At 70.6% G+C, this 55657-nt stretch carries 51 protein-coding genes and 4 pseudogenes (1 of these 55 only partly in view); 21 read left to right on the top strand and 34 right to left on the bottom strand.

The window, feature by feature from the left end:
* Positions 1-258 precede the first annotated feature (258 nt).
* Positions 259-355, bottom strand: a pseudogene (locus tag ACZ5NH_RS05180).
* 104 nt (positions 356-459) lie between these two features.
* Positions 460-1251 (bottom strand): SDR family NAD(P)-dependent oxidoreductase, encoded by a 792-nt coding sequence (locus ACZ5NH_RS05185; RefSeq protein WP_468773029.1) that lies wholly within the window; start codon positions 1249-1251, stop codon positions 460-462.
* Between the two features lie 99 nt (positions 1252-1350).
* Here ACZ5NH_RS05185 and ACZ5NH_RS05190 point away from each other — a divergent pair, with 99 nt between their 5' ends.
* Positions 1351-1962 (top strand): TetR/AcrR family transcriptional regulator, encoded by a 612-nt coding sequence (locus ACZ5NH_RS05190; protein WP_388636371.1) that lies wholly within the window; start codon positions 1351-1353, stop codon positions 1960-1962.
* Positions 1963-2001: 39 nt separating this feature from the next.
* Here ACZ5NH_RS05190 and ACZ5NH_RS05195 read toward each other — a convergent pair whose 3' ends face one another.
* Positions 2002-4068: a SpoIIE family protein phosphatase gene (locus ACZ5NH_RS05195; RefSeq protein ID WP_468773030.1), complete on the bottom strand. Its 2067-nt coding sequence runs from the start codon at positions 4066-4068 to the stop codon at positions 2002-2004.
* 198 nt (positions 4069-4266) lie between these two features.
* Here ACZ5NH_RS05195 and ACZ5NH_RS05200 point away from each other — a divergent pair, with 198 nt between their 5' ends.
* Positions 4267-6762 (top strand): SpoIIE family protein phosphatase, encoded by a 2496-nt coding sequence (locus tag ACZ5NH_RS05200; protein WP_468773031.1) that lies wholly within the window; start codon positions 4267-4269, stop codon positions 6760-6762.
* Positions 6763-6809: 47 nt separating this feature from the next.
* Positions 6810-7616 carry a maleylpyruvate isomerase family mycothiol-dependent enzyme gene (locus tag ACZ5NH_RS05205; RefSeq protein WP_468773032.1) on the top strand — a complete coding sequence of 269 codons (807 nt, stop codon included), beginning with the start codon at positions 6810-6812 and terminating at the stop codon, positions 7614-7616.
* A gap of 12 nt (positions 7617-7628) precedes the next feature.
* On the opposite strand, the gene ACZ5NH_RS05210 is transcribed toward ACZ5NH_RS05205, so the two are convergent.
* Together ACZ5NH_RS05210 and ACZ5NH_RS05215 are read right to left on the bottom strand one after the other, a co-directional pair.
* On the bottom strand, positions 7629-8804 hold the full coding sequence (locus ACZ5NH_RS05210) for a PP2C family protein-serine/threonine phosphatase (RefSeq protein ID WP_468773033.1): 1176 nt from the start codon (positions 8802-8804) through the stop codon (positions 7629-7631).
* 68 nt (positions 8805-8872) lie between these two features.
* Positions 8873-11785: a lectin gene (locus tag ACZ5NH_RS05215; protein WP_468773034.1), complete on the bottom strand. Its 2913-nt coding sequence runs from the start codon at positions 11783-11785 to the stop codon at positions 8873-8875.
* Positions 11786-12047: 262 nt separating this feature from the next.
* Here ACZ5NH_RS05215 and ACZ5NH_RS05220 point away from each other — a divergent pair, with 262 nt between their 5' ends.
* The gene (locus ACZ5NH_RS05220; RefSeq protein WP_468773035.1) at positions 12048-13499 is read left to right on the top strand and encodes an arabinofuranosidase catalytic domain-containing protein; all 1452 of its coding nucleotides are present in this window, start codon (positions 12048-12050) and stop codon (positions 13497-13499) included.
* Positions 13500-13563: 64 nt separating this feature from the next.
* Here ACZ5NH_RS05220 and ACZ5NH_RS05225 read toward each other — a convergent pair whose 3' ends face one another.
* Positions 13564-15210 carry an APC family permease gene (locus ACZ5NH_RS05225; protein ID WP_468773036.1) on the bottom strand — a complete coding sequence of 549 codons (1647 nt, stop codon included), beginning with the start codon at positions 15208-15210 and terminating at the stop codon, positions 13564-13566.
* A gap of 128 nt (positions 15211-15338) precedes the next feature.
* Positions 15339-16409, bottom strand: coding sequence for a trypsin-like serine peptidase (locus tag ACZ5NH_RS05230; RefSeq protein ID WP_468773037.1), 1071 nt, complete (start codon positions 16407-16409; stop codon positions 15339-15341).
* Between the two features lie 179 nt (positions 16410-16588).
* On the opposite strand from ACZ5NH_RS05230, the pseudogene ACZ5NH_RS05235 reads away from it, so the two are divergent.
* A pseudogene (locus tag ACZ5NH_RS05235) lies at positions 16589-16765 on the top strand (Tn3 family transposase); the annotation flags it as partial.
* 88 nt (positions 16766-16853) lie between these two features.
* Here the strand turns inward: ACZ5NH_RS05235 and ACZ5NH_RS05240 are convergent.
* Together ACZ5NH_RS05240 and ACZ5NH_RS05245 are read right to left on the bottom strand one after the other, a co-directional pair.
* Complete coding sequence (locus ACZ5NH_RS05240) at positions 16854-18140, bottom strand: MFS transporter (protein WP_468773038.1); 1287 nt, start codon at positions 18138-18140, stop codon at positions 16854-16856.
* Positions 18137-18676, bottom strand: a complete 540-nt coding sequence (locus ACZ5NH_RS05245) for an ArsR/SmtB family transcription factor (RefSeq protein ID WP_468773094.1) — start codon at positions 18674-18676, stop codon at positions 18137-18139. The genes ACZ5NH_RS05240 and ACZ5NH_RS05245 overlap by 4 nt, the downstream gene beginning before the upstream one ends.
* Positions 18677-18974: 298 nt before the next feature.
* Here ACZ5NH_RS05245 and ACZ5NH_RS05250 point away from each other — a divergent pair, with 298 nt between their 5' ends.
* Entirely contained in the window at positions 18975-19274 is a 300-nt protein-coding gene (locus ACZ5NH_RS05250; protein WP_468773039.1) for a hypothetical protein, read from the top strand.
* Between the two features lie 50 nt (positions 19275-19324).
* On the opposite strand, the gene ACZ5NH_RS05255 is transcribed toward ACZ5NH_RS05250, so the two are convergent.
* Positions 19325-19714 carry a hypothetical protein gene (locus tag ACZ5NH_RS05255; RefSeq protein WP_468773040.1) on the bottom strand — a complete coding sequence of 130 codons (390 nt, stop codon included), beginning with the start codon at positions 19712-19714 and terminating at the stop codon, positions 19325-19327.
* A gap of 495 nt (positions 19715-20209) precedes the next feature.
* Complete coding sequence (locus tag ACZ5NH_RS05260) at positions 20210-20821, bottom strand: TetR/AcrR family transcriptional regulator (protein WP_468773041.1); 612 nt, start codon at positions 20819-20821, stop codon at positions 20210-20212.
* A 237-nt stretch (positions 20822-21058) separates the two neighbouring features.
* Between ACZ5NH_RS05260 and ACZ5NH_RS05265 the strand changes: the two genes are divergently transcribed.
* The 3 genes from ACZ5NH_RS05265 (at position 21059) to ACZ5NH_RS05275 (ending at position 23740) form a co-directional block, all read left to right on the top strand.
* Positions 21059-22078 carry an aldo/keto reductase gene (locus ACZ5NH_RS05265; protein ID WP_468773042.1) on the top strand — a complete coding sequence of 340 codons (1020 nt, stop codon included), beginning with the start codon at positions 21059-21061 and terminating at the stop codon, positions 22076-22078.
* 66 nt (positions 22079-22144) lie between these two features.
* The gene (locus ACZ5NH_RS05270) at positions 22145-23023 is read left to right on the top strand and encodes an LLM class flavin-dependent oxidoreductase (RefSeq protein ID WP_468773043.1); all 879 of its coding nucleotides are present in this window, start codon (positions 22145-22147) and stop codon (positions 23021-23023) included.
* Between the two features lie 234 nt (positions 23024-23257).
* The gene (locus tag ACZ5NH_RS05275; RefSeq protein WP_468773044.1) at positions 23258-23740 is read left to right on the top strand and encodes a carboxymuconolactone decarboxylase family protein; all 483 of its coding nucleotides are present in this window, start codon (positions 23258-23260) and stop codon (positions 23738-23740) included.
* A 409-nt stretch (positions 23741-24149) separates the two neighbouring features.
* On the opposite strand, the gene ACZ5NH_RS05280 is transcribed toward ACZ5NH_RS05275, so the two are convergent.
* The 3 genes from ACZ5NH_RS05280 to ACZ5NH_RS05290 form a co-directional block, all read right to left on the bottom strand.
* Positions 24150-25427, bottom strand: a complete 1278-nt coding sequence (locus tag ACZ5NH_RS05280) for a polysaccharide deacetylase family protein (protein WP_468773095.1) — start codon at positions 25425-25427, stop codon at positions 24150-24152.
* Positions 25428-25593: 166 nt separating this feature from the next.
* Positions 25594-26103, bottom strand: a complete 510-nt coding sequence (locus ACZ5NH_RS05285) for a hypothetical protein (protein WP_468773045.1) — start codon at positions 26101-26103, stop codon at positions 25594-25596.
* Positions 26103-26924 (bottom strand): SDR family oxidoreductase, encoded by an 822-nt coding sequence (locus tag ACZ5NH_RS05290; RefSeq protein ID WP_468773046.1) that lies wholly within the window; start codon positions 26922-26924, stop codon positions 26103-26105. Before ACZ5NH_RS05290 ends, ACZ5NH_RS05285 begins: the two co-directional genes overlap by 1 nt.
* Before the next feature lie 82 nt (positions 26925-27006).
* Between ACZ5NH_RS05290 and ACZ5NH_RS05295 the strand changes: the two genes are divergently transcribed.
* The 3 genes from ACZ5NH_RS05295 to ACZ5NH_RS05305 all read left to right on the top strand — a co-directional run bounded on the left by ACZ5NH_RS05295 (position 27007) and on the right by ACZ5NH_RS05305 (position 29314).
* A complete protein-coding gene (locus tag ACZ5NH_RS05295) occupies positions 27007-27621 on the top strand; it encodes a TetR/AcrR family transcriptional regulator (protein WP_468773047.1) in 615 nt (204 codons plus the stop codon).
* Between the two features lie 427 nt (positions 27622-28048).
* A complete protein-coding gene (locus ACZ5NH_RS05300) occupies positions 28049-28129 on the top strand; it encodes a tryptorubin family RiPP precursor (protein ID WP_388636393.1) in 81 nt (26 codons plus the stop codon).
* 138 nt (positions 28130-28267) lie between these two features.
* On the top strand, positions 28268-29314 hold the full coding sequence (locus ACZ5NH_RS05305; RefSeq protein ID WP_468773048.1) for a cytochrome P450: 1047 nt from the start codon (positions 28268-28270) through the stop codon (positions 29312-29314).
* A gap of 14 nt (positions 29315-29328) precedes the next feature.
* On the opposite strand, the gene ACZ5NH_RS05310 is transcribed toward ACZ5NH_RS05305, so the two are convergent.
* The 7 genes from ACZ5NH_RS05310 to ACZ5NH_RS05340 all read right to left on the bottom strand — a co-directional run bounded on the left by ACZ5NH_RS05310 (position 29329) and on the right by ACZ5NH_RS05340 (position 35592).
* A complete protein-coding gene (locus ACZ5NH_RS05310) occupies positions 29329-30213 on the bottom strand; it encodes a DMT family transporter (RefSeq protein ID WP_468773049.1) in 885 nt (294 codons plus the stop codon).
* A gap of 274 nt (positions 30214-30487) precedes the next feature.
* Complete coding sequence (locus ACZ5NH_RS05315) at positions 30488-30769, bottom strand: hypothetical protein (protein WP_468773050.1); 282 nt, start codon at positions 30767-30769, stop codon at positions 30488-30490.
* Between the two features lie 112 nt (positions 30770-30881).
* Positions 30882-31562, bottom strand: a complete 681-nt coding sequence (locus ACZ5NH_RS05320; protein ID WP_468773051.1) for a maleylpyruvate isomerase N-terminal domain-containing protein — start codon at positions 31560-31562, stop codon at positions 30882-30884.
* 31 nt (positions 31563-31593) lie between these two features.
* On the bottom strand, positions 31594-32409 hold the full coding sequence (locus ACZ5NH_RS05325; RefSeq protein ID WP_451557088.1) for an ABC transporter permease: 816 nt from the start codon (positions 32407-32409) through the stop codon (positions 31594-31596).
* 21 nt (positions 32410-32430) lie between these two features.
* Positions 32431-33324: an ABC transporter permease gene (locus ACZ5NH_RS05330; RefSeq protein ID WP_468773052.1), complete on the bottom strand. Its 894-nt coding sequence runs from the start codon at positions 33322-33324 to the stop codon at positions 32431-32433.
* A gap of 3 nt (positions 33325-33327) precedes the next feature.
* Entirely contained in the window at positions 33328-34524 is a 1197-nt protein-coding gene (locus tag ACZ5NH_RS05335) for an ABC transporter substrate-binding protein (protein WP_468773053.1), read from the bottom strand.
* 36 nt (positions 34525-34560) lie between these two features.
* Positions 34561-35592, bottom strand: a complete 1032-nt coding sequence (locus ACZ5NH_RS05340) for an ABC transporter ATP-binding protein (RefSeq protein WP_468773054.1) — start codon at positions 35590-35592, stop codon at positions 34561-34563.
* 100 nt (positions 35593-35692) lie between these two features.
* Here ACZ5NH_RS05340 and ACZ5NH_RS05345 point away from each other — a divergent pair, with 100 nt between their 5' ends.
* Complete coding sequence (locus ACZ5NH_RS05345) at positions 35693-36451, top strand: FadR/GntR family transcriptional regulator (protein ID WP_468773055.1); 759 nt, start codon at positions 35693-35695, stop codon at positions 36449-36451.
* 37 nt (positions 36452-36488) lie between these two features.
* Positions 36489-37250: a cache domain-containing protein gene (locus ACZ5NH_RS05350; protein WP_468773056.1), complete on the top strand. Its 762-nt coding sequence runs from the start codon at positions 36489-36491 to the stop codon at positions 37248-37250.
* Between the two features lie 47 nt (positions 37251-37297).
* Here ACZ5NH_RS05350 and ACZ5NH_RS05355 read toward each other — a convergent pair whose 3' ends face one another.
* The 5 genes and pseudogenes from ACZ5NH_RS05355 to ACZ5NH_RS05375 form a co-directional block, all read right to left on the bottom strand.
* Positions 37298-37618 carry a hypothetical protein gene (locus ACZ5NH_RS05355; RefSeq protein WP_468773057.1) on the bottom strand — a complete coding sequence of 107 codons (321 nt, stop codon included), beginning with the start codon at positions 37616-37618 and terminating at the stop codon, positions 37298-37300.
* 584 nt (positions 37619-38202) lie between these two features.
* A complete protein-coding gene (locus ACZ5NH_RS05360) occupies positions 38203-39912 on the bottom strand; it encodes an MFS transporter (protein WP_468773058.1) in 1710 nt (569 codons plus the stop codon).
* A gap of 173 nt (positions 39913-40085) precedes the next feature.
* The gene (locus tag ACZ5NH_RS05365; protein WP_468773059.1) at positions 40086-40250 is read right to left on the bottom strand and encodes a hypothetical protein; all 165 of its coding nucleotides are present in this window, start codon (positions 40248-40250) and stop codon (positions 40086-40088) included.
* A 114-nt stretch (positions 40251-40364) separates the two neighbouring features.
* Complete coding sequence (locus tag ACZ5NH_RS05370) at positions 40365-41027, bottom strand: alkyl sulfatase dimerization domain-containing protein (RefSeq protein ID WP_468773060.1); 663 nt, start codon at positions 41025-41027, stop codon at positions 40365-40367.
* A 340-nt stretch (positions 41028-41367) separates the two neighbouring features.
* Positions 41368-41694, bottom strand: a pseudogene (locus ACZ5NH_RS05375) (MFS transporter); the annotation flags it as partial.
* Between the two features lie 781 nt (positions 41695-42475).
* Between ACZ5NH_RS05375 and ACZ5NH_RS05380 the strand changes: the two are divergent.
* From ACZ5NH_RS05380 to ACZ5NH_RS05390, 3 genes are all read left to right on the top strand, one after another.
* On the top strand, positions 42476-42844 hold the full coding sequence (locus tag ACZ5NH_RS05380) for a hypothetical protein (RefSeq protein WP_451003218.1): 369 nt from the start codon (positions 42476-42478) through the stop codon (positions 42842-42844).
* Position 42845: 1 nt separating this feature from the next.
* Positions 42846-43892, top strand: coding sequence for a hypothetical protein (locus ACZ5NH_RS05385; protein WP_468773061.1), 1047 nt, complete (start codon positions 42846-42848; stop codon positions 43890-43892).
* Positions 43893-44009: 117 nt separating this feature from the next.
* The gene (locus tag ACZ5NH_RS05390; RefSeq protein ID WP_468773062.1) at positions 44010-45650 is read left to right on the top strand and encodes a hypothetical protein; all 1641 of its coding nucleotides are present in this window, start codon (positions 44010-44012) and stop codon (positions 45648-45650) included.
* Positions 45651-45664: 14 nt separating this feature from the next.
* On the opposite strand, the gene ACZ5NH_RS05395 is transcribed toward ACZ5NH_RS05390, so the two are convergent.
* From ACZ5NH_RS05395 to ACZ5NH_RS05405, 3 genes and pseudogenes are all read right to left on the bottom strand, one after another.
* Positions 45665-47398, bottom strand: a complete 1734-nt coding sequence (locus ACZ5NH_RS05395; RefSeq protein WP_468773063.1) for an APC family permease — start codon at positions 47396-47398, stop codon at positions 45665-45667.
* An 82-nt stretch (positions 47399-47480) separates the two neighbouring features.
* Positions 47481-47864, bottom strand: a pseudogene (locus ACZ5NH_RS05400) (metallophosphoesterase); the annotation flags it as partial.
* A complete protein-coding gene (locus ACZ5NH_RS05405) occupies positions 47861-48004 on the bottom strand; it encodes a hypothetical protein (protein WP_468773064.1) in 144 nt (47 codons plus the stop codon). The pseudogene ACZ5NH_RS05400 and the gene ACZ5NH_RS05405, both read right to left, overlap by 4 nt.
* A gap of 602 nt (positions 48005-48606) precedes the next feature.
* Here ACZ5NH_RS05405 and ACZ5NH_RS05410 point away from each other — a divergent pair.
* Positions 48607-49923 (top strand): alpha/beta hydrolase family protein, encoded by a 1317-nt coding sequence (locus tag ACZ5NH_RS05410; protein WP_468773065.1) that lies wholly within the window; start codon positions 48607-48609, stop codon positions 49921-49923.
* Between the two features lie 383 nt (positions 49924-50306).
* On the opposite strand, the gene ACZ5NH_RS05415 is transcribed toward ACZ5NH_RS05410, so the two are convergent.
* From ACZ5NH_RS05415 to ACZ5NH_RS05435, 5 genes are all read right to left on the bottom strand, one after another.
* A complete protein-coding gene (locus ACZ5NH_RS05415) occupies positions 50307-50918 on the bottom strand; it encodes a GAF domain-containing protein (RefSeq protein WP_388637274.1) in 612 nt (203 codons plus the stop codon).
* Positions 50884-51504, bottom strand: coding sequence for a GTP-binding protein (locus ACZ5NH_RS05420; RefSeq protein ID WP_468773066.1), 621 nt, complete (start codon positions 51502-51504; stop codon positions 50884-50886). Before ACZ5NH_RS05420 ends, ACZ5NH_RS05415 begins: the two co-directional genes overlap by 35 nt.
* Complete coding sequence (locus tag ACZ5NH_RS05425) at positions 51482-51868, bottom strand: DUF742 domain-containing protein (protein ID WP_388637268.1); 387 nt, start codon at positions 51866-51868, stop codon at positions 51482-51484. Before ACZ5NH_RS05425 ends, ACZ5NH_RS05420 begins: the two co-directional genes overlap by 23 nt.
* A 3-nt stretch (positions 51869-51871) precedes the next feature.
* Complete coding sequence (locus ACZ5NH_RS05430) at positions 51872-52264, bottom strand: roadblock/LC7 domain-containing protein (RefSeq protein WP_351622988.1); 393 nt, start codon at positions 52262-52264, stop codon at positions 51872-51874.
* A gap of 74 nt (positions 52265-52338) precedes the next feature.
* Positions 52339-53862: a sensor histidine kinase gene (locus ACZ5NH_RS05435; protein ID WP_468773067.1), complete on the bottom strand. Its 1524-nt coding sequence runs from the start codon at positions 53860-53862 to the stop codon at positions 52339-52341.
* Positions 53863-54190: 328 nt separating this feature from the next.
* On the opposite strand from ACZ5NH_RS05435, the gene ACZ5NH_RS05440 reads away from it, so the two are divergent.
* The 3 genes from ACZ5NH_RS05440 to ACZ5NH_RS05450 form a co-directional block, all read left to right on the top strand.
* Positions 54191-54925: a hypothetical protein gene (locus ACZ5NH_RS05440; RefSeq protein ID WP_468773068.1), complete on the top strand. Its 735-nt coding sequence runs from the start codon at positions 54191-54193 to the stop codon at positions 54923-54925.
* Positions 54926-55152: 227 nt separating this feature from the next.
* Entirely contained in the window at positions 55153-55476 is a 324-nt protein-coding gene (locus ACZ5NH_RS05445; protein WP_468773069.1) for a helix-turn-helix domain-containing protein, read from the top strand.
* A protein-coding gene (locus ACZ5NH_RS05450; RefSeq protein ID WP_468773070.1) for a hypothetical protein crosses the window boundary here: on the top strand, positions 55395-55657 show its 5' portion. 196 nt of this gene lie beyond the right edge of the window; only the first 263 of its 459 coding nucleotides appear in the window; it begins with the start codon at positions 55395-55397; its stop codon lies off the right edge, out of view. Before ACZ5NH_RS05445 ends, ACZ5NH_RS05450 begins: the two co-directional genes overlap by 82 nt.

A 55657-nucleotide genomic window follows, 5' to 3' on the forward strand; every position in this document is an offset into this window, starting at 1 on the left:
ACCTCTGCGAGGAGGCGGGCGGTGTGCTGGACACCGCGTCGTCGGGCCGCCGTGAGGAGACGCGAAAGGCGCTGCGCGGGGCTGCCGTCGGGCAGGCGGCTCAGTACCGGCGGCGGCCGCTGGGGGACGCCGGAACCATGGACCTCAGTCCTTCATGACGAGTGGTCGGATGCGCTTTCGAACTCGTTGGATCTTGTCACGGCTACGAGTGCATGACAAGTAGGGCTTTTCCCAGTGGAGTGATCACGGAACGAAGGGCGGAGAGGGCAGGATTCGAACCTGCGTGGGCCCCCTGAGGGGCCCGACCTCGAGTCGAGCTCGCCGGTCCCCGATCAACCACTCCGGGCACCTCTCCTCGTTCCCGGCTTCGCAGTCCCGCGCCGCCGTTCACAAGGAATACGGTGCCGTATCCCGCTGACACGGGCCTGACACGCCCCGGCGCGCCCCCGCCCTGGCGCCTCAGCGGCTCGAACGCTGGGCGGCCACGATCGCGTTGACCGTCGGCTCGGCCCCGGCCAGCCGCTGCACCCGCTCCGCGAGCCCCGGGAACTGCGACGCGACCTTGGTGAGGAACCGCAGCTCCGGCGGCGCCACGTTGACCTCGGCGAGATCGCGTTCGATCGCCCGCGCCACGCCCTTGCAGACCTGCGCCGGCGAGACGGTACGCACACCGCCGGGTGTCGCCGAGCCGGTCTTGGCGAACATGCCCAGGTCGCGTACGAAACCCGGCTGGACGATCGAGACGCCGACGCCCGTGCCGTGCAGATCCTGGCGGAAGGCCAGCGAGAAGCCGCGCAGCCCGAACTTCGTCGCGTTGTACAGGGACGAGGACCTGGTGGCGGCCATGCCGGACAGCGACCCGACGAAGCAGATGTGGCCGCGCCCGGCGGCCACCATGCCGGGGGCGAGCAGCCGGGCGAGGATCGCCGGGGCCCGGAGGTTCACGGCCAGGGCCCGGTCGATCTGCTCCGGCGTGTAGTCGAGGACGTCGCCGCTGGACGGCAGGGCCGCGTTCGCGATCAGGATGTCCGTGCCGGCGGCCTCCTCGGCCAGCCGCCGCACATCGTCGGACTCGGCCAGATCGGCCGCGATCGTGCGGGCGCCGTAACGAGCGGCGAGGGGTTCGAGCGCCTCCAGCCGGCGACCGGTGAGCACGAGACGGGCGCCGCGGGCGGACAGATCGGCGGCGAGGGCGCCGCCGATGCCGCCGGTGACACCGGTGAGCAGAACGGTTGACCCGGCAATGTGCACGACTACCACCCTTCGATCCTGTTCGTTCGAACGAACGATAGGGAGATCGGGCAGCCCTGTCCACCGCCTGGGCAATCCGGTGATGGAAGAATGCGGGCCATGTCGCACGCCGCCCCTTCCGCCCCGATGCGCCAGCGCATCATCACCGCCGTCCTGCAGATCATCGGCGAGGACGGAGTCGCGGCCGTCACGAACCGGCGGATCGCCAAGGAAGCGGGTGTGTCCCTCGGTTCGGTCACCTACCACTTCGAGACCCAGCACGAGCTGCTGCGGGAAAGCCTGCTGTACTTCGTGCGGGAGGAGACACGGCACTTCACCGAACTGGCCGACCAGTGCCAGACGGAGGGCCTGGACGTCGAGGACGCGGCGTCGCTGGCGGGCCAGGTGGCCTGCGGCTCGGCGCTGGACAGCGCCCATCCGGCGCCGTTCGAGCTGTACCTCCAGGCCGGTCGTGACGAGCGCCTGCGCACGGCGGCGGCCGAGGCCTTCCGGGCCTACGACCTGCTCGCCGCCCGGATCCTCACCGCGCTGGGCGTCCCCGACGCGGACCGCCTGGCCGCCACGACGGTCGCCCTGGTGATGGGCCTGCAACTGCGGCGCCTGGCCACGGGCAGCCCCGAGGACGACCTGGTCGACGCCCTCCTGCTGCTCGTGCGCGGGTCCGCCGACCGGCCGGCCACGGCCACTCCGGGAGAGCCGACGGCGCAGTAGGGCGCCGGCTGAACCCCAACTCCCTTGGAAGGGCGTGGCCTACAGCGCCCGGGCGATGAGCAGGGCCACGTCGTCGTGGTCGTCGGGGTGGCGCAGGCCGTGCAGCAGGACGTCGCAGGTCTCCTCCAGCGGCCGGTGCGGCTCGTCGAGGAGGTCCAGCAGGGCGTTCAGCCGGTCGTCGATGGCGTGCTGACGGGTCTCCACGAGACCGTCGGTGTAGAGGACCAGCACATCACCGGGGCGCAGGGTGATCGTCGTGGTCTCGAACCGGACATCGCCGACGCCGAGCGGTGCCGCGGGTGGCAGCTCCAGAAGCCTCGGCGCGTCGCCGGGCCGCGAGAGCGCGGGCGGCATGTGCCCGGCGTTGGCGACGCAGCACCGCCCGGTGCCGGGGTCGTACACCGCGTACAGGCAGGTGACGATGTAGTGCTCCAGATCGCAGGTGATCTTGTCCAGGTGCTGGAGCACCGCGCCGGGCTCGAGGTCGAGATCGGCGTAGGCGCAGGTGGCGGTGCGCAGCCGGCCCATGGTGGCGGCCGCGTCGATGCCGTTGCCCATGACGTCACCCACCACCAGCGCCGTCTTCTCGTCGCTCAGCGGGATGACGTCGTACCAGTCGCCGCCGACCTCGCTGGTGGCCTGCGCGGGCTGGTAGCGGGAGGCGAGCTCCAGGCCCGTGTGGTGCGCCGCGTGCTCGGGCAGCAGACTGCGCTGCAGGGTGAGCGCGGTGTTGCGGACGCTCTGGAACCAGCGGGCGTTGTCGATGGCCACGGCGGCCCGCCCGGCGAGTTCGCCGGCCAGGACGACATCGTCGTCGTCGAACGGCGCCGGATTGTCGGTCCGCTTGAGATCGAGGGCGCCGAGCACCTCGCCGTGGGCGATCAGCGGCACGGCCAGATACGAGTGGACCCCGGCCTCGGCGAGCAGGGTGCCGCCCTCGGCGTCCCGGGCGATGCGTGGCAGATCCTGCGGCCCGACATGACGTACGAGAACCGGCCGCCCGGTGTGGACGCACAGAGTGACCAGGCGGTCCCCGTCGTAACAGGCGACGTTGCCCGGAGGGTCGGCCGCGTGCAGCGCGACCGTGGGGTGGGCCGCCTTCAGGGCGAGGGCACGGAACAGCTCCGGGCCGTTGTCCGGCCGGCGCATACGACGGCAGGACAGGGCGGAGTCGAGGACGTCCACGGCGACCACGTCGGCCAGCGCCGGCGCCGCGATCTCCGCCAGTTCACGGGCGGTCTGCTCCACGTCCAGCGTGGTGCCGACCCGCGCGGAGGCCTCCGCGATCAGTGCCAGGCGCCGCCGCGCCCGGTCGGCCTCCGCGGCCGCGCGGTGCCGCTCGGTGACGTCCACGACCGAGACGGCCGCGCCCAGCACCCGGCCGCCCGGATCCTCCAGCCGGTAGAAGGACAGGGACCACGCGTGCTCCTGGCCGGTGTCGGCCGGTGCACGGCCGACGTGGTACTGGTCCAGCAGGGGCGTTCCGGTGGTGAGCACCTGGCGCAGCGCGGACTCGACCGTGTCGACGTCCGGGAAGGGCAGGGTCTCCCGCAGATGGCGGCCGATGTGGTCCTCGGCGGGAGTGCCGTCGATCCGCTCCAGCGCCGGGTTGACCAGGAGGTAGCGCAGATCCGGGTCCAGCAGGGCCAGACCGATGGGGGACTGGTTGATCAGCCGCTCGCACAGGGCCAGGTCGGTCTCGACGCGCTGGAGGAGGGTGTGGTCGGCCGCGATGCCCAGGGCGTAGACGTCCCCGAGGTCGTCCAGCAGCCGCATGGTCCGGAACTCGGTCAGCCGGCTGCTGCCGTCCTTGTGCCGGACCGGGAACGCGCCGGCCCAGCCCCGGCCGGTCTCCAGCACCTCGGCGAACAGACTCACCACGGCCTGCAGATGCTCCGGGTGCACCAGCAGGCGCGCCGCGGACTTGCCGAGTGCCTCCTTCGCGGAGTAGCCGAAGAGGTCCTCGGCCTGCGGGGTCCAGAAGACGATACGGCCACGGGTGTCCAGGGCCACCGCGGCCACGCTCAGCACGTCCAGCAGTCCGGTCGGCCGGGGCGTCTCGTCGCCGTGTCCCTCGTGGCCGGCTTCCAAGGAGTCCACTGCCATGCCGGTTCACCTCCGCCGGCCGGGCGGGCACGCGCATGCTGACGGCCCGCGCATGCTGACGGCCGTTGCTTCCATGGTCCCTCCGGTCCCGGCCCCGCCCCAACCGTACGGCGCCGCATCCGGGTGGACGCCGCATCTCCCGCTTATCCCTGCACACCGGCGGACAAACAGGCTCATAGTGGTGTAAGGGTGGAACTGATGGAATCTGCGCCAGAGGGCTTCGACGCAGCCACGCCGCAGGGACCGGGTGATCTCTTCGACGCGTCCACCGACGCGGCCGCGGTGATATCGGAACACGGCGTCGTGGTCGGCTGGACCCACAGTGCCGAAGCGTTTCTCGGCCACGGGGCACGGGACGTCGTGGGCGCCTCCGCCGCGCGCCTGCTCGCCATGCCCGAGGATCCCGTACGGCTTGCCGGTGTCGTCGAGCGGTGCCGCGCCGGAAACGGCTGGAGCGGGCAGATCACCGTACGGCACCGCGACGGCCGCAGCCTCGACATCCAGCTGCGGGTCTCGGCCTCGTTCCGTGTCGGCGACACCGAGTGCTTCCTGCTGTCGGCCCGCGAACAGCGGCAGCGGTGGCCCATGGGCCAGTCGGTGCTGGACGGGTTCCTGACCCGCTCACCGATCGGCATGGCCGTCATGGACACCGACCTGCGCGACGTCTGGCTGAACGACACCCTGGAACGGCTCGGCGGCGTCCCCCGGGACGCGCGGCTCGGACGCCGGCTCAGCGAACTGCTGCCCGGGCTGCAGGCGGAGGCCCTGGAGAGCCTGATGCGCAAGGTGATCGCGACGGGCCTGCCGGTGACCGACTACGAGTACGTGGGCTGGAGCTGGGCCGACCCGCACCGCCAGCACGCCTACTCGACATCCTTCTTCCCCCTGGTCGACACCGACGACACCATCACCGGCGTCTGCTACATGGTCCAGGACGTCACCGAGCGGTGGACCGCCCGGCAGCTGCTGACCATGGTCAACGAGGCCGGCACCAGCATCGGCACCACACTCGACGTGATGCGGACCGCCCAGGAGCTCGCCGACTTCGCCGTCCCCCGCTTCGCGGACTTCGTCGTCGTCGACCTGCTGGAACCCGTGCTCAGCACCGAGGGCCACGGGGCGTGGCTGACCGACGCGGGACCCGCGCCCGCCAAGGCCGTGATGCGCCGGGCGGCGCAGCGCTCGGTGCGCGAGGGCACGCCCGAGGCCGTCGTCCGGATCGGCGACCGCGTCGAGTTCATCCTGCCGCCCCAACACGGTCACCCGCTCCTCGACGGCGAGCCCCTGCTCATCCCGGTCCTCGACCCCTCCGAGGAACTGTGGGTCGTACGGGACCCGGAGCGCAGGGAACGCATGCGCGCGTACGGCATGCACTCGCTCATCGCCGTGCCGATGCGGGCCCGGAACACCGTCCTCGGGCTCGCCACGTTCGTCCGGTCGCTCAACCCCGTCGCCTTCGGGCCCGACGACGTCCTGCTGGCCCGGGAACTGGTGGCACGCGCGGCGGTGTGCGTGGACAACGCCCGCCGCTACACCCGGGAGCACGCGGCGGCGATCACCCTGCAGCGCAGCCTGCTGCCGCCGGCCCTGACCGGCGGCACCGCGCTGGAGGTGGCTTCCTCGTATCTGCCGGCGGACCCCTCCGGTGGCGTCGGCGGCGACTGGTTCGACGTGATCCCGCTGTCCGGCGCACGGGTGGGCCTCGTCATCGGCGATGTGGTGGGCCACGGCATCGGCGCGGCGGCGAGCATGGGCCGGCTGCGCACCGCGGTGCAGACCCTCGCCGCCATGGAGATGCCTCCCGACGACCTGCTCGCCCATCTCGACGACCTGGTGCTCCGGCTGAGCGACGAGGAGGCGGCCGCCGGCACCTCCGCCCGCAGCACCTTCATCGGCGCGACGTGTCTCTACGCCGTCTACGACCCGGTCAGCAGACGGTGCACTATGGCTCGGGCCGGTCACCCGCCGCCCGTCGTCGTGGCCCCGGACGGACACGCCTACTTCCCGGAGATCCCCGCCGGACCCCCGCTCGGTCTGGGCGGCATGGCCTTCGAGGCCACCGAGATCGAACTGGCCGAGGACAGCCTCTTCGGCCTCTACACCAACGGTCTCATCGTGGGCTGCGACCACGACGTGGAGCGGGGCATGTCCCGGCTCGGAGAGGTCCTCGCCCACACCGGGGACGACCTGGACACGCTGTGCGCGTCCGTCGTACGGCAGCTCGTGCCCGTGCCCCAGGCCGACGACATCGCCCTGCTCCTGACCCGCACCCACACCCTGGGAGCCGACCACGTCGCCTGGTGGGAGGTACCCCCCGACCCGGCAGCCGTCGGCACCCTCCGCGCCCTCGCCACCCGCCAGGTCGAGCAGTGGGGCCTCGGCGAACTGGCCATGACGACCGAACTCGTCGTGAGCGAACTCGTCACCAACGCCATCCGCTACGCCGCGACGCCCATACGGCTACGCCTGCTCCGCGACGCCCGCCTCACCTGCGAGGTCTCCGACGGCAGCAGTACGGCCCCCCGGCTCAGGCACGCCAGGAGCACGGACGAAGGCGGCCGCGGGCTCTTCCTGGTGGCCCAGCTCGCCCAGCGCTGGGGCGCCCGGTACACCGGCGAAGGGAAGATCATCTGGGCCGATCAGGAGATCCCTGACCCGGATTTGCCTTGGAGCGGACTCCAACATCCAGACTGACCGTGACGACACTCCGTGCCCAGCGCAGAACAGGACGGCGGCAGCAGATGACAGTGACACACACGGCGGGGCATCCACTGCCGTACGACACCTACCGCGAGGCCGTCGCCCGCGAGACCCTGCGCTACTGCGAGGTGGTCCAGGGCGTCGACCCGACGACCCCGGTGCCCACCTGCCCCGACTGGACCCTGGCCGACCTGACCCGGCACGTCGGAGCCCTGCAGCGCTGGTTCTGCACCCTGCTGACCCGACTGGTGCAGGAGCCCCCACGCAGCCGCGACATCGAGCTGGGGCTGCCGGAAAACCTGCGCGACCATGCCGACTGGGTGGCGGCGGGGGTGCCCGGCGTGGCGGCCGTACTGCGGGACACGGATCCCGAGGCACCGATGTGGGTGTGGGGCGAAGACCGGCACGCGCGGTTCTGGGCCCGCCGGATGCTGTTCGAGACGCTGGTGCACCGGGTCGACGCGGAACGTGCGCTCGGCCTGACCTCGGACATCGACCCCGTGCTCGCGGCGGACGGCGTGGACGAGTTCCTCGTGAACCTGCCCTACGCGGGTCTCTTCGCCCCCGGTGTGACCAAGCTGCGCGGTGACGGCGAGACCCTCGCGTTCCGCAGCACGGGCGTCGACGGCGGCCCCGGGGAGGAGTGGCGCATGCGGCTGGACCCGGACGGTTTCCGCCCGGTGGGCCGCGAGGCCGGCGACCAGGAGCACGTCACGGCGGCGGTGCGCGGGCGGGCGGCGGACCTGCTGCTCCTGCTCTACGGGCGGCGGTCGTACCAGGAACCCGCCTTCGAGGTCTCGGGACAGGCCGCGGTCCTCGACAACTGGTTCACCCACACCGCCTTCTGACCCGGGCCGCGCTCACTCGGCCTGCTGCCCGGCCGACGGTTCCACGGGCAGCAGGCAGACCGCGAGCGCCGCGGTGTCGTCCTTGAGGCTGTTGTGGCTGTAGGCCAGCAGGTCGTCGTGGAGCCGTGTGAGCAGCTCCGCCGGCGGTAGGGGACCCCAGGCGCGGAGGCGGTCGAGCAGCGGGTAGAAGGCGCCGGTCGCGTCCCGCGTCTCCGTGACGCCGTCCGTGTACAGCAGCAGTTGATCGCCGGGCCGGAACGGATAGGTGTCGAGGTGATACGGGTCCTCGACCAGCATGCCGAGGTTCAGGGGCGGTGCCGGCCGCCCGCTGTCCAGTTCGACCACCTCGTCGGGCCGCAACCGGACGGGCGGCGGATGGCCGCAGTTGACGATGCGGACGATGTGGCCGTCGGCGGGGACCTCGGCGAACACCGCGGTGACGAACCGCTCGCTCGTCTCGGTCCCGCCGAGCTGCGTCGCCCTGCGGCTCATGCTCGTGTCCACCCGGCCGGCCAGAGCGAGCAGATCGGGTTCGTCGTACGCCACCTCACGGAACGCCCCGAGCATGGCGGCCGCGGTCTCGACCGCCACCAGCCCCTTGCCGCGGACGTCCCCGATGAGCAGACGGACGCCGAACCGGGTCGGGACCGCCTCGTAGAGGTCGCCGCCGATGCGCGCCTCCGCGGCGGCGGACAGATAGAGGCTCTGCAGGCGCAGGTTGCCGATCCGGTGCGGCAGGGGGCGGAGCAGGACGCGCTGTGCGGTCTCGGCCACGAACCGCACGTCGGCGAGCGTGCGTTCACGCCGGACCCGGTGGGCGGCCAGGATCGCACCGAGGCCGCCCACGAGAATCGTACAGATGTAGGCGGCGATGTAGTGACGGTCCAGCAGATAGCCGGCGGACCGGCCCGCGCAACAGGGAGTACCGGCCAGCACCGCCTCGAGGCCGACGGCGAACACCGTGGCGGCACCGACGGCCAGGGGCCCGTGCGCGAAGGCGGCCAGTACGGGCACGGCGATCAGGGCGAAGCTCACCGGCCAGTCGAGGGGCGTGACCGGCTCCAGCAGCAGCACGGCCGCGACGTACAGGAGCGGCAGCCAGCGCAGCCACGCCGGAGGGGCCGGCAGCCGGGGCCGTGTGGGTGTGCCGTCCTGCTCCGGCTCCCAGCCGGTCCGTCCGTGCTTCACCCGTCCAGCCTGGTCTGCCGCGCCCCCGTACCCCCGTGATTGCTCCACTCAACGGCATGTTCCGGCGGTCAGTTCCCTCCCCGTGCCTGCGATGCGCCGCCGAAGCCGATGGCGAAGACGTGCAGGCCCCCGGCGGCGACGTCGGACGGCAGACGCACGCTGCTGACGGTCTTGCCCGGACTCAGGGCCACCGGCGCCGTGGCGAACACATACGTCTGTGTGCTGTCGGAAGCGGTGCCCGCGTGGTTGCGGTAGGGCACGGTCACCGCGACGGTGTTGCCGGGGAGCGGTGAGGCGGCGCCCGCGCTCAGTGTCCAGTCGGACAGGCCGAGGGGGACCGACTGGGTCGTGCCGTCCGTGTAGGTGACGGTCGCGGTGCCGGACACCGGGCCGTTGTTGGCGGCGCCCAGGAAGGAGATGCTGCCGGAGCCGGAGGTCCGTACCGTCTGCCCGTTGGCCACGTAGTTGTCCGGTGCGCCGGGTGCCACGTCGGGCCAGGTGAAGCCGACCCCGTTGGCGGTGACCTTCGAGCCGGGGGTGACTCCCGCGGTGGCCAGGGCGTGCGCGGAGTAGCTGTAGCCCGCGCCGTCGAAGTTGGCCGAGGCCGCGGCGGTGTCGCCGGACGCCCCGACGTCGGTGTAGCCGGGCGTGCCCGGGTAGGAGCGCGGGGCGGCGGAGGCGTCGGACGCCCAGGACGTGTTGGGCGAGGCGCCGAGGACGTAGGTGAGGGCGCCGCCGCCGGTGAGGGCGCCGTCGGGGGCGTGGGCGGCGTTCCATGCCGTGCCGTTCCAGGTGGCGGACTGGACGTACGGCGCGTCGTCCGCGGCTCCCGTGCCGTTGACGGTGAGGGTGTGGCCGGACGGCAGGGTGATCACGGCCTGGCTGAAGAGCGGGCTGCCCAGGGCCAGGTCTGCGGTGCCGGGGGTCTCCGGGTACATGCCGAGGGCGGACCACACGTACCACGAACTCATCTCACCGAGGTCGTCGTTGCCCGCGAGTCCGGACGGGCCGTCGGTCCAGATCTGGTCCTGGGCCTGCCGGACGGCCTTCTGCGTCTGGTACGGGCGGCCGATGTAGTCGTACTCCCAGGGGATGTTGAGGCTGGGCTCGTTGCCCAGGTCGGTGTAGCCGCCGGAGCCGGTCAGCGAGGACAGGTCCGTGTCCAGGTACTTGGCGAGGGCCGCGTCGCCGCCCATGGCGGTCGCCAGGCCGTGCACGTTGAACGGCACCATCGGCGTGTACTGCCAGGAGTCGCCCTCGACGAAGTTCCTGCCCGACGTCGGCGAGAAGCCGGCCGTCCAGGTGCCCGAGGCGTCGCGGGGCTGGATGAAACCGCTGCCGAAATTGAACAGGTTCTGCCAGTCCTGTGCCCGGTCCGCGAACCGGTGCTGGTCCGCGGTGTGTCCGAGGGCACCGGCGAAGGCCGAGACGGCGAAGTCTGCGGAGTTGTACTCCAGCGTGGTGGACGCCGGGCCGTAGAAGTTGCAGCACCCGTACTTGCCGTTGCTGGGCAGTCGGCCGAGCTGCTCCAGATAGGCGAGCCCGGGCCGATTGTTGTTGGGGTCGGTGGCCTCCGCGATCATGCCCTTCAGCGCGGTCGCGGTGTCGAACTTCCTGGCCCCGAAGGCGTAGTAGTCGGCGATGATCTCGTCCGCCGGATCGCCGACCATGACATACGTCTCGCCGTTGTTCTCCGACCATTTGGGGAACAGTCCGGTCTGGCGGTAGTCGTCGACCATCGACTGGGCGGTGTCGGCGGCGGTCTGCGGCGCGACCAGGGCCTCGAGCTGGGCCTGCGAGCGGTAGACGTCCCAGCCCGAGTAGTTGGCGTAGGCGGCGCCGTGGCCCTTGTCGACGGTGTGGATCCCGCCGTCGAAGCCGGGATAGCGGCGGTTGGTGTCACTGATCACGTTCGGATGCAGCAGCGCGTGATAGAGCGCGGTGTAGAAGACGGTCTGCTGGGAGGGCGTCCCGCCGGCGATCCGCACCCGGCCGAGCAGGGAGTTCCAGGCGTCGTGCGCCGCGCCGCGCACCTTGGCCAGGTTCCAACCGCTGTTCTCCGCCTGCCGGTTGCCCACGGCGTCGGCGGCCGACACATAGGAGATGCCGACCTTGGCCTGAACGGCCCGGTCGGTGGTGGTGTCGAATGTGACATAGCCGTCGGAGCCGCTCGTCCGGGGGGTGAAGGTGTGGGGTGTGCGGGGCCCGGCGCCGTGCAGGGTGGGCTTGTTCGGCGCCTCGGAAGCGCTGGGGGAGGCGTTGCTCCTCGGCGTGGTGGGCGTGGCGGCGGCCAGGGCGGTGCCGCTATGGCGGAACGGCTGGTCGAAGACCATGTCGTAGTAGACGGTGTAGGAGTTGCCCTCGCCGCAGAAGTTGCCGCTGGTGACCTTGCCTCTGACCTCTCTGTCGTTCACCACATCGAACTCGGCGGCGCTGTCCCCGTTCTCGCTGCCCGTCAGCTTGAACAGGAGGTTCGCCTGGCTGGTGGACGGGAAGGTGAAACGGGCCATGCCGCTGCGGGTGGTGGCGGTCAGTTCCGTCTTGACGCCGTTGTCCAGCGACACGGTGTAGGAGCCGGGGGTCGCGGACTCGTTGGCGTGCGAGAAGCTGTCGGTGGCGCCCGTGTCGACCGCACCGACGGTCGGCAGCACGGGGATGTCGCCGGCGGCCCGGCAGCCCGGCCCCGCGATGTGGGTGAGGCCGAAGCCGGTGATGGCCGAATCGGCGTACTCGTAGCCGCCGCCGTCCGGCCGGTGCGGGCTGGTGTCGGGGCTCCACTGGACCATCCCGAACGGGGTGTCGGCCCCTGGGAAGTCGTCGGCGGCGTGCGAAGTGCCGATGAACGGGTTCACGCGAGAGGCCGGATCGGTGACCGGCGCGAGCGAGACGGGATCGGCATGGGCGAGGGCTGAGGCGGCACCCAGGACCAGGGCGCCAGTGGCCAGCACGGACAGAAGGCGGAACGGCACCATCGTGACCATGTCCCTTCGACAACGTTGTCCCGAAGGTTGCCCCTTCAGCCCCAGCTGTCAAGGCCGCGCGACACAGAACCAGCCGTTCGTCTGACATGACGTCACATCGACTCTACAGCCGACGACTTGGCCCAAGTCCAAAACTTTTCATAAGGCCAAAGCAACAAATCTTGACGGCAACCACCACTGTGCGTACGTTCCGCAACGGCCGCCCCGGCGCTCCAACTCGAATGCTCCCAGCCCCGATCACCCCCACATCGAGGAGCCCAGCATGCGCGGAAGCCCCAGATCGCTCGCGTCGCTCCTGGCCGTCATCGGCCTGGTCCTGGGCGCGTTGCTCGGCCTGCCCGGACCGTCACAGGCCGCGGGTTCGCTGCCCTGTGACATCTACGCCGCAGCCGGCACCCCGTGCGTCGCCGCGCACAGCACGGTGCGCGCGCTCTTCTCCTCCTACGACGGCCCGCTGTACCGGGTCACTCGCGCCTCGGACGGAGCGGGCGCCGACATCGGGCTGCTGTCCCCGGGCGGTTACGCCGACGCCGGCGGGCAGGACAGGTTCTGCGCGGACACCACCTGCGCCATCACGAGGATCTACGACCAGACCTCCCGGCACAACGACCTCACCCCGGGCCCGGCGGGCACCTCCGGCATGGGCGCGGACCGGGGCGCGGACGCCTCCGAGATCGCCGTCACCGCCGGCGGGCACAAGGTGTACGGCGTGTGGATCTCGCCCGGAGTCGGCTACCGGTACACGGGCGCCGCCCCCGGTGTGGCTGTGAACGGACAACCGGAGGGCGCCTACATGGTGGCCAGCGGCACCCACGTGGGCTCCGCCTGCTGCTTCGACTACGGCAACGCCGAGAGCACACCGGCCGACACCGGCAACGGCCACATGGACGCCGTCAGTCTCGCGACCACCTGTTACTTCGCACCGTGCACCGGCTCCGGGCCGTGGGTCGAGGCCGACCTGGAGAACGGCATGTTCCAGGGCGACAACGGCTCCAACACCGTCAACCGGGGCAACGGCAGCACCTTCGTCACCGCCGTACTGAAGAACGACGGCCGGACGCGGTACGCCCTCAAGGGCGGCGACGCACAGTCGGGCGCGCTCACCACCTGGTGGGACGGCGCCCTGCCCACCCGCGGCGGGTATCGGCCCATGCACCAGGAGGGCGGCATCATCCTCGGCACGGGCGGTGACAACAGCAACTGGAACATGGGCACGTTCTTCGAGGGCGTGATGGTCTCCGGCTACCCGACCGACGCCGCCGAGAACGCCGTCCAGGCGAACATCGTCTCCGTCGGCTACTCCGGCGAGACGAACGTTCCAAACGGCCCCCAGGGCACCATCACCGGCCCCGGCGGCAAGTGCGTCGATGTGGCGGCTGACGACACCGGCACGGACGGGGCGGCCGTCCAGCTGTGGGACTGTCAGTCGTACGCGGAGGACCAGCACTGGACGCATTTCACCGACGGAAGTCTGCGCACGCTGGGCCGGTGTCTGGACATCAACGGCAATGGGACGGCGAACGGCACGCAGGTGGAGTTGTGGGACTGCGATGGTGTGGGTGGGCAGAGGTGGGTGCAGCAGGGTGATGGTTCGCTGCTGAATCCTCAGTCGGGGCGGTGTCTGGACTCTCCCAGTGGTGCGACGGCCAATGGGACGCGGCTGCAGATCTGGGACTGCAACGGCTCGGCGGCCCAGAAGTTCCGGCTGGGCTGACAGCGGATCGCCGCTGGGCCGCAGGGCGTTTGGTGGGATGTCGGAGGAGATGTCGGAGCGGGTGTCAGAGGTCGTCCTCTTGCTCCGGTACGACGACCTGGTCGATCAGCCGCTGGATCTGTTCGCTGGGCAGGGCGACGGCCATGGCCCAGTAGTAGATGACGAGGCTGAACGCGGACGTGACCCCGATGTCCCACCACAGCGGGAACCAGGGGTGCTTGAGCGGGCCGAAGTCGCTGAGGTAGACGATGAGCCCCATGCCCACCAGGTAGACCGGCAGCCATTGCGCGGCACGCAGATCGAGCTGGGGGGTGATGGGGTTCATCTTGAACAGCCGGTTCGCGACCAGGATGACGTAGCCGATCAGGATGGCGACGCCGAGCTTCCAGTCGGTGGTCCAACCCGACCAGAGGATCAGCAGGTTGGCGACGACGAAGGCGAGCGGCGACAGCACACCGCCGCCGGGCAGCCGGTAGGGACGGTGGGCGTCGGGCAGCCGGTTGCGGAACACCCCGAAGGAGAGCGGGGCACCGGCATACATCAGCACGCTCGCGCTCGTGATCAGGCCGACCAGGGAACGCCAGCTGGGGAACGGCAGGAAGCAGATGCAGCCCACCACGAAGGCCGTGATCAGGCCCACCCAGGGAACACCGCGCCGGTTGGTGTTCTCGAACGCGGACGGCACATAGCCGTTGCGGCTGAGGCCGTACGACACCCGGGAGGAGCCGGTGATGTAGATCAGACCGGTGCCGGCGGGGGAGATCACGGCGTCGAGATAGAGGACCGTGGCCAGCCAGCCCAGGCTGATGAGGGTGGCGACCTGGGCGAACGGTCCGCTCAGCGCGGTGAAAGCGGAGTTGGCCCAGTGGCTGCCGATCTGGGAGGCGGGGAGTGCGGCGAGGAAGGTGACCTGGAGCAGGATGTAGATCAGGATGCCGATGAGGATCGACCCGATCACCGCGCGGGGGATGTCCCGCTTGGGGTTGGCGCTCTCGCCGGCGAGCTGGTCGGCCTGCTCGAAGCCCAGCAGCGCGAAGATGATGCCGCTGGTGGAGACGGCGGACAGGATGCCCTTGGCCCCGTAGGGGTTGAAGCCGTCGGCCGCGGTGAAGTTGCTCGCGTGGAACTGGGCGATGGCGAAGACGAAGATGGTCAGCAGCGGGATGCCGACCTTCCACCAGGTCGCCGCGCTGTTGGTGCGGGCCAGCAGCCGAATGCTGAGGAAGTTGATGGCCGTGATGACCGCCATCAGTCCGACCGCGACGGCGATGCCGGGCGGGGTCAGGACATGCTCGCCGCCCTTGACCTTCTCCCAGCCGTTCGCCCAGGAGTAGTGCTGGCCGTACGTGATCATCGCCAGCACCTCGATCGGCGCCACCGTGGCCGCCTGCAGCCAGGAGAACCAGCCGAACGACGCGCCGGCGGCGCCCCCGAAGGCGTAGTGCGGGAAGCGTGCGGTGCCACCCGAGACCGGATACATGCCGCCGAGCTCCGCATGCACCAGCGCCAGGATCAGGATCGCCAGGCCGCCGATGGCCCAGGAGATGATCGCCGCCGGCCCTGCGGCCGCCAGGGCGCCCTGCGCGCCGAACAGCCAGCCGGATCCGATGATCGAGCCCTCCGAGGCCCAGATGAGACCGACGAAGCCGATCTCACGCCGAAGCCCGGGTTTGCGGGTCTTCGGTCCGGGCGTTGCTTCCGACACGGCCATGGTGCACCCCCTCTATAGGGTGTGAGATGCATCACCATCGTGCCACGCTGACGCGGTCATGGCACTCAACGTGCACATACCGGTTTCTGACGGGGCCACGCATGTCGATGAGCGCCCGTGCCCGTCGGTCAGCCGGAGGCGAGGTGCGGTCCGGCCGGTGGGGCGCCGGTGACCGCCGCAGAGTAGAGGGCCTGGGTAGCGGCGCCGAAGTAGGCGCTGTAGGAGATCTGCGGGGTGTTGCCGCCGGTGTGATAGCCGCCGATCACTCCGACGACCGCCCATCCACCGGGCCAGGGCACGAGCATGGGGCCACCGCTGGTCCCGCCCACGAAGGCGTCGCAGGCGATGCGCGGGAACGTGCCCGGGTCGGCCGGGTCGTCGCTGCCCCACCTGGTGGTCCAGCTCCAGCACTCCAGGGGCTTCTCCGCCCCCGCCGGATAGCCGATCATCCGTACCGGGAAGTGGTAGTAGCCGGTCCCGGTGAGCAGCCGCACGCCGCCGACGGCGTCCTCCAGGCGTGTTCCGTCCTGGTTGGGCTCGGTGACCGCGAAGGCGAAGTCGTAGCGGGCGCCCGCGTGTTCGCCCAGGTCGTAGTACTGCTGGGCAACGTAGACGCCGTTGGTCCGCACGGGAAAGATCCCGAACGGCTTGAGGCTGTCGTGGTACTGCGGGACGAAGGCCAGGTGCCGCTTGGGCGAGGTGCCCGCATAGCCCTTCAGACAGTGGCCGGCACTCAGAACCAGGTCATGGCCGGGGCTGCGCACGACGGAGCCGCTGCACGTCCGGCCGGTACCGGTGCCGTCCGTCCAGAAGAAGGTGCCGGCCTGGGGGATGCCGTCGAAGCTCCGGCTGGGCGGGATGTACTCACCCGGCCGGGGGCCGTCCACGGCGGGGGCGGAGCCGGTCGCTGTCGTATCGGTGCCGGTGCCTTTGAGGACGTCGGCGGGCAGCGCCGCCTCCATCCGGGCCGGCGTCCAGTACGCGTCGAGCTGGTCGGCGAGCGGGTTGGGGCCACCCGTGACACCGTCGGCGAACTCGGCGGCGCCGTCGGCGGGCGTGGCGCCGTCGGCGAACGCTGTGGTCGTGTCGGCGGGTGCCGCGGCTGTCTCGGCGGATGCCGTGGTGGTGAGGCCGGCACTGATCAGAAGGGCAGCCGCGCAGCCGGCGGCGAATCGCACGATCCTGGTCCCGGGCTCCATCAGTTCCCCTCGGACGGACGCAAGTGACGGCCCACCATAAGCCCGCGGCCGCCGGGCAGCACAGCGTCCGCGGTCGTACAGGGTGCACGGGAGGCCGAACAACTCCCGCCGGGAGGTGCACGCGTGCCGACGCGGACCAACGCGGCGCCCTGCCCGGTGGCGCCGGTCGCCACGAGCTGATGGTCGATCCGGTCGACGACACCTACCGTCGGCTGATGAACCGGCAGCTGCCCGTGCAGGGGGCCCGCCATCGTGTGGCCCGCGCGATCCGCCACGGCGGCCGGGGCCAGATCCGCCAGGCGTACCGGGAGGGCCAGGAGGACCGGCTCGCCGCCCTCGGTCTGGTCCTCAACGCCCGGTGGAGGCCGGGCGCCCGACGCTCCGGGGTCGAGGCGAGGAACGCCGAGCTGGGCTCAGCACTGGCTGAACGGCCTCGCGGAGCCCCTAACTGGCACCCTCCTGAACGGGATCCCGGGATTCCGGTCGATCTGGGGCATCGGCCGGGGCGGCGGCATGCAGCGCCGCCTCAACCCGGCGGTTGCTGGTCATGGTCCCGGTGATGGCGGTCATGGCCAGGAGGAGGCCGGCTGCGGTGTAGAGCGGGGTGCGTACGTCGTAGGTGGTGGCCAGCCAGCCGCCGAGGAAGGCGCCGAACGGGGCGGCGCACATGGCGAGCATGCGGGAGGTGGAGGCGACCCGGCCCATCAGGTGGGCGGGGACGATCGCCTGGCGGAGGGAGGGGCCGAGCACCATCGTGGCGCCCATTCCCGCGCCGCAGACGGCGAGCGCGAGGCCGGCGACGTATGGGTTCGGGGCGGCGGCAAGGCCCAGGACGGCGAGTCCCTCGACTGTGGCCGTGCAGGTCAGCGCGGTGCCGGTGCCGAGTCGTCGGCCCAGGAAGGAGGCGATGCCCGCGCCGAGCAGACCGCCGGTGGCCTCCGCCGTGAGGAGCAGGCCGAAGCCGAAGGTGTCGGTGCCGAGACGGTCGCGCGCGAAGAGGGCGAGTACGGTCTCCACGGCGAGGAAGGCGATGTTCCCGACCGCCGGACGCAGCGCGAGCCCGAGCAGCAACTGATCCCGGAATACGTACGAGGCGCCGGCCCGAGCCTGCCGCAGCAGCGACTCACGGGCCTGCGGTACGGGCCGGGGTGCGGCAGGCAGCGACCGTACGAGCAGTGCGGAGAGCGCGAACGACACCGCGTCGGCGAGCAGCGGAACCGCCCGACCGAGCGCGAGCAGGGCACTGCCCGCAGGCGGCCCGGCGAAGCCGGACGCGGCGGTCTGGGTGCCGCGCAGGCGGGAGTTGGCACGCTCCAGGAGCGCGGGGTCGCGGCCGAGCAGATCCGGCAGAAAGGCCGTGGCGGCCGTGTCGAAGAAGAGTCCGCCGAGGCCGAGGAGGAAGGCGACGGCCGCGAGCAGTGGAATGCTCAGCACGTCGAGCGCGGCCGCCGCCGCCGGTATGGCGAGCAGCACCGCACGCGCCGCGTCCGTGACCCACATCGTGCGCCGGCGGTCCCAGCGGTCCACCAGCGCACCGCCGAGCACCCCGAAGAGCAGCCATGGCAGCGTTCCGGCAGCCGTGACGACGGCGAGCGCCATCGGATCCCGCGTCAATGTCAACGCGAGCAGCGGTAGTGCGGCATGCGTCACCCCGTCACCGAGCGAGGACACCGTCTGCGCAGTCCACAGCCGCCCGAAGCCGGGCGGCAGCTTCCGGACGTCTGAGGTCACTTGGCGTCCCCTTCGGTCTGCTCGCGCGATGCCGGGTGGAACAGTGCGAAGACGAGTGACGCGTCCGGCAGCGACGGATCGGACAGCTCCCGGTACTCGTCCGCCAGTGCCTCAAGCCGCGCCCCCAGTTCCGCGAACTGCTCCTCGGTGAGCCGCAGATGCGCCATCCGCAAATGCCGCTCGCCATCCACCGGCGCTGCCTCCAGGTCCGCCACCGCATGCCGCATCAGCACATTCGGCCCTCCCTCGCCCGGATCCGGCAGCACGACCTTCCGCGCGGCCATTGCGTAATACCGCTCGGTGACCCCCCGGACCTTCCGCGTCCGGACCACCTTCACCAGGCCGGCCCGTTCGAGCAGCCGTACGTGGTAGCTGGAACTCCCCTTCGCAAGGCCCACCCGCTCGGCGATCTGCGTGATCGTCGCGGGCTCGAAGCGGAGCACGGCCATGATCCGGTGACGCGTGAGATTGGAAACGGCGCGTAGCTGTTCGTCGGTGGTGACGTGGAACGTCTCTGGAAGATCATCGGTAGGCATGCCCCAATGGTCAACACTTATTGACCATTGGGCAAGGGGTTTTTCGGACTCCCGGTCGTGTGCCACGCCTTCCTCCACCCGGGCGGCCCGCGACCTGCTGACTGACCCCGGCCGCTCCATCACTTCGATCCCCAAGCTCCTCGGCGTCTCCTCTGGCGCCCTCTACACCGGCGGCGCACCGGCGAGATCCCCGCCGCGTTCCGGGCCGGGACCCGCGGGACGCATGAGGCATGACCCGCGGGGTAGGTGCCCGTTCCGGCCATGGGACGGTCATCGGTCCCACTGGAAGGAGAAGGTCATGAAGAAGCTGATACGGAAAGCGGCCGTGGCAGGAGCTGCCACCGCGGCGGCTGCGGGCGTGCTCCTCGTCGGCGGCGGTCCCGCGGCGGCCGCTCCAGGGAGTACCGGGCACACCACTGCCGGCGCCTCGGCCGTGCCCGCCCGGCACACCCAGCACCACCACCGCGGTCTGCAGTCCATCGATCCGTGGGTCGCCGGCCAGCTGGCGTGGTTCGACCCCGCCGCCCGGCACCGCCTGGCGGTGTTCGACCCGTGGATCAAGGACCAGCTGACGCGCTACGCCGCTCCCAGCTGTTAGCCCTTGTGCCACTCCCGCGAGCCGCTCCGCTCCGCTCCGCGGCGCAACGGTCACTTCACGAACACCATGTCGCAGCCGGTGATCGAAGTAGGCGGAGACATATGCCTCGTTGGTGCGTATCGCGGTGGCCGGGTCGATGGTGCCGATGTCGTCGGTCCGCTCGCACCGCCGCAGATGCAGCTGTGGCGCGAGGGTCTCCGCGTCGGTGAACGAGCCATGGGCGGAGCCGCGCAGGGAGAGCTGTGGGCGCGGAACGACTTCCAGCCGGGGTCGGTGTCCGTGTCGCCGTCCTTGCCCAGGAGCAGGAACGGCCGGTCGGGGCCGTGCCGGGCGACGGGCATGAGCGAGCCGTCGATGTAGGTCAGGTCGCCGTCCATGTCGATGCCCGCGGTGATCCGGTGGTCGGCGACCATGGCCGGCGCGGCGGCGGTACCGCCCATCGAGTCCGTTGCGGGCGGCCTCCGCTATGAGTGGCATCTGCGACCCGACACTCCTGTCGGCGATCCGGACGACGGCAGCGCACTCCGCCCAGCGTCTGCGCGTGGCCCGAGCGGAGTTTGAGCGTCGGCGGATGCTCGGCGCCGAACGTCCTGCCGAACACCGGCAGCAGTGCGTCGTAGGCGGCAAGGGCCTCCTTGTGGTGGCCGGGGGCGCACATCGCGAGCGCGGCGACGCTCGGGGCCAGCGGCGCGTAGGTATCGAGACGCAGCACAGACCGGGCCTCGGCCACGGCGCGCTCCTCGGCCTCCGCCTCGGCGTAACGCCCGTTCATGTGCAGGGTCATGACCTGGGGTCAACGGCGATGTCGCGGTCTTTCCCGCATTGTTTCGGCCACGTGACCGGAAGAACTTCACGCCGGGAGCGTACGGAGGCCGTACACGCAGGCCGGCGGAAGTGGCGACAGTACGCTTCGGGCCACGCCGTGCCCGCCTCCTTCACCTGCCGGGCCGGGGGTCGGCGGGCTCGGCGCGCAGGCCTTGGACCAGGAGCTCCACCAGCCGGCGCGCGTCGTACCGGGGATCGCTCTCCGCTCCGATGCAGAGGTTCCCGACACCCCGCATGAGCTCGTAGGCCCGCAGGTCGGAGCGGATCTCGCCGGCGGCGGCCGCGGCTTCGAGCAGCTCGGTGCAGACGGGGAGGAGCCGGTCGAGGAAGTAGGCGTGGAGCGTGTCGAAGCCGGCGGTGTCGGACTTCAGCACGGCGGCGAGTCCGTGTTTGGTGACCAGGAAGTCGACGAAGAGGTCGATCCACCGCCCGAGCGCGGCGTGGGCGGTGGCACTCGTCTCCAGCAGGCCGGGACCGGCCTCGGCCAGGCTCTCCACCTGGTGCCGGTAGACGGCGATGATGAGATCCGAGCGCGTCGGGAAGTGGCGGTAGATCGTTCCCACCCCGACGCCGGCCCGGGCCGCGATGTCGCGTACCGGTGCTTCCACACCCGAGGTGACGAAGACCGCCGCGGCCGCGTCGAGCAGCGCCTCCTTGTTGCGCCGGGCATCGCTCCGCTTCGACCGGGTCGCGCGCCCCGACCCCTCGCCGCTGTCGCTCACAGCGCCGCTCCTTCCACAGCCGTGCTTGCTAAACGGAACGGTGTTCCGTATCGTCTTTTCCGGAACGACGTTCCGCTTTGCTTATGGTGGCAGAGTGCCGGGCCGACCGCCAAGCCGGGCCGCCCAGGGAAGGCCGCGCCGTCGCCGCGAGCTCCACCTCCCGCGGTCGGATTCCGCGGCACACCCTTATTCGCCCTCTGTTTCTACGACGCTTCCCCCGCAGTGAGGAGACAGGTCATGCAGTACCGCACCCTGGGCCGCACCGGCGTGCAGGTCAGCTCTCTCGCGCTCGGCGCGATGAACTTCGGCAGGATCGGCCGCACCACCCAGGACGAGGCCACCGCCCTCGTCGACGCCGCTCTCGACGGCGGGATCAACCTCATCGACACCGCCGACATGTACGGCGACGGTGAGTCGGAGGAGATGGTCGGCAAGGCCATCGCGGGCCGCCGTGACGACATCGTGCTGGCGACGAAGGCCGCCATGCCGATGGGTGACGAGCGCAACCACCGGGGCGGTTCGCGCCGCTGGCTGGTCACCGCGCTGGACGACAGCCTGCGCCGCCTCGGCGTCGATCACGTCGACCTCTACCAGATCCACCGGTGGGACCCGAACACCAGCGACGAGGAGACGCTGTCGGCGCTGACCGACCTGCAACGCGCGGGAAAGATCCGCTACTTCGGCTCCTCGACCTTTCCGGCGTATCGCATCGTCCAGGCGCAGTGGACCGCCCGGGAACACCATCTGGGCCGCTACGTCACCGAACAGCCCAGCTACTCCGTCCTGCAGCGCGGAATCGAGAGCCATGTGCTGCCGGTGACCGAGGAGTACGGGCTCGGCGTGCTGGTGTGGAGCCCGCTGGCCTCTGGCTGGCTGTCGGGCGCCATCCGTGCGGGCCGGGACATCACGACCAACCGCTCGGCGTTCATGCCGCAACGCTTCGACATCGGCGCCCCCGCCAACAGGGCCAGGCTCGAAGCCGTCGAGCAGCTGGCCCGGGTCGCCGACGAGGCCGGCCTCACACTGATCCAGCTCGCGCTCGGTTTCGTCACCGCGCATCCCGCGGTGACCAGCGCGCTCGTCGGCCCCCGCACGCGGAACCATCTGCAGGCCCAACTCGCCGCCGCCGACGTCGTGTTGTCCGCGGACGTACTCGACGCCATCGACGCCGTCGTGGCCCCCGGAGCCGACCTGGCCCCCGAGGAGAAGCACGACACCCCGCCCGCGCTGCTCGACCCGGCCCTGCGGCGCCGGTGAGCGCCGTATCCGCCACAGCCAAGTCCCGGACCACCACGTTTCCCGTGCCGAAAGGACCACCAGCTCATGCCGCACCCGTCCCGGCCTCGTTTCGGAATCATGACCGCCCCCTCGCAGGTCGACTACGACGACGTGCTGCGGGTCTGGCGTGAGGCGGACGCGATCCCGGAGATCGAGCACGCCTGGCTGTTCGATCACCTCATGCCGATCTTCGGCGACCCGGACGGTCCGGTCTTCGAGGGCTGGACACTGCTCGCGGCCCTCGCAGCCCACACCCGGCGCCTACGTGTCGGCGTGCTCGTGACCAGCAACCGGTTCCGGCCGCCCGCGATGCTGGCCAAGATCGCGACGACCGTCGACATCGTCTCCGGCGGGCGGCTCGACTTCGGCATCGGCGTCGGCTCACGGCCCGGCCATCCCCTGGCCAGGCGTGAGTACGCGGCACACGGCCTGCCCTTCCACGAGTCCGCGCACGCCGTGGCGAGCCTGGCCGAAGCCTGCACGGTGATCCGGCGGCTGTGGACGGAGGCCGAGCCCTTCGACTTCCATGGCGTCCACCACCGTCTCACCGGAGCGTTCGGCAACCCCAAACCCGTTCAGCGCCCCCACCCGCCGATCCTCGTCGGCGGCCGCTCCTCCGCGACCCTGCGGGTGGTCGCCGAACACGCCGACCTGTGGAACATCCCCGGCGGCGGTGACATCGACGACATCGCCGGCCGCAGTGCGCTGCTGGACCGCTATTGCACGGAGATCGGCCGCGACCCCGCTTCGGTCACCCGCTCGATCCACCTGCCCGTGTCCTACGACCGGCCCGGCAGTACCCGGGACGCGATCGGCGAGGCGATCGACGCCGGTTTCCGGCACATCGTGCTCGGACTGCCGTCGCCGTACCCCGCCGGGGTCGCCCGGTGGATCACCGACGAGCTCATCAGCCCGTCGGCCTGAGCCGGCCCGCCGGCGCCTCCCGGCTGCGGCACGGCGTACGATCACCGCCAAGTCGGGGTCGTAGCACAGAGGTTGTGCGCCGCGTCGGCATCTCGGAGGACGTCGGTTCGAATCGGTTCGAATCCGACCGTCCCGCGCGGGGCCGTGGTCGCGCGGCGGTGGTCGAAGGCCGTGTGATAGTTTCGAATTCAACATCTTTGGGGTGGTCGTCCACCGCAGCCCGAGGAGGCCAGGTTGAGCAGTCCCGTCACGGCCGGTGCCACGCGGCGGATATTCATCGACAAGCAGAGCCCCAAGGCGTATCACGCGCTGGTGCAGACGTCCGAGGCGGTCCGGGCGACCGCCGCCGAGGCCGGCCTGGACCGCACCCTGGTGGAGCTGATCAACCTCCGCGTGTCGCAGATCAACGGCTGCGCCTACTGCCTGCACGTGCACACCCGCGCCGCGCTGCGGGCCGGCGACACCCCGGACCGCCTGGGCGTGCTCGCCGCCTGGCGCGAGACCGAGCTGTTCACGCCAGCGGAGCGGGCCGCCCTGGCGCTGGCCGAGGCGACCACCGCCGCCGCGGACAGTGCCGCCCAGGACGCCGCCTACGCTGCGGCCCGGGACGTGCTCACGGACGATCAGCTGGCGGCGGTGATCTGGGTGGCCGTCACCATCAACGCCTTCAACCGGGTCTCGATCATGAGCCGGCATCCGGTACGGCCGGAGCGGTGACGGCACACGACCGCGTTCGGGGCGCGGACCGCGGGTTCTGATCGATCGTCTCCAGCAGCCGGGCCACGCAGGTCGGCCGGGGGACCGTCGACCGCCAGTTCGAAGGCGCCGTCCAGCCGCCGCCGCGCCTCGTCGGCCCACAGCCGGGCCCACGGGGCTCGGGCCGGGCCCGGTAGAGGGCGTCGCCCTCCGGTGGCTCCCAGGCTCGCACGGCCCCCAGCGTGCGGCCGGTTATCCGCGCCTCCACGATGCCGCGGCGCAACGGGGCCAGTCCGGCGAGCGAGTCGCTCACCCCGACGACGACGTCTCCGGCAGCAGTGCAAGGAAGGCCACCCCACTCGGACAAAGTCCGATCGGCGGAAAGTGGCCTCGAATGCGGGGTGGGGATCGGTGTTCGCAGGCTGCCGGATCAGCGCTCTGCTGCCCGTCGCCCGACGGCGCCCGACAGGCCCCGAGCGCCCTTCGCCGGCCGCAGGAACGCGCTCCACCCGCCCGCGGGCTTCTCGCCGACCTGGAGGCTGCGCAGCTTCGCGTGGATCTCGGGATCCTGGGCGTCGAGCCAGTCCGTGAACTGCCGGAACGAGACCAGACGCACGTCCTCCCGTCCGGCGATCTGCTTGAGCACCTCCTCGGCCGCGTCCATGTAGATGCCGCCGTTCCACTGCTCGAAGTGGTTGCCGATGAACAGCGGCGCCCGGTTGGTCTCGTACGCCCGCTGGAACCCGGCCAGGTACGACTGTGTCGCCTGGGCCCGCCAGTAGGGGTAGTTGTAGGAAGGTGCCCGCGTCGAGTTCTTGGACTGGTTCGCCAGCATGTTGTAGTCCATGGACAGCACCTCGAACGTGTGCCCCGGAAAGGGGATGCTCTGCAGCGGCAGATCCCAGACGCCGCCCCGCTTCCTCGGCCAGCGTTGCACCCCGCCCGGTGAGGAGGCGTCGTAGCGCCAGCCGAGTTCCCGTGCGGTCGGCAGCAGGTTGTCCTGCCCGAGCAGACACGGGGTGCGGCCGCCCACGAGTTCCTTGTCGTAGTCGAAGGGGAGCGACGGTTCGTCGTGCCAACCGGTGTGTGTACGCCATGACTTGACGAAGGACCGCGCCTGCTCGATCTCCGCTCGCCACTGTGCGGGCGTCCAGTTGGCCACCGATCCGGGGCCGGTGCAGAAGTGCCCGTTGAAATGGGTGCCGATCTCATGGCCGTCCAGCCAGGCCTGGCGGACGTACTTCAGTGTCTGCTTGAGGTGTCCGTCGGTGAGGTAGCCGATGTCCGAGGCGCCGAGCGGGTTGTTCGGCGGGTCGTAGAGCCGCTTCTTGTCCTCCGGCAGGAGATAGAGGCCGGACAGGAAGAAGGTCATGTGCGCGCCGTGGGTGCGGGCGAGCTCCAGGAAACGCGGGAACAGGCCGGCACCCAACTCGCCGGCGCCGTCCCAGGAGAACACCACGAACTGCGGCGGCGTCTGTCCGGGTTCGAGGGCCATGGGTGACGCCGGCTGGTGCGGCTGGCGTCCGGTGTACGACGTCGAGCCGTCCCCGATCAGCCGGACCGCCCCCTGCTCCTCCGGGCTGCCGGGGGAGCCGTTCTGTCCGTCCCGGCCACTGCATGCGGCGAACGACGCGGCGGCCACACCGATGCCGGCGCCGATGCTGAGGCGTGCCACACTCCGGCGGCTGATTCCACCCACGGCCACCATCCCAACCCGCGCCATGCCGCGACGCGTTGTGCGCACCCTGAGCCGAAACTCCCGTCACTCGGCACCATAAAGGAAATAAATATACAAACTGGTTAACTGGGTGCGGTGTGGCGCGCAAAGTGATCGACAAGCATCGCTGGCGTCACACGTCCGGCCCTACTGCGCCTCAGGCCGGGGCGCCGCCCCCTGGGAGGCCTGGGGCCGCGTCCGTCGTGAACTCGGCTTCCGCCGGCACCGGTCCCCGCAGCCGGCCGGCGAAGACGTCGACGCCGAGGAAAGGCACGCTGAACCGGGTCTTGGTGGGTGCCAGGGCCGGCAGCGTGGCCAGTGCTTCGTACTCGGCCGGCGACAGACAGATGTTCGCGACAAGCCCCTGCGCGGTGCCGGGCCGGGCCGCCGGGACCGTCCGCATGAGTTTCAACTCCATGTCGCCGCAAGGCGGTAGGGCACGACGAAGCCTCAGGCGCGTGCCCGTCGGATACCGGTCGGTGATCACTCGGACGGCCGTCACCGCCGAAGGCGCGGGCAGGGCGGCCGGCAGGAAGCGTCGCTCGCGCTCGACACGTCCGTACCGGCCCGGGCGTACGGTGTCGCCGTCGACACATCCCGCTTCCTCGCTCATCGCCTCGGCATCCCAGCCCGGCCTCCGCCGCTCACCGGACGAGCTCGTGGGCATCAGCGGAACGCCGCCACGTTGCGCGCAGCCCACGCGGAGAAGGGGGCCGCGGGGCGGCCGAGCAGGCGCGCCACATCCGTGCCGACCGCCTGCTCCTCCGGGGTGGGGGTGCCCAGGACGGCGAGCGTGCCCTCGGCGACGGCGGGCGGCATGAACCGGACCATCTGTGCGAGGGCCTCCTCGCGGCTCTGCTCCACGAACGTCACCGGCTCGCCGAGCGCGGCGGCGATCGCCGCCGCCCGCTGTCGTGGTGTGGTGGGCTCCGGGCCGGTCAGTGTGTACGTGACGCCGTCGTGCCCGTCCTCGCGCAGTACGGCCGCCGCCACCGCGGCGACGTCGTCCGGGTCGACGAACGGCAGTGCCACATCGGCGAACGGCGCCGCCGCGATGCGGTGCCGGCGGACCGGCTCGGCCCAGGCCAGCGCGTTGGAGTCCAGCCCGCCCGAGCGCAGCACCGTGAACGGCAGCCCCGACTCGGCCGCCGCCGCCTCGAAGCGCGCCGCGAGCGCGTACATGTCCGGCCGGGTGCCCACGCCCTGCGAGGACAGCAGCACCACCTTCCGCACGCCGGCCGCGGCGGCCCGGCGCAGGATGCCGACCGGATCCTCTCCGGCCACGAGCAGGAACAGTGCCTTGGCGCCCGCCAGGGCGGGGGCGAGGCTCTGCGGCTCTCCGAGGTCGGCGGTGACGGCCCGCACCCCCGGCGGCACGTCCTCCTCGCCGATGTGCCGGGCGACGGCGGTCACCGTCTCCCCGGCCTGGACCAACGCCGCGACCAGGGCCCGTCCGACATTCCCCGTGGCACCCGTGACGACCGTCATGGCAGTTCTCCTAACTGAGTTAGTTGACTAACTAAGACGTGACCATAGTCCGCGGCTCAGCTCGTTGTCTATCCTTAGTCAGGTGACTGACTCAGATTCCGCCGCCGCGGTTCAGGTCGCGCGGCCCGGCCGATCAGGCCGCGGTGGCAAGCGTGAACGCCTGGTGAGGGCGGCCGTCCAGGTCTTCCACGAGCAGGGAGTGGAGAAGACCACCCTCGGCGACATCGCCCGTACGGCCGAGGTGCCGCTCGGCAATGTCTACTACTACTTCAAGACCAAGGATCAGCTCGTCGAAGCCGCGGTGGCCGCCCACTGCGAGCAACTGGGTGTGCTCACAAGGCAATTGGATGCCCTCCCGGATCCGGCCGCCCGGCTGAAGGCCCTCGTCTCCGGCTGGGTCGACCGGCGCGAGACCGCGGCCCGTTTCGGCTGTCCCTTCGGCACCCTCGCCACGGAGCTCGACAAGCGTGACGACGGTCTGGACCGGGCCGCCGCGAAGGTCATGCGAGCCCTGCTCGACTGGGTGGAGTCCCAGTTCGCCCAGCTCGGTCGCGCCGATGCCGCCGCCCTCGCCGTCGAACTCGTCGCGGCCTACCAGGGCATGTCCGTCCTCACCAACACCCTGCGCGACCCGGGCCTGATGGCCGCCCAGGGCGAACGCCTCCAGTCGTGGATCGACGGGATCGCGAAGCGGTGAGGGAGCGGTAGGGAAGTGCGCGCCGCCGGGGGGCGTGCGCGCGGGTCTATTACCGGCCTTCCGGGTGCACCGCAGCGTGTGCCGCATCCGGCCAATCTCCGGCCGGTGAGGCGCCGGACCGCGCTGCGGAGGGCGTCCGCTCCCGTCGCTGAGGTGTCCGGCATCCGGAGTGCCGGCGCGGTGCCCCATCAGGGAAACAGGGCCCGGAGGGGGCCGGGTGGTCACTCGGCTGTGTGCGCGGTCAAGGCGGAGCGCCGGTGATCGGCGAACGACCGAAATCGACCACGCCGCAAGGAAGTTGATCAGAGCGGTGATTACGCGCGGGCCGGACGAGGGAAGTTTTCCGGAGCCACCGACACATGATCTTCACCGGCGGATTCCGGTGCCGGCGCGTGTCACCCGTCCACCCTCGAGAGGAGGTGCAGTGATGAAGCTTCTCTTCGCCATCCGCAACAAGGTCGCGGCCGCCAAGAGCCTGAAGGCGAGCGCCTGGTACCTCTGGTACTGATTGCGCGCCTCGCCGTACAGGTGAGGTGACATCGTTGTCCGGCCGTGCGCACGGTCACGGCCGGCCGGACAGCGGTGGTCCGTCGTAGTACGGCGCTCGCCTCTGTCCCCGACCGCCCTTCTGCCAACGGGAGCATCCATGCCGCCGTCCTCCGCCACGCGGGTGCGCAGCACCGTGTTCGCCCCACGGCTCGCCGCACTCATCCGCGCCCACACCGGCCAGGACGTCTTCCGGCTGGAACCCGACACGATCGGGGTCGCCGGACACGAGGTCGCCGATCGCATCCTCGCCGCACGCCGGGCGACGGAGACCGAGCGCCCCACCTTCAAGCCGCTGCACGGACGTTCCATCACGCGCACCGAGGCGTCCACGGTCACCCGCACCATGGGAAACGACGTGCGTGACGCGCTCGCCAGGCCCCTGCCGAAGGGCGTCGACCTCGCCGGGTCCTGGCCGCTGACCGGGCATCTTTTCCTGCGGGACCTCATCCTCGGCCAGGATCCCCACCGCCTGCGCATGCTGATGAGCCGCAACCTCGAACTCACACCGAAACTCACCTGGTCGGTGATCGCGATCGGTGCCGCCCTGCCGGGCTGGCCCCGGCCGAGCGAGCGGCTCACCGGGCTCGCCGGCCGGGCCGCGCGGGCCACCGGCTACCAGGAGCGCCGGTACGCGATGGGCGTGTACCGCAGGGCGGCCGCACCCGTGTGTTTCACCGTCTCGACGCTGGTGGCCAACGCCCTCTGGCTCGGTTCGCCCTTCGACGACACCATGTCCAACCGGAACATCATCCTGGAGTCCCTGCGGCTGCTGCCGCCTTCGTGGAACATCCTGCGCAACGCCTCGCCCGAGTACCCGGCCGTCGACGACCGGATCGGCGAGCGGGACGACGTCCTGGTACTGCCGTTGCTCTCTCATCGCGACCCGGCCCTGTGGCACGAGCCGGACCGCTTCCGCCCGGAGCGCTGGGACGACCTCGACCCCGACACCGCACCGGGGTATCTGCCCTTCGGCCACTCCTCCGAGCGCTGCTGGGGCAGGCACATGGTGATGCCGCTCGCCGAGCTGCTGCTCGACCTGATCCGCGGCGCCGGGCTGGTGGTCGACCCCGCTCAGCGGGTCGGCAAGGTCCCGCTCCTCGGCCTGCTGGGCGTGGAGGACGTACGGCTGGTGCGGCCCCGCTGACGTGCGGGCCCCGCTCAGGTCGCCATGTCCCGTTCTTCCACCGCGACCGGCACCACGGCGATGTGCTGGACGGCACGGCTGAGCACCAGCACGCCTCCGATGATCAGGAGGGCGCCCGCGGCCCCCGGGACCAGCCACCAGCCCGTGCGGATCCGCTCCCCGAACAGCGTCATGCCGAGCGTCAGGCTCACCACCGCGTCGCCGATGGTCAGCGCCGGCTGCGCCGCGGCCAGCGGACCGGCCTGGAGGGCGTTCTCCAGCAGGATCACGGCCCCGACACCGGCGAGCGCGAAGCCGTACGTCTGCCAGGAGCGCAGGAACGCCGCGAACCCGTGGTCGGCGAAGGTGCCGCTGGCCGACTTCAGCAGGGCGGCGGTCAGCGCGTTGCCCGTGGCGGAGGCCGCGGCCAGCAGCGCGGCGCGCCGGGCCGGCGAGCGGCCCCGGCCGGAGGACAGCAGCACCGCCGCGGCCATCCCGCCGACGCACAGGCACAGTGCCGGGATCCAGCGGCTGAGCGGCGCGTGGTCGACGGCGCCGTGCGGGGCGGCGGCGATCAGCAGCACGGCGAGACCAGACACACAGGCGCCGACGCCCCACCAGCCCGAGTGGGGCAGCCGCCGGTGCATGAGCGGAGCGGCGACGAGCAGCGCGAAGGGCAGCTCCAGGACGAAGAGCGGCTGGACCAGTGCGAGCGGGCCGTTGACCAGGGCCAGGCTCTGGAGCAGCGCGGCGCCGACCACACCGCACATGCCGATCACCCAGAAGGGCCGGCGCACCAGCTCCGCGAGGAGCCGGAGCCCGCCGCGGCTGCTCGCCGACGCGGCCTTGCGCTGGAAGGCGGTGCCCACGGCGTTGCTCGCCGCGCCCGCGACGGCGAACGCCGCGGCGAGTTCGATCACGACCGTCTCCTGCCTGCGGGAGGCCTCCCGTAGGAGCTTCGGGTCTCTTCAGCCTACGGAAGGGGGCGTCCGGACGCCGGTCGGAACGGTGGATCAGCTCAGGGTGAGATCGTCGGCGTAGACCGCGCCCTGGCCGTACCAGCCGTGGACGTACACCCTGACCGTACGGACCCTGCACCCAGCCGCTCAGCGTGTAGGAGGTGTCGGGCTTCAGGGCCAGGGTCTGTGCTGACCAGGTCGCCTCCCGGCCCGTCGTGCCCTTCGCGTGGCCTGCTCAGGTGGCCCGGGTGCCACCGCCCCGGCGGATACGGCCCAGCAGGTCCCGGTGATAGGCGGCGAGTTGCCCGGCGGGCACGGGCGCGGGGCCGCCGGCGAGGGTGTACCAGGTGTCGCTGCCGGAGTGCTGGACGGCGACGCGCACGCTGTGGCCGTCGGACAGCAGGATGGTGGCCACGGTCAGGTCGCCGGTGATGACGCCGACCTCCTCGGTCATCGCCCCGCCGGGGCCGGCGGTGACCCGGTCGACGTAACTGTTGATGCTCGGTGGGGTGTGCATGGGGCGCAGGCTTCCATCAACCCGCGCGGCGAGTCCCGCACCGCGCAGGTGTCGCCCGCGGGTGTCCCCGTGTTGGGCGTGTGATCTGCGCCGGCCGGCACCGAGACGGGGGTCAGCCGAACAGCGGGAACCGGTCGGCCGCCGCGCCCAGCGAGGCGCGCTCGGCCTCGGTCAGCGCGGCCCGGCCGGTGCCCACGCGGGCGTAGTGCGCGTCGCTCCACTCCGCCGGCGCGGGGCGGCCGAGCAGACCGTCCAGGGTGGTGCGCACCGCGGCCAGTCCCTCGGGCGCCGGTCCGGCCGCGTGCGGGAGCCGGACGGTCAGATCCAGGTGGTGGACGGTCGCCTCCACCGCGAGGGTGCTCAGCAGGTCCCCGGCCGTCAGCACATGCCCCTGCGTGCCGACGTGCTGTGCGGGGTCGGCCGTCTCCGCCGCGTGCACGGCCGCCGCCAGCGTCTCCAGATACAGGCCCTGGAGCTGACCGAAGTCGAGGAACATGCTCGCGTTCACCCGCACCCAGCGCCGGCCGTTCGCCGCCCCCACGGTGTCCGGCCGCCAGTCCTGCCAGTACGTCACCGCGTCCCGGTCCACCGGCGCCCGCGTCGGCGTGTGCAGGGCCACCAGAGCGCGCTGGGCGTCCGTCAGGCAGTGGAAGACGAGATCGCGGACCGCCCAGCCGGTACAGCCCGTCGGCAGCCACGACTCCTTGTCACCCAGGCCGGCGACGACCGCCGAGGCGGCCTCGTAGGCCGCGCGCAGCGCCTTCGCGGGTCCGACCGCATCCACAGAACTCATGCCTCCCCCTGTTCGTCCGCCGTACAGGCCGTCACACCCGGCTCGACGTCGCCGTGTCCGCGGACAGCCGCTGGGCTACGTAGATCGGGATCACCGACAGCAGGACGAGTACCGCGGCCACGACGTTCACCACCGGTGCCTGCTGCGGCCGGGTCATGTTGTCGAAAATCCAGATGGGCAGGGTCTCGATGCCGGGCCCCGCGGTGAACGTCGTCACCACGATCTCGTCGAAGGACAGGGCGAAGGCGAGCAGACCACCGGCCAGCAGCGCGGAACGGACCAGCGGGAAGGTGACGTCCGCGAAGGCGCGGAAGGTGGTCGCGCCGAGGTCCATGGCCGCTTCCTCGTACGAGGCGGCCGTACGGCGCAGCCGGGCCACCACGTTGTTGAAGACGATCACGATGCAGAAGGTGGCGTGCCCGACGATCACCGTGAACAGTCCGAGCCCCACGCCGAGCGGTTCCAGCACCGTGCCGAAGGCCGAGTTGAGGGCGATGCCGGTGACGATGCCGGGCAGCGCGATCGGCAGGACCACGATGAACGACACCGTGTCACGGCCGAAGAAGCGGTGCCGGGCCACGGCGAACGCGATGAGCGTGCCGAGGACCAGCGCGATCGCGGTCGCCCCCAGCCCCGCCTTCACCGAGACCCACAGGGCCTGCCGGGCACCGGAGTCGTGCCCGGCCACCGACCACCAGCGCCAGGTCAGCCCGGGCGGTGGCCAGCTCGCACTGCGGTCGGGATTGAGCGAGTTGACGAGGACGAGCAGCAGCGGGACGTAGATCACCGCGAAACCGAGCCCGGCGCCGGTGCGCAGGGCGATGCGCGCGGTGCGGCTGAGATGCATGGTGCTGTTCTCCTCCAGGTCCTACAGGCTGTTCAGGGCGCCCGTACGGCGGATGGCCAGCAGATACAGGACGATCACGACGACGGGCACGGTGCCGAGCGCGGCGGCCATGGGCAGATTGAGCTCGATGTTGGAGTAGACGAGGTTGCCGATCAGCTGGCTCTTGCCGCCGACGATCTGCACGGTGATGTAGTCACCGAGGCTGAGCGAGAAGGTGAACACCGAACCGGCCGCGACCGACGGCAGCACCATCGGCAGCACCACCGAGCGGAAGGTCCGCCCGGCCCGCGCCCCTAGGTCGGCCGAGGCGTCGAGCAGGTTGGCCGGGAGCTGTTCGAGCGCCGTGTGGATCGGCAGGATCATGTACGGCAGCCACAGGTACGTCAGGGTGAGGACGGTGGCCGGCAGGCCGAAGCCGGGGCCGCTCAGCCCGAACGGCGCGAGCACCCAGTCGGCGAGGCCGCCCTGGGACAGGATGAGCCGCCAGGCGTACACCTTGACCAGGTAACTCGCCCAAAGGGGAGTCAGGATGGCGACCACGAGCAGGGGGCGCCATCTCGGCCGGGCCACCCGTGCGGTGTAGAAGGCGACCGGGAAGGCGATCACCGCGCACAGCACGGTCACCGCGAGCGCCACGCCCACACTGCGCAGGATCACCTGCCGGAAGACGGGCGTGGTGAACAGCTCGTGGAAGTTGTCCGTCGACCAGACCTTCACCACCTGCGAGGTGAAGGAGTTCGTCGTCCAGAACGCCGAGATGAACAGCACCGCCAGCGAGCCGAGGTAGAGGACGGCGAGCCACAGCAGCGGGGCGGTGAGCAGCAGGGTCAGCCGCAGCCGGGGCCTGCGGTGCAGGCTTCCGGCCAGCCGCCGGACGGTTCCCCGGCCGGCGGCGGTCGTCACGTCGGTCGTCACGGCTCAGCCCTTGATCTCGGTCCAGGCCTGCACCCACTTGGCGTACGGCACGCACTTGACGTCCTTGCGGCCGTCCAGGCACTGCTCGATGGGCGTGTTCCAGAAGGCGATCTTCTTCCAGTAGTTCTCGTCGGCCGCGTGGTAGACGGTGCAGAAGTTCTTGTCGCTGGTCTCGGCGCAGGCCTTGGAGTTGGCCGGAGCCTCGCCGAAGTACTCTGCGACCTGGGCGTTGACCTTGGGCGAGACGATCCAGTCCAACCACTTGTAGGCGCAGTTGGGGTGCTTGGCCTTGCTGTAGACCATCCAGGTGTCGGACCAGCCGGTCGAACCCTCCTTCGGCACCAGCGCCTTGACCTTGGCGCCCTCGGAGGCGGCGAGGTTGGCGATGACCTGCCAGGTGGTGCCGACCACCGAGTCACCGCTCTTGAAGGCGGACACCTCCTTGAGGTAGTCGCTCCAGTACTCGCCGACGTCCTTGTTCTGCTGCTTGAGCAGGGCCACGGCCGCGTCGAACTGCTTCTGGTCGAGGGCGTAAGGGTCCTTGATCTTCAACTCGGGCTTGGTGGCCTTGAGATAGAGGGCCGCGTCGGCGATGTAGATCGGCGAGTCGTACGCGGTGACGTGCCCCTTGTACCGGGAGGCGCCGTCGAAGACGGCGGACCAGGAGGTGGGCGCGGGCTTGACCTTGTCGGCGTTGTACATCAGCAGGTTGGCGCCCCGGCCGTGCGGGATGCCGTACATCTGGCCCTTCACCGAGTTCCAGGCACCGTTCTTCAGCCCGCTGAAGATGTCCTTGTAGTTGGGGACCAGGGCGGTGTTCACCGGGGCCGCGTCCCCGGCGGCGATCAGGCGCAGGGAGGCGTCGCCGGAGGCGGAGACGGCGTCGTACTCGCCGGTCTTCATCAGCTTGACCATCTCGTCCGAGCTGGTGGCGACCTTGGAGTGGACCTGGCAGCCCGTCTGCTTCTCGAAGTCGCCGACCCAGTTCACCTTCGGGTCGTTGGAGCCGTCCTCGACATAGCCGGCCCAGGCGATCAGGTTGACCTGGCCCTCCGTCTTGCCGAGCTTCGTCGGGGCCTTGAGGTCGGGCGGGTTGAGCCCGGTGGCGGACGAGCCGCCCGAGCCGGAGGAGTCACAGGCGGCGGCGAGCAGCAGCGCGGCGGCGCAGGCCGCGGTGCGCAGGACACGGGTGGGACGCACGGCGTTCTCCATGGGGACGTAGAGGCGGGGGAGAGGTCAGGAGGGCAGCCGGACGGCGTGCCGGCGATGCCAGGTCAGGCGCACCCGGGTGCCGCGGTAGGCGGCGACGTCCTCGGAGGAGGTCTCCAGGTTCTGCTGGAGCGCGGTGAGCCGGGCGCCGCCGTCGAGGTCGACCAGGAAGCGGGTGGCGTCGCCCAGGTAGACCACCTCGGCGACGGTCCCGACGGTGCTCGTGTGCCCTGGCTCGTCCGCCTCGGCGGACTCCTTCAGGACGCGGATCTTCTCCGGCCGGATGTTGTACGTGCCCGGGCTGCCGACGATCCGGTGCGCCGCCTCGCCGTCGAGAAGGTTCGAGGTGCCGACGAAGGAGGCGACGAACGGGGTCGCCGGGCGTTCGTAGATCTCCGCGGGCGTGCCGACCTGGGCGATACGGCCCTGGTCGAAGACGGCGATGCGGTCGCTCATCGTCAGGGCCTCCTCCTGGTCGTGGGTGACGAAGACGAAGGTGATGCCGACCTCCCGCTGGATGGCCTTGAGTTCGACCTGCATCTGCTCGCGCAGCTTCAGGTCGAGGGCGCCGAGGGGCTCGTCCAGCAGCAGGACCCGGGGCCGGCCGACGAGCGCGCGGGCGAGGGCGACACGCTGGCGCTGCCCGCCGGAGAGCTGGGCCGGACGCCGCTGGCCGTAGCCCTCCAGGCGGACCTCGGCGAGGGCCTTGCGGGCGCGGACGAGCCGTTCGGCCTTCGGTACCTTGCGGACCTTCAGCCCGTAGGCGACGTTCTGCTCGACCGTCATGTGCGGGAAGAGGGCGTAGTCCTGGAAGACCGTGTGCACGTCCCGCTCGAACGGGGCGAGGCCGGTGACCTCCTGCCCGGCGAGTTCGATCCGGCCCTGGTCCGGTGTCTCGAACCCGGCGACCAGCCGGAGGACGGTCGTCTTGCCGGATCCGGACGGGCCGAGCATCGAGAAGAACTCGCCGTCCCGGATCTCCAGATCGACCCCGGCCACGGCGGTCGTCTCACCGAACGACTTCCGCAGCTCCTGCAGCCGGATCGCAATTCCCTCCATAGGGGAACCTTTCTGGCGCGCTGTACATTGAACCGTTGACGGTAAACATATGAAGTCATAGTTCTAAGTTCAAGATCCCCTTAGGGTAAAGCTTGAGTCAATGTACGAGGTGGTGACCGTGAGGCAGTACGAGATCGAGGGCGGCGCCCGCAGGGCCGTCTTCAGCCCGGTGGACAACCGGGCCCGCGTGGACGCGGTCGTCCGCCGCATCGGCGACGCCATCGAACTGGGTCTGCTGGCCGACGGCGAGCAGCTGCCCGGCGAGACCGAGCTGGCCGGACAGCTCGGCGTCTCCACGGTCACCCTGCGCGAGGCGCTCATGGCCCTGCGTCAACAGGGCCTCGTCACCACGCGCCGGGGCCGCGGCGGCGGCAGCTTCGTCTCGCTGCCCGAAGTCCCCGCCGACGACCGCCTCAAGGCCCGGCTGCGCGGCTGGAGCACCGAGGAACTGCGCGACCTGGGCGACCACTGGGCCGCCCTGTCCGGCGCCGCCGCCCGGCTCGCCGCCCAGCGCACCGAACCCGAGGACCTGCACCAACTCCGCCGTACCACCGATGAGTTGACCCGGGCCGAGGACGCGGCGGCGCGCAGCCGCCTGTACGGCCGCTTCCATGTCGAACTCGCGGCGGCCGCCCAGTCCGCCCGGCTCACCCGTGAACAGGTCGCCCTGCAGAGCGAGATCGGCGCACTGCTGTGCCTGGTCCTGGCCGACGACGCATGTCGTGAAGAAGTTGCGGAACGTCACCGGGCCGTGATCTCCGCCGTGCAAGATGGTGCCCACGAAACGGCCGGCACATTGGCCGAGCGGTGCGTCAGGGAGTCGACGGCGCGGCTCGTCGCCGTGCGCCTCACCCTCTGACCGCACCGCGTCAGGTTCCCGTCCGCTGGAGGACACGATGGGCCGGAGTACCGCGCTCGCCACCTTCGACACGGAAGCCGAGGCGTGGGTGGCCGCACAGGTCGGCAGTGCGCTGGAGGCCGTCTTCCGGACGGTCGCCGCCACACGCACCGACACCGAAGCCCTGCTCCGCCGGGTGGTGGTCGAGGGCCGGCGGCCGGCCAGTGCCGACCTCGCCGCCCTGCGCCCCGGGCTGCACGTCCACCTGACGCGCGAGGAACTCGTCTCCGGCGTCGGCTTCGTCGCGGCGCCCGGCCTGCTGACGGACGTGCCCGCCTGGCTGGAGTGGTGGCAGTCCGGCGCGCACGGCGACGTACGCCCGCTTCTGCTCGACCTCGATCCCGGCCAGTCGGCGTACTCCGACTACACGCACTGGGACTGGTTCGCGCTGCCCCGCGACACCGGGCGCCGGGCGGTGGCCGGACCGTACGTCGACTACCTCTGCTCCGACGAGTACAGCCTCACCCTCTCCGAACCCGTCCTGATCCAGGGCCGGTTCGCGGGAGTCGCCGCCGCCGACGTCTACCTGCGGCACTTCGAGACGGCCGTCCTGCCCCTCCTGCGGCGCCTGCCCCGCCCCGCCCACCTGGTGAACGCCAGGGGCCGGGTCGCCGCCTCCGCCGACCCGGCCCACCTGGCCGGCTCCCTCACCAAGGGCCCGGACTTCGGCGAACTCCTCGGCGCGGCGCGGCCCGGCACGTACGACGGCATGCGCCTGGTGCCGTGCCGGGGCGTGCCATTGCTGCTGGTGCTCGCCTGAGCCGAGCAGGCGGACGGCTCAGGCGCGGACGTCGTCGCCCCAGAGGATCAGCCGCTGTGCACGGCACTGACGAGGTCGGGTAGGAGCTTCGCCGCGTTCGGCGTGCCCAGTCCGGTGACGCGGTCCCACGCTGTGGTGGCCGAGTAGCCCGGGACCGAGGCTTCGGCGGTGTTGTTGCCCACGGTGACGTCGTTGAAGTCGGCCGCGTATGTGGCCGGGTCCGACGCGAGCTTGTACAGAGTCGGGTTGATGAGTCCGAGTCCACCGCCGTTGATCTGGTCGGCGAGGGAGACCAGGCCCGCCCACTGGGGACATGCCAACGACGTGCCGCCGATGTCGTGCCAGCCCGTGCTGCTGACCGCGGCCATCGTCTCCGGCTGAGTGCAGCGGGCCCACGTTGTAGGCCGCCTGATGGCCTGGGGGGTGAAGCAGCGGCGTCTCACTGACGCGCACTGAGCTTGTGTTGGAGGAGTCTGGCTGGTCGTCAACTGCGTGTAGTCCGCGACGGTTGGCCGTACGTGCGGATAGGTTGCCTGGTGGGCAGCGCTCGTCGCGGGCACGGCGCCCGCCGCTGCGAGGCTGAGTGTGCCCACCCCCGCGAGCAGCCACCGTCTGATGGTGCGTGCCATCAGAGTCCTCTCTTGAGATCGAAAGGGGACTTGCGCGTCCGCCCCTCAATGACCAAAGAAAGGCACTGCTGGACCAGTTGAGCGGTGCTGCGCGAGCGTCGCGTCTCCCGTGCGGCGGGGTCATTCGCGGCGGGGCAGCCCTCACGATTCTGGTGGCGAGTCGGTCACCACGGTCTCCCCGGCCAACGACCTCATGAGCTTAGGGGGATCGAGAGTTCCCTGAGTCTTGAGTGGGCCGGCGTGCGCGCGACGCGATCGCCGACGCCACAGCCTGGGTGGGCAGCGCAAGGGCTGCCCACCCAGGCTGGAGGGTGGTCGTGGGGTCAGTCGCCGTCCTCGGCGAGTGCCGCCAGTTCACGATCCACGGCGCGCTGGTGCTCCATCGCCTCATCGCGGGCCTTGCGCGGGCTCCAACGGCCGGCCATGACGAAGATGAACGGCAGGAAGATCACTTGCCCGGCGACACAGATGAGCCACCAGGTGCGCCACTGTTCGGGGCCCTGGGCCGCGGCGCTCTTCACCTGGGATCCATAACGTTGCAGCAGCGCCAACTGCGGCTGGGCCCTGCGCACGGTCGCCAGGTCGTCGGCCCCGACCTCGCGCGCCGCCTGGGCCGCCAGTGCCGGCGGGACTGCGGTCGGAGGATACGCCTCGAGCTTGGCGAAAAGCCGCGGGTGCGCGTCGATGATGGCCAGAGCGGGGGCGGCCTGGACGCTTGCGGCCTTCACCTGGGCGCCGTGCTCGACCAGGGGCGTGGCCGACGTCACCACGACCGGGACGAACGCTGTGGAGACCGCGACCACCGCACGGATGATCCATCCCCACACGGCCAGACCGGTCGCCGTGGCGGCCGGATTCTGCTTCTCCACGGTCTCGGTGAAGCTCGCCATCCAGGGTGCGTAGGTGACGCCGGTGAGCACACCGATGGCGACGAACAGTGCGGCAAAGGTGTAGTAACCGGTGCGCGGCTCGGTGGCGTGCAGGGCGAAGAGCGTGGTGACCGCGATCGAGCCGATGGCTCCGACGATCATGAAAGGCTTGCGCACCTTCAGCTTGTCGGAGAGCAGCCCTGCCGCCACCAGTGCCACCGCGTTGGCCGCCCAGTACCAGTTGGCCAGTCCGTTGGTGCGCTGCTCGCTGTAGCCGAAGGTCGCGGCGAAATAGACGACGAAGTTGCCTACAGCGCCGAAGTAGAGCAGGAGGAAGAGGCTGACAGCCGTGGCCGAGCCGACGACGTCCAGCCGCAGCATCTGCCGCCAGTGGCCCGCGGCTGCCGTCCTCGGATCCATGCCCTTGGCCCGTGCTTCGATGAGCGCACGGTCGCGGAGGCTGACCATGATCTGGTCACGCAGCCGGGGCGACAGCTCGCGCAGCCCCAGCAGTGCCAACACGAAGACGGCAAGCCCGGCCCAGCCGGAGTAGCGCAGTTCGTCTTGCCAGCCGGCGAAGGACAGGGTGCTGCTGGTGACGACGGTGACGACCAGGCTCCCGATGACCGGGCCCATGGTCCAGTAGCCCATCGCGGTGGCTCGGCCGAGCTGTGGAGAGAAGTCCCGGATTAGTGCCGGCGTGGCCACCAGCACGATGCCTTCGATGAAGCTGAGGCCGGCGAACAGCACCAGGTAGGTGCTCTTGTCCGGGGCGTTGGGCAGGCCGAGGAGGCTGAGCAGGGCGGCGATGAGAAGGCCGTAGACCACCATGTTGGCCCGGCCCCAGCGGTCGGCGAGGCCCGCCACGAGCGAGGCGAAGGCGCCGACCGCGTTGCCGATGACGCTGACCCACACGAAGTAGCTGTAGGTCATGTGGAAGTGCGTGATGATCGACGTGGCGACCGCGTACTGCACGTAGAGGGCGTAGTACAGGACCACGGTGGTCAACACCACGATCGCCAGGTACGCCATCCGGCGTGAGGTGACGGGGTAGTGGTTCAACTCGCGGCGCCACAACCGGGCGGCACCGTGGGGAGTTTCCGGCGTGCCGGTATCGGTCGGTCTGAGATTCGTGTCGTCGGGCGAAGCGGGCATGGCAGTCATGCGGGCGGCTCCTGGGGTCGGGCCCATGGGCCCGGTGCGGTGGGTGCGGACAGTGCACGCCTTGCGGTGCGGCGGGCACGAGCACTGTTCGGCCGGGTGGGCCGAACCCCGGGGTCTCTGCGTCCGGACGGGGAAGATGTGCGCAGAGGCTAGTACCGACCAGTCGGTACGGCCTAGGGGTGTGCGTGGGGATACCGAAACGTGACCTTGACCAGGGTGGCCACCAAGTGGATGAGCGGGTCTTCGATGTCGGTGCCCGGGGTCTCGATCGGACCGTCCGTGTAGAGCACGAGGGTGGAACCGCGGGGAAACGTCGTGCAGCACTGTTCGTGGATCACGCCGCCGACGCCGAGGGGCCGCGTTCACCGACGCGGGAAGCGCGGCGCCCATGCCATGCGGTAGTCCATGGCGCTCAACCTTCGTGAGCCCGCCGGCGAGCCGCCAGGTCGGGGTCAGCTCGACGACGGTGATGACGAACCGCTTCCACGCCGAGCCCACGGCAGTGACGTGCAGCCTGCCGTCGGCGATGCACGGTCAGGGCTTGCCACCGCACCGTTGTCGTGACTCGGCGGCGGCCCAGGTGAAGATGCCCGGGCCATCAGGGAGGACTCGGACTCGGTACGTGCCTGGTTGACGTCGGCGAGTGTGGCGTGCACCCTGGCGTCGTCCGGGGCGGCCTGCACCGCGAACTCCGCGAGATGGCCGGCGATCCTCAGCTCGCCCGCGTCGGCGCAGCGTCGGGCCGCGTCCGACAGGGCGTGGGCACCGCCTGCGAGGTCCGCCGACGCGGTGGCCAGTCGGCCCTCGCGAGCCGGTTTGAGGTGCGCGGGGTTGCCGTCGTACCAGCCGGCATAGCGCCGCCACAGGTTGCGCACGATGAACTCCGGTTCATCGTACTTGGCTTGCAGGTAGACGCGGTCTGCCAGATGGGCGGGCGGGCGTACGGAGTGGATCAGGTCGTCCAGCCGGGCCCCGGAGTTGAGCCCGTCCAGTGTCTGCTGGACCAGACTCTCCAGCCATTCCGCGGTCTCGGTCAGTGCCAGGTGGATGCGGTCGGCGCCGAAGACCGGTGCTCCGTGCGAGGGCAGCATGATCTCCGCGCCCAGGGCCGCCATGCGGCGCAGTGCGAGCGCCCACTCGCGTGGGTAGCGCTGAGCCCTGGAGAACGAAGAGGAGCACTGACAGTACGCCACCCCATGTCAGCAACCAGAGGACCGCCTGAGAGTCCACTTGCCCGGTTCCCTTCTGTGAGGGTGGCCGAACCGAGCAAGCGTGTGGCAGGTCTCAGGTCGACCACCACACCCTGTCGGGGTGTCCACGTGATCAACTGAGGCGCTGCCGACGTCCAGGCCGCATATTCGGTTAGTGCCTTGACGCCGCCCTCGGCGCCCGAGCGGGACGTCGGGCCCGCAACCCCCCAGTGATGATTTTGACCGCAACACGTTCACCGGGCGGGACCGAGTACAGAACGGTCGTCACGATCAGCAGGCGCTTGCGACCCAGTCGGTCCACGACCACTCCGGCGAACGGAGCCAGCAGCGCCAAGGCCAGCGCCGGAATGGTCAGCGCGAGGGGAACCAGCGCCTTGGCTCCCGGGGTCGACTCGAAGTGGTCCTGCATCTTCGGCGGCACCGGGGCGATCAGCACCGCTCCGAGGATCGGCAGACAACTGCCCGCCATCAGCACGGTCACACGCAACAGATGGGCCGGGCCCGAGACGGAGACAGGTGATGACGCGACATCATCGACCGCGGTGGGAAGCGGCGGGACGGAACCAGGCATGGCGACTCCACGGGCGGCGTACGGAAGCGGGCATGCCTGTCATGGGCGCCGACGGCGCGAGGCATGCTGAGAAGGGCCGCCCCGCCGGTCCGGACAGCGGCGTGCGGGTAGGGACGACTATGGGCTGGCCGAGGCCGCACTTCCATCCCTCGGGCGATCCGAATCCGGCATCAGGCTCATCCACGCCATGGATGACGCCCGGAGAAGTCACTTACGGCACGAAGGACCGCTCAGGCAGACGCAGGCGGCGGTGCCCCCAACCCGGTGGGACCAGGCCGTGGGACACCGCTCGCGCCAGCTCATGGGCTTCGGTCAACCGCTGAGACGTCAGCGGCCCGTCAGCGGTTGGAGTGAACTGTTGCAAGAGCGGACGTCCGCGCTCGTTGATAAGAGCTGTATCGACTATCGGATGCATGTGGGGTCGAAGTACTCCACCATGTTCCGCGATTCGGCCGGGACGTTGACCACATCTTCGACAGCCAGGGGACCCCGCCCCGAAGGCACCGTATCCACAAGCTCGTTGACCAGGACCGTTCATGTGACAGACCCCACCCAGGCTGACGGAAGGACGCCTTGCAGTGGTGGCCGGCGGTTGGCCTCCTTCAGGTGCCCGGAGATCTCGTCGTGGGGCAGCCGTGACCGGCAGCGACACAACCACTACACAGGCGAGCACGAGCCATCGCCGACGATCTCGTGAGCCGTCTGTGCCTGCTCCGTCAGGCCCGATACCCTGGATGGGATCGGGGTGGGGACCACAACTCGACGACATGGGGGCCGGTAAGTGGCAGCGGTGATCTCGGTGTCCGTGAGGGGCGCATTACTCGGGTTGGACGATCCGGAGCGGATACGGGGCGAACTCGAGGCGGGGACCGGTCTGGAATGGCGCCGCGAGGAGGTCGACCAGGGGTGGGTATTGACCGGCGGCATCGTCGAGATCCTGCTGGTGGCCGCTGTCTCCAAGCTCACCGAGGAGTCCCTCGGCGCGGCCCTGGACGCCACGAAGCGGGCAGTCGAGCGGTGGCGGGCCGGCCGGTTGGATCCGCCGCAGGCCGAGGTCGAGGTAAGGCCCGTGCCGCCGTCATCCACTGACGCTCCGGCAGGTGCCCCGGACGAGAACCGGCCCAGGGGATCCGAAGGAGTGAACGGCTGAGATGGCTTCACGCGCACTGGTGATCGCACCTGGGGAGTACCAGCCGGGATCGAATGTCCCCGGCTGGCCCACGATCGCCGCGAGCGGACGTATGTACAGAGAAGTCCTCGCAGGTGACAAGCTCTGGGGCGCGGAGGGCTGCCGGGTGCTCGGTCCGGACGAGGCAGGGACGATCGACGGGGTGATGCGCGCCCTGGAGGAGACCGCCGCCGAGACCGGCCCTTCGGACACCCTGCTCGTCGTCTACGTCGGCCACGGAGCCTGCTGGGGCGACGTCCCTGCCGGGGACCAGGTGCACTTCTCGGTGGGCACGTCCCAGGACCGGGCTCCATGGACGTGGTTGAACAGCTGGTACGTGTACCGCGCCATGCGTAAGGCCGCGGCTGGGCTCAAGGTCCTCATCGCCGACTGCTGCTACTCACACAGGCTGGGCGACCTGGGCCTGGCCGAGGAGGAGCCGAAACTGCCGGGTGTGATGGGCCGCCAGTTCGAGGGCACCTGCGTACTCAGCGCTCTCGGCCAGGATGCCGCCCTCGCCGGTCCGCTCGCCTCCGCCGAGGGGTGTCCCGGTCTCCCGGCACCGTTCGACCAGTGCACTCCGTTCAGCGGACACTTGCTCAACGTCCTTTCGCGAGGCATTCGGGACCGCAAGGACCAGCTCACCTTCGGACTGCTCCGGGAGGCCATCAAGGCCGAGATGGAGAAGTGCACCGCAGGGCATCCGCAGCCGCGGATGGTGCTCAGGGACGCTCCCGACGGAACACAGATCTTCACCAACCGGATGGCCGCCGACCAGCGTGTGGATCCGTCGCTGCCCACCGATCTGCACGGCTGCATCGACTGGTTGAGGGGCGACCCGGACGCGCGTATCCCGTACCTGCTGAAGGACGAGTGCACCACCGCCGATATCGTCTCCACCCTCTGCGACAGGGGGGACGACGACAGCCTGAAGCTGGCGGAGCACATCGACATACGGGCGAACGATGCCTACCGTTCCCCGGACACCTTCGCCAGATACTTCAGTCGGATGGAGCGTCGCGCAGCTTGAGTGTCACGCATGAGTAGGGCTCGACCCGGATCCGAGGGATGGCTTGACGAAGATCGGACGTGGAGCGTCCGGTACTCCTGGGTGACCCGGAGCAGCACCGAAGAAGTCGCGGCGCGCGTGCAGGCCCTTCGGAAGGGCAACGAGAGCGTGGGTGAGCCGCCTCGGCCCGCCGTCGCGATCCGGGTGCTGTACGCCTTCGCGATCCAGCGGTCGACGGACCAACTGATCGAAACAGCAGCCAAGTTCCACTTCTACGACGCGGTGAACGTACTGGCGACGGCGGCGCTGTGGCGAAGCATCGGCGATGCGGCGGATCTGGCGTGCCGTCAGTCGGAGATCGACGGCGCCGCCTCTTTGGGGGTGGCGGGGCAGGGGGAGCGGCAGCAGCCGGAACCCGAGATCGCCGAGTACCGGCCCTCTGCGCTGAGCAAGGGCATCGTGCACGATGTGGCTCGCCAGCGCACGGCGCTCGATGTGGCCCGGTTCGTCCGGGAGTTGCGTGGGCGGGGCAAGCAGGACCTTGTCGACGCCACGCTGAACACGTTCAGCGAGAAGCGGACCCTGCTTGACACGGCACTGCTGTATCTCGGGCTGCGCGACGAAGGGTGCGCAGAGGCGGCGGTGGACCTTCTGGGACGGGCCGTGCAGAGGATCAACACGTCCGGTGCGCGGCAGTCCGACACGACGACGCCGGCCGGGCTCAACGACCTGGTCACGGCACTGCGCATGCTCAGTCCGGTTGAGCCGGTGCTGGAGAACTGGATCGACACGCGGCTGGGCGACACGGATCTGGTGGGGCCCACCAGGGATACCGTCGCCAAGCTGATCTCGGGCTCGGAACACAGCCCGGACTCCCTCATCGAGCATGTGGGCAGGCGGTTGCAGTACCACAACGTAGCCGCGGTCTGCCGGGAGTTGGCGGAGAGCGACCCGGAGCGTTGCGAGGCCGTCCAGAATCAGGCTGCGGCACGCGAGGAGCTGCATGAACTGGCCGAGATCATCAGCCGCTGGCAGAAGTTCGAGACCGTGGCGAGGACCAGGGTCGATCTGTATGCCAAAGTCGTGGCCCGCGGCGTGGCATGTGCCGCCGGACCGCGCTCCCCAGCCGAGATCGACACTCTCGTGAAAGAGTTGAAGAACATCGACGCCGACCCGGAGTGTTGGCGCCTGCTGTGGATAGCCGCAGCGGAGCACATCGACGGCCGGGCCGGCGGCGAGCTGGTGCGACTGCAGACGAAGATTGAGCGTTCCCGGGACCTGTACCGGGTGGCGCGGACCGTCGCCCGCCGACTCACCGTCGGACTGCTGAGCAGAAGTGTCGACCCCGGGGTGTTTGCCGACTATGTCACGGCGCAGCAGGTGCAGGGCAATCGCGGCAGGATCGCTGCGGACGTCGCCTGCAAGGAGTTGTCGGATCCCTCCGACCCCGAACTGGCCGGGGTGCCGATGGGCGGTGTCGTCGCCGAGACGGCCGTCCGCCTCTACGGCAACGGGACGGATCGGGCCTGGGGCCGAGAGAAGTCCTGGGACCTGCTGGAACGCTGCCTGGAGAACGAGCAGCGGATCACCCCCGCGGACGTGGTGGCGATCACCGAGCAGCTGCGCGCCAGCGGGATGGACGGGCGGCGCCGGCGTTCGCTCTACCGCGGGACGGTCGGCCGGTGGGCGGACGCGGTGCGCCGCCAGGAAGCGGTGTCACTGTTGCGGAGCAGGGGCTTCGAGGAGGAGGCCGAGCAGGTCGTGGAGTCGGTGCATTAGCCCGCTGTGCGCGGCTACCGCTGCGGCTCCTGGGACCGCCCCTGCTCCCTTTCGCGGAGCTGGGAGGTCGGTAGCGGCAGCAGCGGCTCCACTCGCCCGATATGGCGCCTCGAGGCCCACACCATGCCGTAGAACGCGGTCAGGGCCATGACCCCCACACCCGCGCCCCACAGATAGAACGCGAGACGGTGTGGGGCACCGGGCTCGGGGTTGCCGAACAGGGTGCAAACCAGCAGCAGCGCCAACATGCCGAGAAGGCAGGCCGCAGCTTGGGCGGCCGGGTCGGAGCCCAGCCGGCGGAAGCGCGTCACATGCTCCCGGGCGTCGTAGAACCGTCCCAGCGTGGGGAACTGCCGGGCCAGTACCGGGAATCCGAGCAGCAGCACGCAGCCGACGGCGAGCACTGCCATTCCATGCCACAGGTCCGTCCACCCGGCTCCGTACAGGATCAATGCAATGAGGACGAAGCTGAGCCAGGCCGCGTGCCGGCGGGCCCGGTTGCGGCTCGGCGAGACCGGCGGCAGCTTGTCGCGCAAGGAGACCAGGGCCACACCGGGAACGGCGTACACGACGAGGGTCAGCACGCCGTCGGCCGCGACCAGGGTGTGCCATCGGCCGCCCATCGCGAGCAGCGCGACCACCCCGACGACGAAGTCCACCGCCAGCACCAGCCAGTAGACGTCCCTGCCACGCAGGGTGGTCGTGCGCATTGTCTGCAGGCCCCGGTGGGTGAGATGGGCGCGGCTGAGCGTGGCGACCTCGCGGGTCAGGGCATGGGTGAAGACGAGCCCGGCGCCCATGGGGGAGAGCACCGAGTTGATCCGCAGACACCACCCGAGCCAGGCGACCGAGGACGCGAAGGCGAACTGGGTGTAGGGGGAGTCCGGGCGGCCCGGATCCCACTGCCCCTGGCGAGAGCTGAAGACGATCTGGAGGAGGATGTAGAGCACGGTTGTGCCGATGATCGTGCCGTAGACCGCCCAACGCAGCCGGGCAGGCTCGGTCAGCCGACCCTCGGCCTTGACGTTTCCGGCGAAGTCCAGCGGGCCCTGGAATCCCACATAGGCGTAGATCACCCCGCTGTCCACCACGGCGGCCAGGACCGCGCCGTACCCTCCGGCGCCACCGGTGCCGTCCCCGGCCCCGCCCCCATGATGGTGATCGAATCCGGACGCGATGAACAGGACGATGGTGAGCAGCGGGACTACGACCTTCACCACGGTCAGCCAGGAGTTGCCGATCCGCACCAGCCGCGGGACGAGCAGATTGGTCGCCGAGATCACCGCCATCAATGCCAGCGAGCAGACCCAACCCCAGGCGGTCAGGGTGGTCCCGGGCCCTATCAGGAGCGTGGGGAGTACGGACGAGAGCCCCTTGGTCATCGCCACGGACTCACTGGCCGCGTTTATCGCGTAGAAGATCCACAGCCCCGCCGCGGCCACGATCGCCACCAGCGGCCCACTGCTCTGCAGCGGAAGGAAGATGAGCCCTCCGGTCTTCGGCGCAGCCGTGCCCAACTCCACCATGACACCGGCCACGATCAGCATCACCAGCCCGCCGATCAGCCAGGCCCACGGAGCATAGCTGCCGGCCTTGTCATAGGCGTCGACCGCGCCCAGCAGCCAGCCGGAGCCGATGGTCCCCCCGGCGGCAAGTCCGAAGAGCTGGAACAGCGAGAGCCGACGCGGTTCGTCAGAAGGTAAGTACTCCTTCGGCTGGCCGCTGGTGGGCCGCACCTGCAAGGCCATCCTGCTGTCCCCCGAGTAGCGTTCACTGATGGTTGGCACCTGGTGTGACGACAGGTTACAACTCGCAGTTGCATTTGCGTGATGCTTCATCAGGTTCCTCGCCGACACCGGCCACGGTCAGGGCGAGCCGCAAGAAGACGCCGAGCAGAACGGACCAGGTGAACAGTACCCAGCTCGTGCCCAGCAGGGTGTCGCCGGTGATCGCCGCCCGGTCCTGCTGGCGTCGGCCGTGGCCGCGCACCATCGCGAGCGGCATACCGACGAGGCCGAGGGCGAACAGGGCGGTGCCGACCAGCGTGACGGGCAGCGGCCAGTGCTGGCCGGTGTACAGGAGCACCCAGCAGGGCACGGCCCACAGCAGGACGGGGGCGATCAGGGGGATGTAGCGCATCAGGCGGTGCAGTCGGCTCTGCCGTGGCGCTCGCGCTTCACCGTCGGCGGGCCGGATGTCACTGGTGGCGGTCACGCTTCCCCCCTGACCAGGCTGCCGTCCCGCGCACTGCATCCGGTCACCCTGGGGGCGGCCGGACCGGCGTTCATGAGCCGGTACTGCGTCAGCACCGCCAGCGCTAGCCGGTCACCACCGCCCGCGTCCCGGTCGGTCATCGTCGGCCCGCCTCTCTCGTACGGGGCGGCGCCGTCCCTGCCCGGCGCCGCGTATACCGGCTACAGCAGCAGATGACCCCGACCGAACCACCGACCACGAAGGCCCGACCACGGACACGATGCAACAACACCGCCCCCCGACCGTGCCGGCATCCCCGCCGATATCTCCCCCGACAACTCACCTTGCCCTGCCGCACCCTGGACGGCGTAGCCGGAGGTCACCATGGCTTGTCGGCCGTGGTCGGGAGCCCGACCTCCCGCTATGCGCCTCTCGCAGCCGAACCCCGAAAAGAGAATGGTTGGGCCGGGCTGGGGCCGGCGATCGGCGCGGCGGGGGATCGGGCGGCCTGGAGCTCTTGTTGCGCGTCGACCGGGGGCTCCGCGCTCAGCGACGAGCAGGCCGGCACAAAGCGAGGACTGGCGGGAGGGCACAGCCGGACGAGGTCACTGCTCGTGCCGATTGCGGCCGCGGTGAACGCCAGGGCCTCCAGATCCGTAGGCCACTGCGGCGGTACGGCGTACAACAGCCGATCGCCAGTTCTCTGATCGCTGCTCAACAAAGGGGTCCCATGAAACACCGCCGACCGCGCCACCGTCGCAGAGTGATCGCCAGAGCGGTCGGTACGGCCGGTACGCTGGCCATCGCGCTGGGTGCGGGGATGACGCCGGCGATGGCCGTCGGGAAGACGGCCAACAAGCCCACCGCCACGGGGTTCTCGCCCGACCAGCCCGAGCGGGACGACGCGCCCTGGGCGCCCCAGCACGACGGGGTGCCGAAGCAGCACACGGCCGTCCGTCCGGAGGCCGTCACGCCCCGCGCGGCCACGTCCGCTCTCCAGCTCAGTCTGCCCGCACCGACCGGGCGCCACGGCGTGGGCACGTTCAGCCTGCACCTCGTCGACAAGTCCCGCACGGACCCGTACGTGCCCGGCAACAAGCCGCGCGAGCTGATGGTGTCGTTCTGGTACCCGGCCGCCTCCACCCGCGGTCACTACGCGGCGCCGTGGATGCCAGCAGTCTCCGGCGCCCACTTCCTCGCCTCCCAGGGCCTGACGCCACAACAGGTGACGTTGCCGAAGACCGCCGGCCATGTCCTCGCCCCGGTCGACACCAAGCTCGGCAAGCTGCCCGTCCTGCTGTACTCCAGCGGGCTGCACTCGGACCGCGCGAGGGGCACGGTGCTCGCCGAGGACCTCGCCAGCCGCGGCTACCTCGTCGTCACCGTCGACCACACCCACGACGCCAACGAGGTGCAGTTCCCCGACGGACGGGTCGAGGTCAACACCATGCCGGCCGGCGCGCACTCCTCCGACACGCTCAACGTGCGCGCTGCCGACATCCACTTCGTCATCAACCAGCTCGCCGCGATCGCCAAGGGCGGCAACCCGGACGTCGACCGCGCCAGGCTCCCCACCGGGCTGTCGCACGCCGTGGACATGTCCCGCATCGGGATGTTCGGCGCTTCGCTGGGCGGCGCGGCGGTCGACACCTCCATGCAGCTCGACCACCGCATCGCCGCCGGCGCCAATCTGGACGGCCAGTTCTTCGGCCCGGCACCGAGCAAGAACCTGGACCGCCCCTTCATGCTGTTCAGCTCCGGCACCCACAACCGCGACAACGACGGCTCGTGGCGCACGCTGTGGTCGCATCTGAAGGGATACCGGGTGGACATCCAGCTCCACGGCGCGGCGCACGTGTCGTTCGTCGACGACGAGGCGATGGCGCCGCAGGAGGCGAGCGCGCTCAGACTCACGCCGGCCCAGCTCCAGCAGGTGTACGGCACGATCGACCCCAACCGCGCGATCGAGATCCAGCGCGTCTACCTCGCCGCCTTCTTCGACCAGGAACTGCGCCACCGGCACAGCACCCTGCTCGACGGCCCCGACAAGAAATACCCGGAGATCTCCTTCGTCCGCTGACCAGAGCCTTCGAAGGGCCGGCCCTGAGCGCTCTGTGCCCGGGCATATTCAAGTTCAACGACAAAGGAGGCCGGGCGGCCCTCCCAGGGGAAGGTGGTGACGACCCGCTGGCCCGATCCGGCCGACGCGGGCATCAACCTCGGGTTCCTCAGCCCCAACTGGTCGTCTTGCCGAGGCCGGCACGGGACGGACGCTGGTCCGAAGGGCGAGCGACGGCAGCCGCCCGCAGCCGGGGAGCGGGCCCCTGCACGCCGCGAGCATCAGGGCATCCCGAACGGCCGACCGCTGGGATCCCTTGGCCGAGATTTTCGGCATGGGCGGGTGCTGGACGGCCGCGCCGGGCACTTTCCGGGGGCGGCCGGGTGCGGGTTCGGCAGCACCGGTCAGTTCCGACGGCGCGCCGACTCCTCGAGCCGTTCGACCAGTTCCGCAGCCATGGCCTTGATCGTTTCCAGCCCCGTATGCCCCCATGGGTGCGGGTCCTGGTCGACTACGCAGATCGTGCCGAGCACCACGCCGGTGCTGTCTATCAGTGGTGCGCCCAGGTAGGAGTGGACGCCGATCGCGTCGACCACGGGGTTACCGGCGAACCGCGGGAAGTCCCGGATGTCCTCCAGCACCAGCGCCCGGCGGCGCTTGACCACGTGCGGGCAGATGCCCATGTCGATGTCGCGGGGCATGACGCGGCCGGGCACCGGGTCCTTCAGCAACGGCGGTCCCACGTGGACCGTGGTGTCCTGTGCGACGCTGTACAACCCTGCGAAGTACTGGCGGTCGGCGTCGAGGAAGAAGTTGACCCCGGCGTAGCAGCCACCGGTACGGAGTGCCAGCTTCCGTGCGAAGGCGTCGAGTTCCGTATCCGGACGGGCTTCGATGCCCAGCTCGCGCAGCCGCTCGGTTCGGGTACGCACCTGTGGGTCCTCCGGGGGAAGGAGCAGGTGGCGCAGGGCGATCCCGGACTCAGGCCCGGAGGAGTTGGTCGGTGTCGCTGCCATGGGAACTCCTTGTCGTGAGCAGATGCTGAATCAGTTCGAGCAGTACGCGGATGCCCGCGCTCTGGACGCGGGCGTCGCACAGCACCACCGGCACCTCCTGCCTGAGGTCGAGAGCGGTCCGCACCTCCTCCGCGCGGTAGCGGTGGGCGCCGTCGAACTCGTTGACGGCAACGACGAAGGGGATGCCACGCCGCTCGAAGAAGTCCACCGCTGCGAAGGAGTGCTCCAGCCTGCGGGTGTCGGCGAGGACCACCGCCCCGAGCGCTCCCTCGGAGAGTTCGTCCCACATGAACCAGAAGCGTTCCTGTCCTGGCGCGCCGAACAAGTACAGGACGTGGGACGGACTGAGCGTGATCCGGCCGAAGTCCAAGGCCACCGTGGTGGTGGCCTTGTTCTCCACTCCGTCCAGCCGGTCCGTGGCCGCGCTGACGGCGGTCAGTATCTCCTCGGTGCTCAGCGGCTCGATCTCGCTGAGCGCGTTGACGAAGGTCGTCTTTCCCACGCCGAACCCGCCGGCGATGAGCACCTTGATTCCCACCGGCAGGACTCTGGCGGACAGCGGATCACAGTCGTTTGAGGAGGCCATCGCGTACCGCTTCCAGGAGGTCTCGATCAGGTCGTGCGGAGTGGCCCGGGGAAGGCGGGGGCGCATCACCTGCGACCACCGCGCCTCCCTCGGCCAGATCGGACAGCAGCACCTTGACCACGGCGGCGGGCACCTGCATCCGAGCCGCGACCTCGGCGACGCTCACAGGCCGCTCGCACAGCGCCAGCACCTGCGCATGGTCCAGTCCGAAGGCGCCCTGCGTCTGGGCGCCAGTGGCCTGCACCACGGTCACGAGCGTGAAGTGGGACGTGGCCCTGGTCCGGCCGTCGCTCACGGTGTAGGGACGGACCAGCCGCCCGACCGCTTCGTCGATCAGCGGTCCGTCTGGGAGGACCGGCGTCATCGGCTATCCCACCGGGTGCCGGGGCGGTGTGGCCAGGTGCGGGCGCACGCTCTTCACCATCATCCCCATCTCGTAGCCCAGCACCGCTGCGTCCGCCTCGCGTCCGGCCAGCACCGCCAGCACCGCGCCGTGCCCGGCGGCCGAGACGAACAGCAGCGAGGTGCTGAGTTCCGTCACGATCTGTCGCACGTCACCGCCGTCGTCGAAGTGCCGGCCCGCGCTGCGCGCCAACGAGTACAGCCCACTGGCAAGGGCGGCCAGCTGGTCCGCGGCGTCCGCGTCGAGTCCCTCCGCTGCCTTCACCAACCCGTCCGAGGACAGCAACAAGGCACTTCGGGTATGTGGCACCCGGTTCACCAGACCCGTCAACAACCAGGAAAGGTCTTCGCTCGCCACGATCGTGTACTCCTCTTCGACGGAAGGAAACGGCTTGCTGGACGGGGCCCCGGGCCTTCAGGGCGGCTCGGCTGTCAGTGCGTCTCCGCCTCCTCGGCTCTGCGCAGTCCGGTCTGGAACGCGGCCATCAGGCCCGGGTCGTGTGCGATGTCCTCGGCGGCACCGGCGCTGGGGACCGGGTGCGGCCGTTCGGCGGCGTGGTCCTGGCGGCGCCGCTGAGGCAGCCGCGGACGGTCGTCCTCGCCGTCGGAGGGCACCGGGGCGGGCTGGGTTGCGGACTCGGACACGAGCGGATCCGCAACGACGCCCACCGCTGTCGCACGGGAGTCCGCCGTCTCGGGTTCCACCGGGTCCTGCGGCGCCGCGTCAGGGGCCGGGACGGTGTGGTGGACGGGCGCGGGAGCTGCGGGCTGCGGGCCGAGCAGCGCCTTGGGCAGCACCATGACGGCCTGCGTGCCGCCGTAGACGTTGCTCAGCAACTGCACGGCGATGTCGTGCCGCTGAGCCAGGGCTGAGACCACGTACAAGCCGATCCGGCCGTCCTGCAGCAGCTCGCCGAGGGCGACCTTGTCGGGTGCACTCAAAACGGTGTTCATCTGGTTGCGCTCGGCCGGGGACATGCCCAGGCCCCGGTCCTCGACCTCGATCGCCACCCCCGCGGCGACGGGCTCCACCCGCACGTGCACGGTGGTCTGGGGCGGGGAGAAGACCGTGGCGTTCTCCAGCAGCTCGGCCAGCAGATGGACGACGTCGACCACGGCGTGGCCGCTGACCGTTCCCTCGATGGGGGGGACCAGCTTGACCCGGGCGTACTGGTCGATCTCTGCGACGGCGGAACGCAGCACGTCGGTCAGGCCGACGGGGCGGGCCCACTGGCGGTGGGTGTTCGCGCCGCCGAGCACGGCCAGGTTCTCGGCGTAGCGGCGGATCCGGGTGGACAGGTGATCCACCCGGAACAGCCCCTTGAGCAGGTCGGGGTCCTCGACCTCGTTCTCCAGGTTGTCCAGCAGGCCGATCTCGCGGTGCACCAGGGACTCCAGGCGGCGCGCCAGGTTGGCGAACACCTCGAACTGCTCCAGCCGTGAGCTGTGTTCCGCACCGACCGCACCGGCGGCGGTCTCCAGCAGGGCTGCCTCCGCCCCGTGCCGGGCCGCAGCGATCTCGAATCCAAGGCGGGAGAGTTCGTCCGGGCCGGTCTGCGGCGGCAGTTCCGGCCGGCGCCGCAGGGCCCGCTCCCCAGCCCGCAACCGGCGGCACAGCGACTCCAGTTCGGCCCTGCCCTCGGCTGTGGTACGGGTCAGCTCGGCCAGTTCGGCACGGTTCCGGTCGGCCGCGCGGGACAACTCCGCCCAGTGCTTGGTGACTGCTCGTGCCTCCGCTGCAGCCCGTACGCCCGCGATCCCGGACGCCATGGCACCGATGAGGACCAGGCCGGCCAACACCGCGCCCTGGTCCGCCCGGTCCAGGTGGCCATCGCCGACCAGCGCGGTGGCCACCGCACCGGTCACGGCGACCACGCCCGGCGGCAGCACGGACCACAGCACCTGACGCCGCCTCAAGAACCTGCCTCGCGACTCGGCCGTCACACGGGCGGTCATGGGTGACACCTGCCGGTCGTCCGGCGGCGTGGAAGGATCAGGCATAACAGTCCCTGGACAGTACGATGATCGGACCGGGCGCGCACGTTACCGCGTACCGGGACTCCGGTGTCAGCCCCTGGCGCGCACAGAGATCGAACCGTTGTCCTTCGACTTCGTCTTCGACGTGCACGTCCCAGTCGTGCGAGTGGTGACACGGCCACTGCCACGGGGGACAGGACCATGCCTGCGGCCGTCACCATAAGGCTGGTGCGGCTCGGCTCCCCGGGCGGGATCGGCTGGATCGGCGACTCCTCCCTGGTCATGCGGGTCGAGGCCCCTCGCGCCCTTGGCGAGAGCATCGACGGCGGACTCGTTCGCGTCCAGGATCTGGTTGCGCTGCGCGGCCTGCGAGGGCACCTCTCCGTGCGTCGTCGGCGCCCGCGTTCGTGGCCGGGTCATGCACCGCCTGGCCGTCCGCGTCTCCCAGGACGCCGCGCGGCCGCCCCGGGTCACCCGCGCCACCATCGCGCCCGCAGCCCCCCGCCATCCGGCACCCCCGGCTTCGCCGCCGGCCGTACCCAGCCGGCCCACCACACCCAGGCCGCGCACCCGCAGAGGCCTGCGCCGCCGCCCGACACCGATCCTCGTCCAAGACCCCGCCACCACCCCGGCCCCGGTCGTCGAGCACGTGCGCCGGCTGTGCGAGACGGTGCTGCGCTCCAACGACATCGACTCCCTCGCCGACTTCGCCGCGGACTACGACCCCCGGGGACCCCGCACGTTCGCCTGCCTGCTCTACACTCTGGACCGCTGGGAGAGCGCCCTGTACTGGTGGCGGTTCGCCGCCGGCGCCGACGACCCCCTCGCCGCCCACCACGCCGCCGTCGGCATCGGCCCCGACGCCCGACTGTGGCGGGCCATGGCCCGCGTGCTCGGCTTCACCCGCGACCTCCACCTGCCCCAGCCCGTACGGCCCAGCACCGAACTTGCCGAAGGCTTCGCCCGCGCCATGCCCTGGGGACCAGCCCTTAATACCTTCGTCAAAACCGACCACCTGCCCAGAGAACTCGCCACACGCTGATCAGCAACGCCCACCGCAGGGTGCCGGCGACGCCCGGTGTGCCCGCCTCGTTCCGGGATGGGCACACACGCTTGCCTACTGCGAGGCGGACGTACGCTGGCGATGCTCGGGGCTACCGGGCATCATCCGCGGTGCATCGTCCTTCAGGCCCCGTGAAGCGATTCTGAACCTGGCGATGCGGGCTGGTCCGCCTTGGACTGTCAGTGGCCTGTGTTGGCGTCCAGATCATGCAGTTTAGGTATGCCTTCCGCCTCGACCCGACGCCGGGCCAGTGCCTCGCGCTGGCCCGGGGGTTGGGGTGCGCGCGGGTGGTGTACAACGACGCGGTCGCGGCGCAGGCGCAAGCGGTGGGGGAGGCGCTTCCGTCGGCGTCGGCGCTCTCGCTTCGAGGAACGACGGCGGTGTACAAGCAGGTCAGGTCCGCGCCGATGGAACCCAGGTTGTCAGTGACGCCTCGTACCTTCCTGACATGGGTATCACGTCGGCCTGGTCCATCAGCGCCCACAACGACGACTTCATCAGCACTCTGGCTCCCCGGCTGCTCCCGCTGATCGCTGCGGAGCGGGACGAGCCGTTCGCACGACAGCGCTGGGACCGCTGGCGCCGGGAGCCTCTGCCGGACTTCCGGACCTGGTGGAAGCCCTTCGGTCAGTCCTGCCGAAGCGAGGCGGACGCGCTGGAGTCCTTCCTTGAGCTGACCGCTTCCGGGGAGCACGTACAGAAGATGTACGA

The sequence above is a fragment of the Streptomyces sp. NPDC031426 genome, from assembly GCF_055581585.1.

Coding starts and splice junctions, on each gene's coding strand:
- ACZ5NH_RS05190 (WP_388636371.1), top strand. CDS start 1,351: ATGTCGCACGCCGCCCCTTCCGCCCCGATGCGCCAGCGCATCATCACC.
- ACZ5NH_RS05195 (WP_468773030.1), bottom strand. CDS start 4,068: ATGGCAGTGGACTCCTTGGAAGCCGGCCACGAGGGACACGGCGACGAG.
- ACZ5NH_RS05200 (WP_468773031.1), top strand. CDS start 4,267: ATGGAATCTGCGCCAGAGGGCTTCGACGCAGCCACGCCGCAGGGACCG.
- ACZ5NH_RS05205 (WP_468773032.1), top strand. CDS start 6,810: ATGACAGTGACACACACGGCGGGGCATCCACTGCCGTACGACACCTAC.
- ACZ5NH_RS05215 (WP_468773034.1), bottom strand. CDS start 11,785: ATGGTCACGATGGTGCCGTTCCGCCTTCTGTCCGTGCTGGCCACTGGC.
- ACZ5NH_RS05220 (WP_468773035.1), top strand. CDS start 12,048: ATGCGCGGAAGCCCCAGATCGCTCGCGTCGCTCCTGGCCGTCATCGGC.
- ACZ5NH_RS05225 (WP_468773036.1), bottom strand. CDS start 15,210: ATGGCCGTGTCGGAAGCAACGCCCGGACCGAAGACCCGCAAACCCGGG.
- ACZ5NH_RS05230 (WP_468773037.1), bottom strand. CDS start 16,409: ATGGAGCCCGGGACCAGGATCGTGCGATTCGCCGCCGGCTGCGCGGCT.
- ACZ5NH_RS05245 (WP_468773094.1), bottom strand. CDS start 18,676: ATGCCTACCGATGATCTTCCAGAGACGTTCCACGTCACCACCGACGAA.
- ACZ5NH_RS05250 (WP_468773039.1), top strand. CDS start 18,975: ATGAAGAAGCTGATACGGAAAGCGGCCGTGGCAGGAGCTGCCACCGCG.
- ACZ5NH_RS05255 (WP_468773040.1), bottom strand. CDS start 19,714: ATGGGCGGTACCGCCGCCGCGCCGGCCATGGTCGCCGACCACCGGATC.
- ACZ5NH_RS05265 (WP_468773042.1), top strand. CDS start 21,059: ATGCAGTACCGCACCCTGGGCCGCACCGGCGTGCAGGTCAGCTCTCTC.
- ACZ5NH_RS05270 (WP_468773043.1), top strand. CDS start 22,145: ATGCCGCACCCGTCCCGGCCTCGTTTCGGAATCATGACCGCCCCCTCG.
- ACZ5NH_RS05280 (WP_468773095.1), bottom strand. CDS start 25,427: ATGGTGGCCGTGGGTGGAATCAGCCGCCGGAGTGTGGCACGCCTCAGC.
- ACZ5NH_RS05285 (WP_468773045.1), bottom strand. CDS start 26,103: ATGCCCACGAGCTCGTCCGGTGAGCGGCGGAGGCCGGGCTGGGATGCC.
- ACZ5NH_RS05290 (WP_468773046.1), bottom strand. CDS start 26,924: ATGACGGTCGTCACGGGTGCCACGGGGAATGTCGGACGGGCCCTGGTC.
- ACZ5NH_RS05300 (WP_388636393.1), top strand. CDS start 28,049: ATGAAGCTTCTCTTCGCCATCCGCAACAAGGTCGCGGCCGCCAAGAGC.
- ACZ5NH_RS05305 (WP_468773048.1), top strand. CDS start 28,268: ATGCCGCCGTCCTCCGCCACGCGGGTGCGCAGCACCGTGTTCGCCCCA.
- ACZ5NH_RS05315 (WP_468773050.1), bottom strand. CDS start 30,769: ATGCACACCCCACCGAGCATCAACAGTTACGTCGACCGGGTCACCGCC.
- ACZ5NH_RS05320 (WP_468773051.1), bottom strand. CDS start 31,562: ATGAGTTCTGTGGATGCGGTCGGACCCGCGAAGGCGCTGCGCGCGGCC.
- ACZ5NH_RS05325 (WP_451557088.1), bottom strand. CDS start 32,409: ATGCATCTCAGCCGCACCGCGCGCATCGCCCTGCGCACCGGCGCCGGG.
- ACZ5NH_RS05340 (WP_468773054.1), bottom strand. CDS start 35,592: ATGGAGGGAATTGCGATCCGGCTGCAGGAGCTGCGGAAGTCGTTCGGT.
- ACZ5NH_RS05345 (WP_468773055.1), top strand. CDS start 35,693: ATGTACGAGGTGGTGACCGTGAGGCAGTACGAGATCGAGGGCGGCGCC.
- ACZ5NH_RS05350 (WP_468773056.1), top strand. CDS start 36,489: ATGGGCCGGAGTACCGCGCTCGCCACCTTCGACACGGAAGCCGAGGCG.
- ACZ5NH_RS05355 (WP_468773057.1), bottom strand. CDS start 37,618: ATGGCCGCGGTCAGCAGCACGGGCTGGCACGACATCGGCGGCACGTCG.
- ACZ5NH_RS05360 (WP_468773058.1), bottom strand. CDS start 39,912: ATGACTGCCATGCCCGCTTCGCCCGACGACACGAATCTCAGACCGACC.
- ACZ5NH_RS05370 (WP_468773060.1), bottom strand. CDS start 41,027: ATGGCGGCCCTGGGCGCGGAGATCATGCTGCCCTCGCACGGAGCACCG.
- ACZ5NH_RS05385 (WP_468773061.1), top strand. CDS start 42,846: ATGGCTTCACGCGCACTGGTGATCGCACCTGGGGAGTACCAGCCGGGA.
- ACZ5NH_RS05395 (WP_468773063.1), bottom strand. CDS start 47,398: ATGGCCTTGCAGGTGCGGCCCACCAGCGGCCAGCCGAAGGAGTACTTA.
- ACZ5NH_RS05405 (WP_468773064.1), bottom strand. CDS start 48,004: ATGACCGACCGGGACGCGGGCGGTGGTGACCGGCTAGCGCTGGCGGTG.
- ACZ5NH_RS05415 (WP_388637274.1), bottom strand. CDS start 50,918: ATGGCAGCGACACCGACCAACTCCTCCGGGCCTGAGTCCGGGATCGCC.
- ACZ5NH_RS05420 (WP_468773066.1), bottom strand. CDS start 51,504: ATGGCCTCCTCAAACGACTGTGATCCGCTGTCCGCCAGAGTCCTGCCG.
- ACZ5NH_RS05425 (WP_388637268.1), bottom strand. CDS start 51,868: ATGACGCCGGTCCTCCCAGACGGACCGCTGATCGACGAAGCGGTCGGG.
- ACZ5NH_RS05435 (WP_468773067.1), bottom strand. CDS start 53,862: ATGACCGCCCGTGTGACGGCCGAGTCGCGAGGCAGGTTCTTGAGGCGG.
- ACZ5NH_RS05445 (WP_468773069.1), top strand. CDS start 55,153: ATGCAGTTTAGGTATGCCTTCCGCCTCGACCCGACGCCGGGCCAGTGC.